This is a genomic window from Pantoea sp. IMH, from assembly GCF_000599885.1.
In the GTDB taxonomy this organism is placed as follows: domain Bacteria; phylum Pseudomonadota; class Gammaproteobacteria; order Enterobacterales; family Enterobacteriaceae; genus Erwinia.
In genome coordinates, this window is sequence record NZ_JFGT01000005.1 from 742,977 (window position 1) to 800,647 (window position 57,671).

Annotated in this window: 46 protein-coding genes and 1 riboswitch (1 of these 47 only partly in view); of the genes, 27 read left to right on the forward strand and 19 right to left on the reverse strand. The window is 56.5% G+C overall.

Features of this window, described 5'->3' with window-relative positions:
- The first annotated feature begins 94 nt into the window (after window positions 1-94).
- The 3 genes from carA (at window position 95) to EA20_RS0111820 (ending at window position 5,425) form a co-directional block, all read left to right on the forward strand.
- The gene (carA, locus tag EA20_RS0111805) at window positions 95-1,240 is read left to right on the forward strand and encodes a glutamine-hydrolyzing carbamoyl-phosphate synthase small subunit (RefSeq protein WP_038381585.1); all 1,146 of its coding nucleotides are present in this window, start codon (window positions 95-97) and stop codon (window positions 1,238-1,240) included.
- A 14-nt stretch (window positions 1,241-1,254) separates the two neighbouring features.
- Complete coding sequence (carB, locus tag EA20_RS0111810) at window positions 1,255-4,479, forward strand: carbamoyl-phosphate synthase large subunit (RefSeq protein WP_024967024.1); 3,225 nt, start codon at window positions 1,255-1,257, stop codon at window positions 4,477-4,479.
- Window positions 4,480-4,684: 205 nt separating this feature from the next.
- The gene (locus tag EA20_RS0111820) at window positions 4,685-5,425 is read left to right on the forward strand and encodes a phosphatase PAP2 family protein (RefSeq protein ID WP_024967025.1); all 741 of its coding nucleotides are present in this window, start codon (window positions 4,685-4,687) and stop codon (window positions 5,423-5,425) included.
- 140 nt (window positions 5,426-5,565) lie between these two features.
- Here the strand turns inward: EA20_RS0111820 and EA20_RS0111825 are convergent, their stop codons facing one another.
- Entirely contained in the window at window positions 5,566-6,180 is a 615-nt protein-coding gene (locus EA20_RS0111825) for a LysE family translocator (RefSeq protein ID WP_024967026.1), read from the reverse strand.
- Between the two features lie 191 nt (window positions 6,181-6,371).
- Between EA20_RS0111825 and folA the strand changes: the two genes are divergently transcribed.
- On the forward strand, window positions 6,372-6,866 hold the full coding sequence (gene folA / locus EA20_RS0111830) for a type 3 dihydrofolate reductase (protein ID WP_024967027.1): 495 nt from the start codon (window positions 6,372-6,374) through the stop codon (window positions 6,864-6,866).
- A gap of 86 nt (window positions 6,867-6,952) precedes the next feature.
- Entirely contained in the window at window positions 6,953-8,851 is a 1,899-nt protein-coding gene (locus EA20_RS0111835) for a PhoX family phosphatase (RefSeq protein WP_024967028.1), read from the forward strand.
- 281 nt (window positions 8,852-9,132) lie between these two features.
- On the opposite strand, the gene apaH is transcribed toward EA20_RS0111835, so the two are convergent.
- From apaH to lptD, 6 genes are all read right to left on the reverse strand, one after another.
- Entirely contained in the window at window positions 9,133-9,993 is an 861-nt protein-coding gene (apaH, locus tag EA20_RS0111840) for a bis(5'-nucleosyl)-tetraphosphatase (symmetrical) ApaH (RefSeq protein WP_024967029.1), read from the reverse strand.
- Between the two features lie 79 nt (window positions 9,994-10,072).
- Complete coding sequence (apaG, locus tag EA20_RS0111845; protein ID WP_024967030.1) at window positions 10,073-10,450, reverse strand: Co2+/Mg2+ efflux protein ApaG; 378 nt, start codon at window positions 10,448-10,450, stop codon at window positions 10,073-10,075.
- Window positions 10,451-10,454: 4 nt separating this feature from the next.
- Window positions 10,455-11,276 (reverse strand): 16S rRNA (adenine(1518)-N(6)/adenine(1519)-N(6))-dimethyltransferase RsmA, encoded by an 822-nt coding sequence (rsmA, locus tag EA20_RS0111850; protein WP_024967031.1) that lies wholly within the window; start codon window positions 11,274-11,276, stop codon window positions 10,455-10,457.
- The gene (pdxA, locus tag EA20_RS0111855; protein WP_024967032.1) at window positions 11,269-12,261 is read right to left on the reverse strand and encodes a 4-hydroxythreonine-4-phosphate dehydrogenase PdxA; all 993 of its coding nucleotides are present in this window, start codon (window positions 12,259-12,261) and stop codon (window positions 11,269-11,271) included. The genes rsmA and pdxA overlap by 8 nt, the downstream gene beginning before the upstream one ends.
- A complete protein-coding gene (gene surA, locus EA20_RS0111860) occupies window positions 12,251-13,546 on the reverse strand; it encodes a peptidylprolyl isomerase SurA (protein WP_024967033.1) in 1,296 nt (431 codons plus the stop codon). Before surA ends, pdxA begins: the two co-directional genes overlap by 11 nt.
- Window positions 13,547-13,599: 53 nt before the next feature.
- Complete coding sequence (gene lptD / locus EA20_RS0111865) at window positions 13,600-15,993, reverse strand: LPS assembly protein LptD (RefSeq protein ID WP_024967034.1); 2,394 nt, start codon at window positions 15,991-15,993, stop codon at window positions 13,600-13,602.
- A gap of 225 nt (window positions 15,994-16,218) precedes the next feature.
- Here lptD and djlA point away from each other — a divergent pair, with 225 nt between their 5' ends.
- From djlA to EA20_RS0111890, 5 genes are all read left to right on the forward strand, one after another.
- On the forward strand, window positions 16,219-17,043 hold the full coding sequence (djlA, locus tag EA20_RS0111870) for a co-chaperone DjlA (protein ID WP_024967035.1): 825 nt from the start codon (window positions 16,219-16,221) through the stop codon (window positions 17,041-17,043).
- A 354-nt stretch (window positions 17,044-17,397) separates the two neighbouring features.
- Complete coding sequence (locus EA20_RS19720; RefSeq protein WP_051516354.1) at window positions 17,398-17,739, forward strand: multidrug efflux SMR transporter; 342 nt, start codon at window positions 17,398-17,400, stop codon at window positions 17,737-17,739.
- A 36-nt stretch (window positions 17,740-17,775) separates the two neighbouring features.
- On the forward strand, window positions 17,776-18,105 hold the full coding sequence (locus EA20_RS0111880) for a multidrug efflux SMR transporter (RefSeq protein WP_024967036.1): 330 nt from the start codon (window positions 17,776-17,778) through the stop codon (window positions 18,103-18,105).
- A complete protein-coding gene (gene cutC, locus EA20_RS0111885) occupies window positions 18,102-20,492 on the forward strand; it encodes a choline trimethylamine-lyase (protein WP_024967037.1) in 2,391 nt (796 codons plus the stop codon). Before EA20_RS0111880 ends, cutC begins: the two co-directional genes overlap by 4 nt.
- The gene (locus EA20_RS0111890; protein WP_024967038.1) at window positions 20,455-21,411 is read left to right on the forward strand and encodes a glycyl-radical enzyme activating protein; all 957 of its coding nucleotides are present in this window, start codon (window positions 20,455-20,457) and stop codon (window positions 21,409-21,411) included. Before cutC ends, EA20_RS0111890 begins: the two co-directional genes overlap by 38 nt.
- Window positions 21,412-21,542: 131 nt before the next feature.
- Here EA20_RS0111890 and rluA read toward each other — a convergent pair whose 3' ends face one another.
- The 3 genes from rluA to polB all read right to left on the reverse strand — a co-directional run bounded on the left by rluA (window position 21,543) and on the right by polB (window position 27,634).
- Window positions 21,543-22,196, reverse strand: a complete 654-nt coding sequence (rluA, locus tag EA20_RS0111895) for a bifunctional tRNA pseudouridine(32) synthase/23S rRNA pseudouridine(746) synthase RluA (protein ID WP_024967039.1) — start codon at window positions 22,194-22,196, stop codon at window positions 21,543-21,545.
- Window positions 22,197-22,235: 39 nt separating this feature from the next.
- Window positions 22,236-25,142, reverse strand: coding sequence for an RNA polymerase-associated protein RapA (gene rapA, locus EA20_RS0111900; RefSeq protein ID WP_024967040.1), 2,907 nt, complete (start codon window positions 25,140-25,142; stop codon window positions 22,236-22,238).
- A gap of 131 nt (window positions 25,143-25,273) precedes the next feature.
- Window positions 25,274-27,634 (reverse strand): DNA polymerase II, encoded by a 2,361-nt coding sequence (polB, locus tag EA20_RS0111905; RefSeq protein WP_024967041.1) that lies wholly within the window; start codon window positions 27,632-27,634, stop codon window positions 25,274-25,276.
- A gap of 173 nt (window positions 27,635-27,807) precedes the next feature.
- Between polB and EA20_RS0111910 the strand changes: the two genes are divergently transcribed.
- The gene (locus tag EA20_RS0111910; protein ID WP_024967042.1) at window positions 27,808-28,575 is read left to right on the forward strand and encodes a DedA family protein; all 768 of its coding nucleotides are present in this window, start codon (window positions 27,808-27,810) and stop codon (window positions 28,573-28,575) included.
- A 37-nt stretch (window positions 28,576-28,612) separates the two neighbouring features.
- Here the strand turns inward: EA20_RS0111910 and thiQ are convergent, their stop codons facing one another.
- The 4 genes from thiQ to sgrR all read right to left on the reverse strand — a co-directional run bounded on the left by thiQ (window position 28,613) and on the right by sgrR (window position 33,716).
- On the reverse strand, window positions 28,613-29,314 hold the full coding sequence (gene thiQ / locus EA20_RS0111915; protein ID WP_024967043.1) for a thiamine ABC transporter ATP-binding protein ThiQ: 702 nt from the start codon (window positions 29,312-29,314) through the stop codon (window positions 28,613-28,615).
- Complete coding sequence (gene thiP / locus EA20_RS0111920; protein ID WP_024967044.1) at window positions 29,298-30,908, reverse strand: thiamine/thiamine pyrophosphate ABC transporter permease ThiP; 1,611 nt, start codon at window positions 30,906-30,908, stop codon at window positions 29,298-29,300. The genes thiQ and thiP overlap by 17 nt, the downstream gene beginning before the upstream one ends.
- Window positions 30,884-31,870 carry a thiamine ABC transporter substrate binding subunit gene (thiB, locus tag EA20_RS0111925; RefSeq protein WP_024967045.1) on the reverse strand — a complete coding sequence of 329 codons (987 nt, stop codon included), beginning with the start codon at window positions 31,868-31,870 and terminating at the stop codon, window positions 30,884-30,886. The genes thiP and thiB overlap by 25 nt, the downstream gene beginning before the upstream one ends.
- Before the next feature lie 42 nt (window positions 31,871-31,912).
- Window positions 31,913-32,019: riboswitch (TPP riboswitch) on the reverse strand.
- A 35-nt stretch (window positions 32,020-32,054) separates the two neighbouring features.
- On the reverse strand, window positions 32,055-33,716 hold the full coding sequence (sgrR, locus tag EA20_RS0111930) for an HTH-type transcriptional regulator SgrR (protein WP_024967046.1): 1,662 nt from the start codon (window positions 33,714-33,716) through the stop codon (window positions 32,055-32,057).
- Window positions 33,717-33,958: 242 nt separating this feature from the next.
- Between sgrR and EA20_RS0111935 the strand changes: the two genes are divergently transcribed.
- Complete coding sequence (locus EA20_RS0111935; RefSeq protein ID WP_024967047.1) at window positions 33,959-35,134, forward strand: MFS transporter; 1,176 nt, start codon at window positions 33,959-33,961, stop codon at window positions 35,132-35,134.
- Between the two features lie 45 nt (window positions 35,135-35,179).
- On the opposite strand, the gene leuD is transcribed toward EA20_RS0111935, so the two are convergent.
- From leuD to leuL, 5 genes are all read right to left on the reverse strand, one after another.
- The gene (leuD, locus tag EA20_RS0111940) at window positions 35,180-35,785 is read right to left on the reverse strand and encodes a 3-isopropylmalate dehydratase small subunit (RefSeq protein ID WP_024967048.1); all 606 of its coding nucleotides are present in this window, start codon (window positions 35,783-35,785) and stop codon (window positions 35,180-35,182) included.
- Window positions 35,786-35,793: 8 nt separating this feature from the next.
- Window positions 35,794-37,191, reverse strand: a complete 1,398-nt coding sequence (gene leuC / locus EA20_RS0111945) for a 3-isopropylmalate dehydratase large subunit (protein ID WP_024967049.1) — start codon at window positions 37,189-37,191, stop codon at window positions 35,794-35,796.
- Window positions 37,192-37,193: 2 nt separating this feature from the next.
- Entirely contained in the window at window positions 37,194-38,282 is a 1,089-nt protein-coding gene (leuB, locus tag EA20_RS0111950) for a 3-isopropylmalate dehydrogenase (RefSeq protein ID WP_024967050.1), read from the reverse strand.
- Between the two features lie 2 nt (window positions 38,283-38,284).
- Entirely contained in the window at window positions 38,285-39,853 is a 1,569-nt protein-coding gene (gene leuA, locus EA20_RS0111955) for a 2-isopropylmalate synthase (protein WP_024967051.1), read from the reverse strand.
- Window positions 39,854-39,941: 88 nt separating this feature from the next.
- Entirely contained in the window at window positions 39,942-40,025 is an 84-nt protein-coding gene (gene leuL / locus EA20_RS21300) for a leu operon leader peptide (protein ID WP_152540241.1), read from the reverse strand.
- A gap of 731 nt (window positions 40,026-40,756) precedes the next feature.
- Here leuL and ilvI point away from each other — a divergent pair.
- The 15 genes from ilvI to EA20_RS0112035 all read left to right on the forward strand — a co-directional run.
- Window positions 40,757-42,481, forward strand: a complete 1,725-nt coding sequence (gene ilvI / locus EA20_RS0111965; RefSeq protein ID WP_024967053.1) for an acetolactate synthase 3 large subunit — start codon at window positions 40,757-40,759, stop codon at window positions 42,479-42,481.
- Between the two features lie 2 nt (window positions 42,482-42,483).
- Complete coding sequence (ilvN, locus tag EA20_RS0111970) at window positions 42,484-42,975, forward strand: acetolactate synthase small subunit (protein ID WP_024967054.1); 492 nt, start codon at window positions 42,484-42,486, stop codon at window positions 42,973-42,975.
- Window positions 42,976-43,174: 199 nt separating this feature from the next.
- Window positions 43,175-44,179 carry a catabolite repressor/activator gene (gene cra, locus EA20_RS19725; RefSeq protein ID WP_038381586.1) on the forward strand — a complete coding sequence of 335 codons (1,005 nt, stop codon included), beginning with the start codon at window positions 43,175-43,177 and terminating at the stop codon, window positions 44,177-44,179.
- A 560-nt stretch (window positions 44,180-44,739) separates the two neighbouring features.
- Complete coding sequence (gene mraZ / locus EA20_RS0111980) at window positions 44,740-45,198, forward strand: division/cell wall cluster transcriptional repressor MraZ (RefSeq protein ID WP_024967055.1); 459 nt, start codon at window positions 44,740-44,742, stop codon at window positions 45,196-45,198.
- A gap of 2 nt (window positions 45,199-45,200) precedes the next feature.
- Window positions 45,201-46,142: a 16S rRNA (cytosine(1402)-N(4))-methyltransferase RsmH gene (rsmH, locus tag EA20_RS0111985; RefSeq protein WP_024967056.1), complete on the forward strand. Its 942-nt coding sequence runs from the start codon at window positions 45,201-45,203 to the stop codon at window positions 46,140-46,142.
- Entirely contained in the window at window positions 46,139-46,459 is a 321-nt protein-coding gene (gene ftsL / locus EA20_RS0111990) for a cell division protein FtsL (RefSeq protein WP_024967057.1), read from the forward strand. The genes rsmH and ftsL overlap by 4 nt, the downstream gene beginning before the upstream one ends.
- 8 nt (window positions 46,460-46,467) lie before the next feature.
- Window positions 46,468-48,243 (forward strand): peptidoglycan glycosyltransferase FtsI, encoded by a 1,776-nt coding sequence (locus tag EA20_RS0111995; protein ID WP_024967058.1) that lies wholly within the window; start codon window positions 46,468-46,470, stop codon window positions 48,241-48,243.
- On the forward strand, window positions 48,230-49,717 hold the full coding sequence (murE, locus tag EA20_RS0112000) for a UDP-N-acetylmuramoyl-L-alanyl-D-glutamate--2,6-diaminopimelate ligase (RefSeq protein ID WP_024967059.1): 1,488 nt from the start codon (window positions 48,230-48,232) through the stop codon (window positions 49,715-49,717). The genes EA20_RS0111995 and murE overlap by 14 nt, the downstream gene beginning before the upstream one ends.
- A complete protein-coding gene (murF, locus tag EA20_RS0112005) occupies window positions 49,714-51,075 on the forward strand; it encodes a UDP-N-acetylmuramoyl-tripeptide--D-alanyl-D-alanine ligase (RefSeq protein ID WP_024967060.1) in 1,362 nt (453 codons plus the stop codon). Before murE ends, murF begins: the two co-directional genes overlap by 4 nt.
- Entirely contained in the window at window positions 51,069-52,151 is a 1,083-nt protein-coding gene (gene mraY, locus EA20_RS0112010) for a phospho-N-acetylmuramoyl-pentapeptide-transferase (protein ID WP_024967061.1), read from the forward strand. The genes murF and mraY overlap by 7 nt, the downstream gene beginning before the upstream one ends.
- A 3-nt stretch (window positions 52,152-52,154) precedes the next feature.
- On the forward strand, window positions 52,155-53,471 hold the full coding sequence (gene murD, locus EA20_RS0112015; protein WP_024967062.1) for a UDP-N-acetylmuramoyl-L-alanine--D-glutamate ligase: 1,317 nt from the start codon (window positions 52,155-52,157) through the stop codon (window positions 53,469-53,471).
- Window positions 53,471-54,685 carry a cell division protein FtsW gene (gene ftsW / locus EA20_RS0112020; protein ID WP_024967063.1) on the forward strand — a complete coding sequence of 405 codons (1,215 nt, stop codon included), beginning with the start codon at window positions 53,471-53,473 and terminating at the stop codon, window positions 54,683-54,685. The genes murD and ftsW overlap by 1 nt, the downstream gene beginning before the upstream one ends.
- Window positions 54,682-55,740: an undecaprenyldiphospho-muramoylpentapeptide beta-N-acetylglucosaminyltransferase gene (gene murG / locus EA20_RS0112025; RefSeq protein ID WP_024967064.1), complete on the forward strand. Its 1,059-nt coding sequence runs from the start codon at window positions 54,682-54,684 to the stop codon at window positions 55,738-55,740. The genes ftsW and murG overlap by 4 nt, the downstream gene beginning before the upstream one ends.
- A gap of 70 nt (window positions 55,741-55,810) precedes the next feature.
- A complete protein-coding gene (murC, locus tag EA20_RS0112030; protein ID WP_038381587.1) occupies window positions 55,811-57,283 on the forward strand; it encodes a UDP-N-acetylmuramate--L-alanine ligase in 1,473 nt (490 codons plus the stop codon).
- Window positions 57,276-57,671, forward strand: partial view of a D-alanine--D-alanine ligase gene (locus EA20_RS0112035; RefSeq protein WP_024967066.1) — the 5' portion only. It continues 525 nt past the right edge of the window; only the first 396 of its 921 coding nucleotides appear in the window; the start codon lies at window positions 57,276-57,278; its stop codon lies off the right edge, out of view. The genes murC and EA20_RS0112035 overlap by 8 nt, the downstream gene beginning before the upstream one ends.

Here is a 57,671-nt window from a genome sequence, read left to right on the forward strand (position 1 = left end):
AAAATCGAGAAGTCAGGCGGTTTTTGCATTGATTTTCAGCTCCGATTTGAATTAATATGCAAATAATGTGACTGTTTATTCTCTGGAGGATGTTTTGATTAAGTCAGCGCTATTGGTTCTGGAAGACGGAACCCAATTCCACGGTCGGGCCATAGGGGCGTCAGGATCGGCGGTGGGGGAAGTCGTTTTCAACACTTCAATGACCGGTTATCAAGAAATCCTCACTGATCCTTCCTATTCCCGCCAGATCGTCACCCTTACTTATCCCCATATTGGCAATGTCGGCACCAATGCTGCTGATGAAGAATCCTCCCAGGTACATGCTGCGGCGCTGGTTATTCGCGATCTGCCGCTGATTGCCAGCAACTTCCGTAATGAAGAGGGGCTGTCTGACTATCTCAAGCGACACAATATCGTTGCGATTGCCGATATCGACACGCGTAAGCTGACGCGTCTGCTGCGGGAGAAAGGGGCGCAAAACGGCTGCATTATTACCGGCGACGCGGTAGATGCCTCGCTGGCGCATCAAAAAGCCCAGGCTTTCCCCGGCCTGAAGGGCATGGATCTGGCGAAAGAAGTCTGTACCCGCGAAACCTACCACTGGCAGCAGGGCAGCTGGACGTTGGAGGGCTTGCCCGAAGCGAAAAAAGATGAGGACCTGCCGTTCCACGTCGTAGCCTATGACTACGGCGTGAAGCGAAATATCCTGCGCATGCTGGTGGATCGCGGCTGCCGCCTGACCGTTGTTCCGGCGCAGACACCAGCTGAAGAGGTGCTCAACATGAATCCCGACGGCATTTTCCTCTCTAACGGCCCCGGTGACCCGGAGCCCTGTGATTATGCCATCGGGGCGATTCAGGCATTTTTAGAGACGGATATTCCGGTTTTCGGCATCTGTCTGGGCCACCAGCTGCTGGCGCTGGCCAGCGGTGCGAAGACGGTCAAAATGAAGCTGGGCCATCACGGCGGCAACCATCCGGTCAAAGATCACGATAACAATACGGTGATGATCACAGCGCAGAACCACGGTTTTGCCGTCGACAGTGACAATCTACCCGCGAACCTGAGGGTGACCCATACCTCGTTATTCGACCATACCGTGCAGGGCATTCACCGTACCGACAAGGCCGCATTCAGCTTTCAGGGCCACCCTGAAGCCAGCCCTGGCCCGCACGATGCCGCGCCCTTGTTCGACCACTTTATCGAACTGATCGAAGCTTACCGGTCTACCGCAAAATAATCAGGAGCGAGAAAATGCCAAAACGTACCGACATAAAAAGTATCCTGATCCTTGGCGCTGGCCCGATTGTTATCGGCCAGGCCTGCGAATTCGACTATTCCGGCGCCCAGGCCTGCAAGGCGCTGCGTGAAGAGGGTTACCGCGTAATTCTGGTTAACTCTAATCCGGCCACCATCATGACCGATCCGGAGATGGCAGACGCCACCTATATCGAGCCCATTCACTGGGAAGTGGTGCGCAAAATCATTGAAAAAGAGCGCCCGGATGCGGTGCTGCCCACCATGGGCGGCCAGACGGCGCTGAACTGCGCGCTTGAGCTTGAGCGTCAGGGCGTGCTTGAAGAGTTTGGCGTCACCATGATTGGCGCCACCGCAGATGCGATTGATAAAGCGGAAGACCGCCGTCGCTTCGATGTGGCGATGAAGAAAATTGGTCTGGAAACCGCCCGTTCGGGCATCGCCCATACGATGGAAGAAGCGCTGGCGGTTGCCGCTGACGTGGGGTTTCCCTGCATTATTCGCCCCTCCTTTACCATGGGCGGCACCGGCGGAGGCATCGCTTATAACCGTGAAGAGTTTGAAGAGATTTGCGAACGGGGCCTGGATCTTTCACCGACCAATGAGCTGCTGATTGACGAGTCGCTGATCGGCTGGAAAGAGTACGAGATGGAGGTCGTCCGGGATAAGAACGACAACTGCATCATCGTCTGCTCGATTGAAAACTTCGATCCGATGGGCATTCACACCGGTGACTCAATTACGGTAGCACCAGCCCAGACGCTGACCGACAAAGAATATCAAATCATGCGTAACGCTTCGATGGCGGTACTGCGTGAAATCGGTGTGGAAACGGGCGGCTCCAACGTTCAGTTTTCGGTCAACCCGGAAAATGGCCGCCTGATTATCATTGAAATGAACCCGCGCGTATCACGCTCTTCGGCGCTGGCATCTAAAGCGACCGGCTTCCCGATTGCCAAAATCGCGGCCAAACTCGCCGTGGGTTACACGCTCGATGAGCTGATGAATGATATTACCGGCGGCCTGACGCCAGCCTCATTCGAACCCTCCATCGACTATGTTGTGACCAAAATTCCGCGCTTTAACTTTGAAAAGTTTGCCGGTGCCAACGATCGTCTCACCACCCAGATGAAATCCGTGGGTGAAGTAATGGCCATTGGCCGTACTTTCCAGGAGTCGGTACAGAAAGCGCTGCGCGGGCTGGAAGTCGGCGCGCACGGTTTTGATCCGAAAGTGGATCTGAACGATGCGGAAGCGCTGACCCACATTCGCCGCGAGCTGAAGGATGCCGGTTCCGACCGCATCTGGTACGTGGCCGATGCGTTCCGGGCGGGCATGTCGGTTGACGGCGTCTTTAACCTGACCAACATTGATCGCTGGTTCCTGGTACAGATTGAAGAGCTGGTGCGTCTGGAAGAGCAGGTGGCTCGCGAAGGCATTAACGGCCTGACCAAAGCATTCCTGCGCAGCCTCAAGCGGAAAGGTTTTGCCGATGCGCGCCTCTCCGCGCTGGCGGGCGTGTCTGAATCGGAAATCCGCAAGCTGCGTGAACAGTACGACCTCCACCCGGTCTATAAGCGTGTGGATACCTGTGCCGCCGAGTTCTCTACGGACACCGCCTATATGTACTCCACCTATGAGGAGGAGTGCGAAGCGAACCCGAATCAGGATCGCGATAAAATTATGGTGCTGGGCGGTGGCCCTAACCGTATCGGCCAGGGCATTGAGTTCGACTACTGCTGTGTACATGCCGCACTGGCGCTGCGTGAAGATGGGTTTGAAACCATTATGGTTAACTGCAACCCGGAAACCGTCTCTACCGATTATGACACCTCAGATCGCCTTTATTTTGAGCCGGTCACGCTTGAAGACGTGCTGGCCATCGTGCGCATTGAAAAACCGAAGGGTGTGATCGTGCAGTATGGCGGTCAGACGCCGCTGAAGCTGGCACGTGAGCTGGAAGCGGCTGGCGTTCCCGTTATCGGTACCAGCCCGGATGCGATTGACCGTGCCGAAGACCGTGAGCGTTTCCAGCAGGCGGTGGAGCGTCTTGGCCTGAAGCAGCCCGCTAACGCCACCGTCACCGCGCTGGAGCAGGCCGTTGAAAAAGCGGCGCAGATCGGTTATCCGCTGGTGGTGCGTCCTTCTTACGTGCTGGGCGGCCGGGCGATGGAAATCGTTTACGATGAAATCGACCTTAAGCGCTATTTCCAGACGGCGGTCTCGGTCTCAAATGATGCGCCCGTGCTGCTGGATCGCTTCCTGGACGACGCGGTGGAAGTGGACGTGGACGCGATCTGTGACGGTGAGCGGGTGCTGATTGGCGGCATTATGGAGCACATCGAACAGGCTGGCGTGCACTCCGGCGATTCTGCCTGCTCCCTGCCAGCCTATACGCTGAGCAAAGAAATCCAGAATGTGATGCGTCAGCAGGTTGAGAAGCTCGCTTTTGAGCTGTGCGTTCGCGGCCTGATGAATGTGCAGTTTGCGGTGAAGGATAATGAGGTTTACCTGATTGAGGTCAACCCACGCGCAGCGCGTACCGTACCTTTCGTCTCTAAAGCGACCGGCGTGCCGCTGGCGAAAGTCGCCGCACGGGTGATGGCGGGCAAAAGCCTGGCTGAGCAGGGTGTGACGGAAGAAGTGATTCCTCCTTACTACTCGGTAAAAGAAGTGGTGCTGCCCTTCAATAAATTCCAGGGCGTTGACCCGATCCTCGGTCCGGAAATGCGTTCGACGGGTGAAGTGATGGGCGTTGGCCGCACCTTCGCCGAAGCGTTCTCAAAAGCGATGCTGGGGGCGCAGAGCAACATGAAGAAAAGCGGACGTGCGCTGCTCTCGGTGCGTGAAGGGGATAAAAAACGCATCGTGGATCTGGCGGCCAAGCTCCAGAAACTGGGCTTTGAACTTGATGCCACGCACGGCACGGCAGTGGTGCTGGGTGAAGCGGGGATCAATCCGCGGCTGGTTAACAAGGTGCATGAAGGCCGTCCTCATATCCAGGATCGTCTGAAAAACGGGGAATATGCCTACATTGTCAACACCACCGCAGGACGCCAGGCGATTGAGGATTCCAAACTTATCCGCCGTAGCGCGCTGCAGTATAAAGTGCACTACGACACCACGCTGAACGGCGGCTTTGCTACCGCGATGTCGCTGAATGCGGATCCGACCAGCAAAGTGATCTCCGTGCAGGAAATGCACGCGCAGATTAAAGGCTAAGCGTCACCTCCAGCCATTCCATCCCCGCCCCGGCGGGGATTTTTTTTGCGCCGCCGTTCATTTCTTCCCTGGCAGGTTTGATCATTATCGTGACCGCGCTAAAAGTGCCTCTGCTGCTGGCAAGGTATAATCCCCGATTCCTTTCTGTTCATCCCCGCAACCGCAAAGCGCTCCCGCTCTGCATCACCTTTATCAAGGAGAGAAAATGAAAAAGCTGCTGTTAGTCACGCTGATCTGTGCCGCCACCGGGCCATTTGCTTTTGCCGCCAAAGATGTCACTACCCAGCCGGACTTCTATTTTCTGCAGGAGTCCCAGTCGCCAGACAGTCTCGCTTTGCTGCCCGCTCCGCCAGCCATTGATAGCATCGATTTTCTGAACGATAAGGCCCAGTACGAAGCGGGCAAGATGCTGAGAAATACGCCGCGAGGCAAGCAGGCGTGGCAGGATGCGCACGTCTCGGGTGATGGTGTGCCGCAGGCGTTCTCTGCGGCGTTCGGCACCACGATCGATAAAGAGAAGACGCCCGAAATTTTCCGGCTGGTGATGAAAATGCGCGAAGATGCCGGTGACCTCGCCACGCGCGGCGCCAAAGAACACTATATGCGCATCCGGCCTTTTGCTTTCTATAATGAGCCCACCTGCCGTTCAGATGAAGAGAGTACGCTTTCCAAAAATGGTTCTTATCCTTCCGGACACACCACTATTGGCTGGGCAACGGCGCTGGTGCTGGCTGAAATCAACCCGGCAAGGCAGGGCGAAATCCTGAAGCGAGGCTATGAAATGGGACAGAGCCGGGTGATCTGCGGCTATCACTGGCAGAGCGACGTCACCGCCGCGCGTCTTGTCGCCTCGGCTGTCGTGGCGCGCCTGCATGCCGAACCGGCCTTCGCCAGCCAGCTTGAAAAAGCAAAAGCCGAGTTTACGCGCCTGAATCAGGGTTCCTGAAATAAGCCGCTGCGATAGTGAATGCTGAGGCGCAGGAGGTTAGCTGCGCCAGCATGGGTAAGGTTACGGCAGGAGAGAAAAAAGACGTGCGGCAGATGCACGTTAGCTGCCCGGTCGTCTGACCGCCGGGCAGGATAAAATCAGGAGAGCGCGACCTTAATTCCCAGCGCAATCAGTACGCCACCGAGGAGCTTATCAATCAGCTTCTGCGCCTTCGCAATCCCACGCCGCACCGGCTGACTCTGGATCAGGATCACCAGCAGCGGCCACCAGACAGAGGAGAGCGTCAGAATAATTCCGGCATACCAGGCCTTTTCACCGAGGCCGGTATCCACGTTAAGCACCTGAGTAAACATGGCCAGGAAAAACAGCGTTGCCTTGGGATTAAGCAGGTTACAGAGATAGCCCTGCAGAAAGGCCTTCCTGAGCGAGGTGGCTTCTGGCTGTACATTACTCAGATCCAGCTTGCCGCCGCCGCGGGAAAGCAGCGCCTGCACGCCAATAGTAATCAGGTAGGCGGCACCGGCATATTTCAACAGCATAAACAGCCAGGGCGTGGTGGTTATCACGACCGCCAGGCCTGCTACGCAGTAGGCCATATGCGTCGCAACAGCACAGTTGATGCCCAGCGCGCTCATCATCGCCGCGCTGCGCCGGTAACGAACGGCGTTTTTAATAATCAGGAAAAAGTCCGGTCCGGGGGAAAGCATCCCGAGACCCGCGATAGTGACAATAAATAAGCTGGTTTCTAACATGGTCTGTTCTGTGTGCAAGTCGAAAGGGGGATGATAGCACGACAGCCCCGCGGTTTTACGCCTTGAAACGGTGAAAATAACGCAGGCAAAAACCTTAACGACCTTTACGCAAAACCCGGCGCTTTGCTATCGACGAAAGTTTCGCCTTTACGTATGATGGCGCCAATTTAATCCCCTGTTGAGTAATTATGATGATAAGCCTGATCGCGGCTTTGGCAGCCGATCGCGTTATTGGGATGGACAATGCAATGCCGTGGGATCTGCCCGCGGATTTGGCCTGGTTTAAACGCAACACGCTGAACAAACCGGTCATTATGGGCCGCCTGACGTGGGAGGCGATAGGCCGTCCACTGCCGGGGCGTCAGAACATTGTGGTCAGCCGTCAGCAAGGAAGCGCGGTGGAGGGCGTTACCTGGGTCAGTTCGCTGGACGCCGCGCTCGCCGCCGCAGGCGATGCGCAAGAGATTATGGTCATCGGCGGTGGTCATATCTATGAGCAGATGCTGCCGCGTGCCGATCGCCTTTATCTGACCCACATTGATGCGGAAGTGGAAGGCGACACGCATTTTCCTGACTATGAACCGGATCAGTGGCAGTCCGTTTTCAGCGAATTCCATGACGCGGATGAAAAGAACTCCCACAGCTACTGTTTTGAGGTGCTGGAGCGGAGAGGCCTGGAAAAGTAAATCCCTTTACCATCCTGAAACATTCCTGTAACAAAACCATTCTAGCATTGCTTCAATTTGGGAAACCCTTAAGGAAGCAATGCGGTATGTCTACTCTCTCCCCTGTTCCGAACCTGCCGGATGAAGATGCCACTCACAGCCCAACCCGGCGTAAACTGCTTGCCGGCACCGGCGCCTTAGGAATGGCAGGTTTTATCGGTGGTGGTCTTTCCATACCTTCTCTGGCGCTGGCAAAGTCAGCGCCAGGCAACAGCAAACTGCTGGGCTTTGACAGTATTCCGGCATCGACAGCGGATGAGATTGCTATCGCCGATGGCTATCAGGCGGAGGTGCTGATTTCCTGGGGCGATCCGCTGGTCAACGGCGCCCCTGCGTTCGATCCCGAGGGCAACAACAGCGCGGCCGATCAGGAAAAGCAGTTTGGCGATAATAATGATGGTATGAGCTTTTTTGCGCTTGAGAATCAGCAGGATCGCGGCCTGATCGCCATCAATAATGAATATGTGAATGAGCAATACCTGTTCGCGCATGGCGACAGCAAAGCGCACAATCTGGAAGATGTCAGGAAGTCACAGGCAGGGCATGGCGTGTCGGTGGTGGAAGTCCGTCGCGGCGAAGGCAACCAGTGGGAAGTGGTACGTCCTTCACGCTATAACCGCCGTATTACCGCCAATACGCCGATGCGTTTTTCCGGTCCTGCTGCCGGCGATGCGGCGCTGCATACCGAAGCCGATCCGCAAGGGATGAACGTCCTCGGCACCTTCGGTAACTGCGCCAATGGCAAAACCCCCTGGGGCACCTATCTGACCTGCGAAGAGAACTTCGATACCTATTTCGGCACCAAAGCGGCGGATTTCAAACTCACCGCGGCGCAGAAACGCTACACCCTCAATCCCGCCGAACCCGAGCGAAACTGGCCCGATTTTGATCCGCGTTTTGACGTAGCGAAAAACCCCAATGAGTTTAACCGTCACGGCTGGATTGTGGAGATCGACCCGTTTACGCCAGATTCAGTACCGGTTAAGCGCACCGCGCTGGGACGGTTCAAACATGAGAATGCGGCGGTAACGGTCGCGAAAAGCGGCGAACTCGTAGTCTATATGGGCGATGATGAACGCGGCGAGTATATCTATAAATATGTCTCTAAGGGCAAAGTCGATTCCGCTAATCCGGCAGCGAATAAAACGTTACTCGATGAGGGGACGCTTTATGTCGCGATTTTTAACGGCGATCCGAAAGGGACACCGCTGAAAGGCAGCGGACGCTGGGTGGCGCTTGTTCAGGGGCAGAATGGCCTCACCGCAGAGAATGGCTTCCGTACTCAGGCAGACATTCTGATCAACACCCGTGGTGCGGCGGATATCGTTAAAGCCACGCGTATGGACCGTCCGGAATGGATTGCCGTCAACCCCCACGATGGCCGCGCCTATTGCACCCTGACGAATAACAGCAAGCGCGGCGATGAAAATATGCCGGTTAACGCGGCGAACCCGCGACCTAAGAATATTTATGGTCAGATTATCCGCTGGGATGAGAAAGGGGATGCCACGGCTCAGGCGTTCAACTGGGATATCTTTGTGCTGTGCGGCAATCCGATTGCGCATCCGCAGGGCATTTATCGCGGGACGCCGAATATCACCGAACAGAACACCTTCAACAGTCCCGACGGTCTGGGCTTTGATGAGGCTGGACGCCTGTGGATCCTGACCGACGGGAAATACAGTAACGAAGGCGATTACGCCGGGCAGGGGAATAACCAGATGCTGGTGGGCGATCCGCAGAGCGGAGAGATCCGCCGCTTTATGGTGGGGCCTAAGTCATGCGAGCTGACAGGGATTACCTTCACGCCGGACTACAAGACTATGTTTGTGAACGTGCAGCATCCGGGTGAAGAAAAGGATTCACACTTCCCCAATAACAGCCCGCGTCCACGCTCTTCGGTCATTATGATTACCCGTAAAGATGGCGGTGTGCTGGGGGCGTAATCGGATTTAAGCCTGTTTATCATCACTATTAAAATCACGCCTGTCGGGCGTGGTGCATGATTGATGGCAAACATAAAGCACAGGGAACAGGGCTTGAAGTAAAACGTTGTGCGGCGCAGGGCGTCTTAACAGCAGCGACGTTTTTTGCGTCTGAATGGGGAGGCTCTGTTACTGGTGCCGGCACGTCGTCAGTCATAAACCCCACGTCGGCAGGCGTGGGGTTTTTCACTTTTCCGATCGTTACTTTACCGGTAGCGTCGGTAGAAAGCCTGGCTGGCGACTTATCCCTCGGTGCGAAGCACCGCCGGAGCGGTTTCCACGTCATCCTGCAAACGGTTTGATGGCTGGATAAAGAACTGACGATCCTCCCAGCGCAGCATGGTCAGCGTACCGCCCCAGCAGCACCCGGTATCCAGTCCCAGGATCCCTTCAGGCGTACCTTTTCCTTCCAGCGACGCCCAGTGACCGAACGCAATGGTATAGTCGCGTGAGACCGGGCCGGGGATGGTAAACCACGGCTTTAGCGGCGGCGGTGCCGATTCTGGCGAATCTTTACAGATCATATCCAGCTGGCCATTCGGAAAGCAGAAGCGCATCCGCGTCAGCGCGTTGGTGCTGAAGCGCAGGCGGGCCAGCCCGGTCAGTTCTGGGGACCAGTTGTTCGGCATATCGCCATACATGGCATTAAGAAACAGCGGATAGGTGTCGCTCGACAGGACGGCTTCCACTTCTGCGGCACACATTTTTGCCGTCTCAATATCCCACTGCGGCGTTATGCCCGCATGCGCCATTACCAGCTTTTTCTCTTCATCCACCTGTAGCAGAGGCTGACGTCGCAGCCAGTTGATCAGTTCATCCGCATCATCAGCCTCCAGCAGCGGTGTAATGCGATCTTTTGGCTTGTTACGGCTGATGCCGGCATAGACGGCAAGCAGATGCAGGTCATGATTACCCAGAACAAGACGAACGCACGCTCCGAGAGAGCGAACGTAGCGCAGAACGTCCAGCGAACCCGGGCCTCTGGCAACCAGATCGCCCGTCAGCCAGAGCGTGTCCTGAACGGGATCGAAGTCAACCTGGTGTAACAGTGACTGAAGTTCATCATAGCAACCGTGAATGTCACCGATTAAATAAGTGCTCATTAAACCTGTCCGGGAATGATTGGCGATACGCCGTCAGAAAAACGGGCAGCCCGCGAGCGGGCTGACTCGCCGGAATGAATTAGTGGATATGCGTGGGAATGGCCAGCCTGAACACTGGAATCGCCACGCGGAAGGCTTCGCCTTCGCTGTCGATCATCTCATAGTGTCCCTGCATCGTGCCCATTGGCGTTTCCATCACGGCACCGCTGGTGTACTGAAACTCGCCGCCTGGCTCGATGTGCGGCTGCTCGCCGACCACGCCTTCGCCCTGGACTTCCGTTTCATGGCCGTTGCCGTTGGTGATCAGCCAGTAACGGCCGAGCAGCTGAACGCGGGACCGCCCAAGGTTACGCAACGTAATCGTGTAGGCGAAGACGTAGCGGCTATCATCGGGAGACGATTGTGATGCTACGTAAGCGCTCTGAACCTGAATACAAACCCTGGGCGACTCGATCATGATTTTACTTCTCCTGCTGCTGAGGATGCGCAATCAGCCAGTTTGCCAGCTGGCAATATTGTGCGACGGAGATATTTTCCGCGCGGAGAGAAGTATCAATATTCATCTCTTCCAGCGCCTCCGGCGTAAACAGATGACCCAGGCTGTTGCGCAGCGTTTTACGGCGTTTACCAAAGGCTTCCGTGGTGATACGGCTCAGCACGCGCATATCTGCTACAGGATGAGGCAGCGTGGCGTGCGGCATCAGTCGCACCACGGCGGAGTCCACTTTGGGTGCCGGCGTGAAGGATTCTGGCGGCACTTCCAGCACCGGAATTACCTGGCAGTAGTACTGCGCCATCACCGTCAGACGGCCATAGGCTTTGCTGCCCGGACCCGCCACCAGCCGGTTCACCACTTCTTTCTGCAGCATAAAGTGCATATCACGGATCGCATCAGTATAGCTGAAAAGGTGAAACATCAGTGGTGTTGAGATGTTGTAGGGCAGGTTGCCGAACACCCGCAGCGACTGGCCTTTTTCGCGGGCATAGGCCGCGAAATCAAAGGTCATCGCATCCTGCTGGAAAATGGTCAGCTTAGGGCCGAGAAAGGGATGCGTTTGCAGACGAGCCGCCAGGTCGCGGTCAAGCTCAATCACCGTCATGGCGTCAAGACGCTCGCCAACCGGTTCGGTTAACGCGCCCAGACCGGGGCCGATTTCCACCACAGCCTCACCGGCTTGCGGGTGAATGGCGGAGACAATGCTGTCAATGATATAGGGATCGTTAAGGAAGTTCTGTCCGAAACGTTTGCGGGCGAAATGGCCCTGATGGACGCGATTATTCATTACTGCTCTTGATCATGGTGATGGCGAGGTTAAGCGCCGTAATAAAGCTGCCCGCATCAGCGTGACCCAGACCTGCCAGTTCGAGAGCGGTGCCGTGGTCAACGGAGGTACGGATAAAGGGCAGGCCGAGAGTGATATTCACCGCACGCCCGAATCCCTGATATTTTAGCACCGGCAATCCCTGGTCGTGATACATCGCCAGAACCGCATCGGCCTGTTCCAGATATTTAGGCTGAAACAGCGTATCCGCCGGCAGCGGGCCGGTAAGGCGCATTCCCTGCTGGCGAAGTTCGTTTAGCGCAGGAACGATCACGTCGATCTCTTCCCGGCCCATATGGCCGCCTTCACCGGCGTGAGGATTCAAACCACAAACAAAGATATGCGGAGAAGGTAAGCCAAATTTACTTTGCAGGTCGGCATGCAGAATCGTCAGGACTTCATGCAGGCTGTCGCGGGTGATGGCATCAGAAACCGCCTTCAGCGGCAGATGCGTGGTTGCCAGCGCCACCCGCATCGCTTCTGTTGCCAGCATCATCACCACGCGTTCACGGCCAGCCCGTTCGGCAAAAAATTCCGTATGTCCGCTAAAGGGGATGCCCGCATCATTGATCACGCCTTTATGGACGGGGCCGGTAATCAGTGCGGCAAATTCGCCGTTCAGACAGCCGTCGCACGCTCTTGCGAGCGTTTCCAGCACATAGTGACCGTTCGCCACACAAAGCTCGCCCGCCGTAACCGGCTGCGGCGTTGCCACCGGCAGCAGGGTAAGCGTTCCGGTGGTCTGAGGCTGCGCGGGGAGGTCTGGCTGATACTCACGCAGCGTCAGCGGTAAGCCCAGCACCGCAGCACGCTGCTGCAGGAGCTGGGGATCGGCGCAGACCACCAGCTCAACCGGCCAGTCGCGCTGGGCCAGTTCAATCGTCAGATCTGGCCCTATCCCGGCAGGTTCGCCGGGCGTGATGACTACGCGGGGATTACTGAGCATTGTTGTCCAGAATCTTCACGTAGGCAGAAGCACGCTGTTCCTGCATCCAGGTCTGGGCCTCTTCCGCGAATTTACGGTTAAACAGCAGGCGATACGCGCGCTCTTTCTGTGCCGCATCCGTTTTGTCCACCTGACGGGTATCCAGTAGCTGGATCAGGTGCCAGCCGAATGAGGAGTGCACAGGTGCGCTCATCTGGCCCTTGTTGAGCTTCAGCAGCGCATCGCGGAATGCCGGATCGAAAATTTCCGGTGAGCTCCAGCCGAGGTCGCCGCCCTGATTGGCTGAACCTGGATCCTGAGAAAACGCCTTCGCCGCCTGAGCAAAAGTGGTTTTCCCACTGCTGATCTCTTCCGCAAGCTGTTGCAGCTTCTGACGGGCCTGATCGCTGTTCATTACCGGCGATGGCTTAAGCAAAATGTGGCGTGCATGCACTTCGGTCACGGAAATGTTTTTGTTATCGCCGCGAATATCATTCACTTTCAGAATATGGAAACCCACGCCGGAACGGATCGGGCCGATGATGTCGCCTTTCTTCGCGGTAACCAGCGCCTGGGCGAAAAGTGACGGCAGCTCCTGAATCCGGCCCCAGCCCATATTACCGCCTTTCAACGCCTGAGAATCCGCTGAATAAGTGATGGCCAGTTTGCCGAAGTCCGCGCCGTTTTTGCTTTCGCTAACGAGCTGTTTTGCCAGCGTTTCCTGGTCGTCAACCTGCTGCTGGGTAGGGTTTTCCGGCAGCGGCAGAAGAATGTGGCTGAGGTTAAGCGAGGTGCTGGCATCGTTCTGCGAACCGACCTGGGTGGCCAGAGAGTCCACTTCCTGCGGCAGAATGGTGACGCGACGACGCACTTCGTTATTGCGCACTTCAGCAATCGTCATCTCTTTACGGATCTGCTCACGGTAGGTGTTGTAATTCATGCCGTCGTAGGCAAGACGACTGCGAAGCTGATCGAGGCTCATTTTATTCTGCGCCGCGATGTTTTCGATCGCCTTATCCACCTCGGCATCCGGGATCTGAATGCCGGACTGTTTCGCCATCTGCAGCAGAATATTGTCCATAACCAGACGTTCAGTAATCTGGTGGCGCAATGTTTTATCATCAGGAAGCTGCTGACCCGCCTGGCGGGCCTGTCCTTTTACGGACTGCATCATGCCATCGACGTCACTTTCTAATACCACGCCGTTATTGACCACGGCGGCAACTTTATCAACAACCTGCGGGGCTGCAAACGCGGTGCCGGCCGACATCGCCACACCAAGGATCAGCATTCTCCAGTTCTTCATACTTTTTCCATTCTTCTATCCGCACTGCGGGTTTGCATAACTAATTCACAACATCAGAAAGCGCGCTGATAAGGCAGAATACCCTGACGCAGCATTTCACCGGTGCCCAGATTGTAAGATGGACTCAGGCCACGTAGCTCAATGTTGAATGATATTTTGTTCTCGTACTTACTCTCGCTATCTTCCCAGCTGGTGATTTTACGTTCGTAGCCAAGGCGAATCGCGTAACAGCAGGAGCTGTACTGTAATCCCACCAGCTGATCGGCAGGCTGTTTCGCTTTGGTATCGTAATACCAGGCACCCACAACGGACCAGGCGTCAGCGATCGGCCAGCTGGCCGTGGTGCCCACCTGAGAAATCCCCTGCTGATAGCCTGGGTTTCTGACGCGGCTCAGGGTTTGTTCAATATATTCCGGGCTGGTATAGCGATAGTTCAGCTGGACCATCCGGTCCGCATCACGACGATATTCCAGCACGGCGTTGCCCTGTGAAACGTTATCCAGGCTGGTGTCGTACTGAAGACCCCCACGTGCGGCCCAGCGGTCGCTGATCCGCCACCAGGTATCGCCCGCCCAGACCAGGCTACCACGGTCATCGCTGTCCGCCGCCTCAATACCGGTCCGTGACGGAGTAAACGAGTAGATTTGACCCACAGAAGCGTTAAAACGTTCAACCAGATCGTTATCAAAAATACGGGTGGTAACGCCAGTGGTCAGCTGGTTAGCCGAAGCGATACGATCGAGGCCGCTGTAGGTCCGGTCGCGGAACAGACCGGTATAGTCACTTTGCAGCAGCGTGGAGTCATAGGCGCGGATTGAACTCTGATCGCGGTAAGGCAGATAGAGATACTGCAGGCGCGGCTCCAGCGTCTGCGTATAACCCGGTGACCAGTCCATATCGCGGTCAAAGACCATCTTACCGTCGACCTTAAACTGCGGCATGGTCCGGTCTACGGAGCTTTTCAGCTGGTTCGTTTTGGTGGTATCGATGCGGGTGTTGTAATACTCAATATCATCCTGCTGATAGTGGGTTGCCAGCAGCTTGGCTTCGGTATTCAGACTTCCCCAGCGATTGGATAACGGCAGGTTAATCGTCGGTTCCACATGAAGACGGGTGGCGTCCGGATACTGCTCGTTAACGTTAGTGAATTTCACCGCCTGTGCGAACAGGTGGGTATCAAAAGGACCGACGTCGTTCTGATAGTAATTAAAGTCGAACTGCGGCTCGGCACGGTAAACATCACGGCTGGCGTTCGAAGAGAAGATCTGGAACTGTTTGGTTGAGAGCGTCGCATCCCAGTTTTTCTCGGCGTAGCCCACGCTGAATTTCTGCGTCACATAGCCGTCGGTCGAATTACCGTACGTTGAGTCAAGATCGGTAAAATAGTAAGGATCGCTGACCTTGGTGTAGTCGATATTGAAACGCCAGTTCTGGTCATAAACGCCAGAGTGCCGCCAGTAGAACAGCCAGCGGTTAGAGTCCTTCTGATCCTCAATATTACGGGCGGTAGTGTCTTTATTAAATTCGTCATCGGTCGGCAGATAATCGAACTCCATCAGACCGGCGCCCGCTTTGGTCAGGTAGCGGAATTCATTCTGCCACTGCAAACCACGCTGGCTCATATAGTGCGGCGTGATGGTAGCATCCGCCTGAGGCGCGATGTTCCAGTAGTAAGGCAGGATGAACTCAAAGCCGTTGGAGCTGCCGTACTTGGCATTCGGGATCAGAAAACCCGAGCGGCGGCGATCGCCGATTGGCAGCTGCAAATAGGGACTGTAGAGCACCGGAACCGAACCGATTTTAAAGCGGGCGTTCCAGATCTCCGCCACCTGCTCTTCGCGGTCCTGAATCACTTCGGTACCAACCACGCTCCAGCTATTGTCGCCGGGCAGACAGGAGGTGAAGGTGCCGTTTTCCAGAATGGTATAGCGGTTCTGGCCGCGCAGCTTCATCTGATCGCCGCTGCCACGTCCCTGACGGCCAACCATCTGATAGGTGCCATCCCAGACGTTAGTATCTTTGGTATTAAGATTTGACCAGGCTTTCGGGCCCTTCAGAATGACCTGGTTGTCGTCATAGCGCACGTTACCCAGCGCGTCCACGGTGCGGATCGGCGGCTGGCCTGCCTGCTCTTTCTGATGAAGCTGCACCTCGTCGGAGAGGAGGCGGCTGTTACCCTGCTGGATGTCCACGTTGCCGGTAAATACCGCATTATCGGGATAGTTGCCTTTGGCGCTGTCGGCATTGATCGTTACCGGCAGTTCATTGGTCTGTTTTCCCTCAACCAGAGGACGGTCGTAGCTTGGCACACCCAGCATACACTGTGATGCCAGATCGTCGGCCAGGCCCTGCTGGCTGTAGAGCGCTGAACCGATAAGCGTGGCCAGCAAAGTAGGTAGTCGTTTTTTCATACGCGGTATCGAAAATTCCGTGATAGCAGGCATCATGCCGACAAACGGTCAGAGACTAACGTACTCAACTGCGTTGCGCTAGTGTTATACCTTTCATCTTGTAAATTGCTGGCGTCATGACATCTCGTTATTACCGCCAACCCGCAATCTGAGATTAAAGGGTTCGTCTGGTTGTTTGACCGCGTTGCCGTTAGGCTTAGGGATAAATGAGAGGTATGATAATGCAATTTTTAGCCTTGAGCATGGCGAATTGAGGAGTATATGCGCTATTGGGGAAAAGTAATTGGCCTTGTGCTGGGTTTGTTAAGCGGCGCCGGCTTTTGGGGAATCGCCTTTGGCCTGCTGATTGGCCATCTTATCGATAAAGCACGTACGGTCAGAGGGCAGGGCTATTTCAGCAACCAGCAGACCCGACAGACGCTCTTTTTCCGCACAACCTTTCAGGTCATGGGGCATCTGACCAAGTCTAAAGGCCGCGTGACCGATGCGGATATCCAGATGGCCTCGCTGCTGATGGACAGAATGCAGCTGCATGGCGAGGCGAGAACCTCAGCACAGCGCGCGTTCCGGGAAGGTAAAGAGGGTGATTATCCGCTGCGGGATAAGCTCAGAGAGTTGCGCAGCGCCTGCTTTGGTCGCTTCGACCTGATCAGGGTATTTCTGGAGATTCAAATCCAGGCAGCATTCGCTGACGGCTCGCTGCATCCGAACGAGCGACAGGTCCTTTATGTCATTGCGGAAGAGCTGGGGATTTCGCGCAGCCAGTTCGATCAGTTCCTGCGCATGATGGAAGGCGGCCAGCAGTTCGGCGGCGGCCACTATCAGGGCGGCGCGGGATCGCAGAGCGGCTTTAACCCCGGTCAGCGTGGGCCGACGCTGGAAGACGCCTGTAGCGTGCTTGGCGTGAAAAGCAGTGATGATGCCACCACTATCAAGCGCGCCTACCGTAAGCTGATGAGCGAGCACCATCCGGACAAGCTGGTGGCGAAAGGGTTACCGCCGCAGATGATGGAGATGGCAAAGCAGAAAGCCCAGGAGATCCAGGCCGCTTACGACCTGATTAAACGGGAAAAAGGGTTCAAGTAGCGCATCACCTCAGTGAAGGGAGACTTCTCCCTTCACGATCCTGCCAGCAAAAATAGATTTCTTTATTTACATCTTACTTTTTATTTTAACATAGCAAGTCAAAAAGAGGTTTAATTGCTAAATAAAACGATTGTTGTGAATGTTTTATTTAATTTCAAAAAAGCGTGCAGCATTAAAGGTTGTGAGTGAGATGATTTTTATTCTCAAAGCCCAGAGCGTTACATAATATTCTTCCTCAATCCCCTTCCGGTTTAGGTTTGATTAATCATAATGAATATATATTGAGCAGCATTATAAGTGACACTTAAGCTTTTACTTGTAAAAGAAAGTGCACGAACTGTTGTGGGTTATTATATGTCTAATGATAAATATACCTGGTTTCTCATTGTCGCCATTATGACGGAAGTCACCGCGACGATACTGCTGGGATTGTCGGGGGGAATGTCGAAATTATTACCGACAATCGGGTCATTAAGCGCGTACGTCTGTTCTTACTATTTTCTTACGCTCTCACTGAAAAAAATTCCGATCGGCCTGGCCTATGCACTGTGGGCAGGCATCGGCATTATGGCTAACACGCTAATCACCGTGCTGCTCTCCGGTATCCTGCCACATCCTGCCACATCCTGGCAGCATCACTGGCATGATGCTGATTATTGCTGGCGCGTTGATAATCAACCTGCTGGCAAAAAATGAGAACAAAGACGGGGCCGCTGCCGGGGGGAATAAAATATGAATATCACTTCACCCGCTCTGCTCTGGTTGTCTGTCGCTATTGTATTAGAAGTGCTGGCCACCAGCCTGCTGCCGAAAACAAATAATTTCCGCCGGATTACGGTAACGCCCGGCGTGATGGTGCTCTATTTTCTCTGCTTTTATTCCCTGTCTAAAGCCATGGTGATGTTAACCCCTGGCGTGACCTACGCATTATGGTGTGGGTTAGGCATCGTACTGGTTAATTTAGTGGGTCTGGTTATCTTCCGCCAGAAAATGGGTAAATACAGTCTGCTCGGCATCGCTTTAATCGTCGCTGGCTGCATCACTATGGGAATATTTAAATGAATGCCCTGACAACTACGCCTCTTTCTCCCCGCATTACGCGCCTGCGTGAGCGCTATTTAAAAGCGAAACCTTTTATCTCAGCGTCGCGCGCCCGGGCGGTAACCGAGATTTACCGTAATTATCCAGGCATGCCTACGTTACTGTTACGGGCGATGGCATTTCGCCGCGCCTGTCAGAATGCGCCACTGGTCATTGAAGAGGATGAGCTGATAATCAGCCATCCTGCCGGTGCCGCCCGCGGTGGCGAAATCTCACCGGAAATCGCCTGGCGCTGGGTTGCCGATGAGCTGGATACTATGTCAACGCGTGCGCAGGATCCTTACGAGATCAGCGAAGAGGTGAAGCGGGAACTGCGGGAAGAAATTTTCCCTTTCTGGCAGGGGCGGTCGCTGGATGAGATGGCGGAAACGCAGTTACGTCATGCCGGGCTCTGGGAGTGGAGTACCGATGAGGGAATATGCGATTTAAGCATTAAAACTCAGAACGGCGGTGGGGATACCTGCCCGGGCTATGACATCATTCTGCTCAAAAAAGGGCTGGGCGGCGTCCAGCAGGAAGCGCGCGAGGCGCTGTGTCATCTGTCGCCCACCTGTCCGGGGGATCAGGAGAAACAGTACTTCTACGAGGCGATCGTTGAAACCTGTCAGGGCGTTATTGATTATGCGCACCGCTATGCGGATTACGCGCTGGAACTGGCGCAGCGCACATCTTGTGCAGCACGCAAGGCCGAGCTTGAAGCGCTGTCGGCGCTCTGTCGACGCGTCCCGGAACACCCGCCAAAAACTTTCCACGAAGCGCTACAGGCGATCTGGTTTGCCCAGTCGCTGTTCATTCTGGAAGAAAACCAGACCGGTATTTCGCTGGGCCGTGTCGATCAGTATCTCTGGCCGCTGCTGGAGGCGGATCTGGCTTCTGGCGTTCTGAATCAGGCGCAGGCTGAAGAGCTGCTCTGCTGCTGGATGATCAAAATGTCCGAATGCATGTGGATTTGCAGCGCCTCTTCCGCCATGTATTTCGCTGGCTATCAGCCTTTTGTCAATCTGGTCGTGGGCGGGCAGAAACGTGAAGGGGGCGATGCAACCAATCCGCTGTCGCTGCTGATTATGGACTGCTCACGCCATCTGAAAATCTATCAGCCGAGCCTGGCCGTGCGGATCCATAATCAGTCGCCGCAGCCGTTTATGCGTAAAATTGTCGAGGTTATCCGTGCCGGTATCGGTTTCCCCGCCTGCCATTTTGACGATGCCCATATCAAAATGATGCTGCGCAAAGGTTTTGATTATGAGGATGCGCGTGATTATTGCCTGATGGGCTGCGTGGAACCGCAGCGCTCAGGACGCATCTATCAGTGGACCTCGGTGGGCTACACCACCTTTACCTGCGCCATTGAGCTGGCGATGAATAATGGGAAAACCGCCAGCGGTGCTCAGGCAGGCCCGCAGACCGGCGAGCTTACTTCGCTGACAACCTACGAGGCATTCGAAACCGCCGTCAGGCAGCAGCTCAGCCATATTGTCCGGCAGGCGGCAAGAGCGACCCTGCTGGTGCAGAAACTGCATAAGCGGCTGGCACCAAAACCTTTTATCTCCTGCCTCGTGGAAGGCTGCATGGAGAAGGGCAGGGATGTGATGCACGGCGGGGCGATGATCAATAATGGTCCGGGTCTGATCTGGACCGGCATGGCGGACTATGCCAACGCCATGATGGCGATGCGTGAGCTTGTCTACCGGGAAAAAACGGTGACGCCGCAGCAGATGGGCCAGGCGTTGCGCGATAATTTCGCCGGTCATGAGGCGTTACTTACTGCCTGCCTGAACGTGGCGAAATTTGGTAACGATGTGGAGGAAGTCGATCTTATCGCCCGCGACCTGATCCGCTTTATCGAAAACGAGCACCGACAGTATCAGATGCTCTATGGTCCCTTTACCCACGGCACCTTATCCATCTCAAACAATACGCCGTTTGGCCTGGCCACTGGCGCACTCCCCAGCGGACGGCTGGCGGGAATGCCGCTGGCGGATGGCATCAGCCCGTCACAGCAGACGGATTATGCCGGTCCGACCGCGATCGTAAACTCCGTCGGGCGGATCAACGTTGAGGAAATGGAGATCGGCATGGTCCATAACTTCAAACTGCTGCACGGCATTCTGGATACGGTGGAAGGTGAGCAGGGGATCATCACCCTGCTGCGCAGCGCCAGCATGCTGGGCAACGCCCAGATGCAGTTCAGCTATGTGGATAATGAAACGTTGCTCCAGGCGCAGGCAAATCCGGAGCAATACCGCAATCTGATGATCCGCGTTGCCGGTTACAGCGCCTTTTTCGTCGAACTCAGCCGCGAGGTACAGGATGAAATTATCAGCCGCACCCAAATCGGCCAGTTCTGAGGCGGTGATGGCGGGCGGCACGGTATTTAATATTCAGCGCTTTTCCCTGCATGATGGCCCCGGTGTGCGCACCGTGGTCTTTCTGAAGGGATGCCAGCTACGGTGTGCCTGGTGCGCCAATCCCGAGAGCCTGGCCGCCGGGCCTGAGGTCCTGTTTGATGCTTCCCGCTGTGGCAAGGTGCAGTGCTGGCAACCTTGTCCCGGCAAAGGCAGCGATCGGCTGATTGATCGCTGTAGCCTGGCGGGCTGGCCGGCGGATGATGGCTGTCCCGCTGCCGCCATTCGCCATATCGGAAACCGGCTCAGCGTTGAGGAAGTGATGCGTACCGTGGTGGCTGATGAGCTTTACTATCGCACCTCCGGCGGTGGCATGACGCTCAGCGGTGGTGAAATGGCGATGCAGCCGGCATTTTCCCGGGCGCTGCTGCTGCGCGCCAGGCAGGAAGGCATCCATACCGCCGTGGAAACGGCCGGTTTTGCGCCCTGGTCTGCGCTCTGGGAAGCCTGTGAGGCCAGCCAGCTGATCCTGTTTGATATCAAACTGGCTGATGAAGCGCTGCATCAGCATTACACCGGGGTCAGTAACCGCAGCATTCTCACCAATCTGGAGAGGCTGCTTGAGCAGAGCGTGCCGTTACGCATCCGCATTCCGGTTATTCCTGAGGTGAATGATGGCGAAGGGGAGGCGGCGAACATGATGGCGATGATTGCGGCGAAAGTACGCGGGAAGAGGCATTTTCAGGGCATTGATCTGCTGCCCTACCATAACTTTGGCAACCGCAAATACGATTTGTCGGGTAAGCGTTGCCGCTATGAAGAGATGCATCCCGGTCACGGCAAGCCGCAAGTGGAAAGGATGGCCGATATTGCCCGGCATTACGGGCTGACCACCACCACCTTATCTCACTGCATTGGCTGACGGGTAAGTCAGAGCGTCGTCAGAAGTGGCTGGCTGGGAAACGAATCAGAGTAATGTCAGAAACAGGCGGATTATCGGATAAGCCAGAACGCCGTTAAAGCGTGCTGGCTGAGGGACGAATCAGGTTGCCGTTAAAAATCCGCAGGCTGCCGGAAGGTCATTGGCGTCAGATACTTTGGATGGGTGATGGTCAGCATTTCGGCATGCAGCTGCAGCCGCGGCGCCATCGCTTTCGCGTCTTCATGGGCATAAAAATTATCGCCCAGAATAGGATGACCCAGCGCCAGCATATGGACTCTCAGCTGGTGTGAGCGTCCGGTAACTGGCTTGAGACGGACGCGGGTACTGTTGTCATCATCCAGTGCCAGCACCTCATACCCGGTCTGCGCTGGCTTTCCGGTTTCAAAGCAGACTTTCTGCTTTGGCCGGTTTGGCCAGTCACAAATCAGCGGCAAATCGATCACCCCTTTCTCTTCGGTAAGATGTCCCCAGACGCGGGCCACATAGGTCTTTTCAGGCTCCCGTTCGCGAAACTGCCGTTTCAGTTCCCGTTCAGCCGCCTTGCTCATCGCCACCACCATAATACCGCTGGTCGCCATATCCAGCCGGTGTACCGATTCGGCAGCCGGGAAGTCACGCTGGATGCGCGTCATGACGCTGTCTTTATGCTCTTCCTGCCGGCCAGGGACGGAGAGCAGCCCGCTGGGTTTATTGACCACCATGATAAACGCATCCTGATAAAGGATGTGTAGCCAGGGATCCTGAGGGGGATTGTAAGGTTCCATCTTATGACCTGTAGGGGCGGCCTGCGCCGCCCCGGCTGATTACTGATGCGTGACGACAATCAGACGCAGCGCGTCAAGCCGCCAGCCCGCTTCGTTCAGTGCGGAAAGCACCTGCTCACGATTGCTCTCCAGCGCCTCGATTTCATCCTGACGAATGTTCGGGTTGACGGCGCTGAGCGCTTCCAGGCGCGACAGCTCGGCGCTCAGCTTCTCATCGGCTTCCCGGCGGGCAATGTCGATGAGCTTACGCGCTTCTTCCGCGGCCTGATCTTCCGCAAGCTTCAGGATTTCATGCACATCTTGCTGCACCGCATTCACCAGCTTACTGCCGGTATGGCGGTTTACCGCGTTAAGCTGGCGGTTAAAGCTTTCGAACTCCACCTTCGCCGCCAGGTTGGTGCCCTTGCGATCGACCAGCATCCGCACCGGCGTTGGCGGCAGGAAGCGGGTCAGCTGTAAGTGCTTCGGCGCCTGCGCTTCGACGACATAAATCATCTCAACCAGCAGGGTGCCGACCGGTAGCGCTTTGTTCTTCAGCAGCGAAAGTGCGCAGCTACCGGTGTCGCCAGAAAGAATCAGATCGAGTCCGTTACGAATAATCGGATGCTCCCAGGTTACATACTGGGCATCTTCACGGGAGAGGGCCTGACCGCGATCGAAAGTGATGGTACAGCCATCTTCCGGCAGGCCAGGGAAATCCGGCACCAGCATATGATCGCCCGGCGTCAGCACGATCAGGTTATCGCTGCGATCCTCCTGATTGATACCGACAATATCGAACAGGTTCAGCGCAAAGTTTACCAGCTCAATATCGTTGTCCTGCTCGCTGATGGTTTCGGCCAGCGCCTGCGCTTTTTCACCGCCGTTCGAATTCAGCTCCAGCAGGCGGTCGCGGCCCTGCTCAAGCTGGCTCTTCAGCGCGTCGTGCTCCTTGCGGCAGGCGGTAATGAATTCATCCAGCCCTTCAGGATTTTCCGGCGCGGCAAGATAACCGATCAGCTGTGCGTAGCTTTTGTCATAAATCGCCCGTCCGGTAGGGCAGGTATGCTCAAAGGCATCCAGTCCTTCGTGATACCAGCGAAGCAGCACCGACTGCGCGGTTTTCTCCAGCCACGGAACGTGGATCTGAATGTCGTGCGCCTGACCGATACGATCCAGACGTCCGATACGCTGTTCCAGCAGATCCGGGTTAAAGGGCAGATCGAACATCACCATCTGGCTGGCGAACTGGAAGTTACGGCCTTCAGAACCAATCTCAGAACAGAGCAGCACCTGGGCGCCATCCTCTTCCGAGGCAAACCAGGCCGCTGCCCGATCGCGCTCAATGATCGACAGCCCTTCATGGAATACGGCGGCCTTAATCCCTTCGCGCTCGCGGAGTACCTGCTCCAGCTGTAGCGCGGTAGCGGCCTTGGCGCAGATCACCAGCACTTTCTGATCGCGGTGGCTGGTCAGAAAGCCCATCAGCCAGTCCACTCGGGGATCGAAGTTCCACCAGGTGCCGCTGTCGCCTTCAAATTCCTGATAAATCTGTTCCGGATAGAGCATGTCGCGGGCGCGTTCATCGGCCGATTTGCGGGCGCTCATGATGCCGGAAACTTTGATCGCGGTCTGATACTGCGTCGGCAGCGGCAGACGGATCTGGTGCAGTTCGCGCTTCGGAAAGCCTTTCACGCCGTTGCGGGTGTTGCGGAACAGCACGCGGCTGGTGCCGTGGCGATCCATCAGCATTGAGATCAGCTCCTGGCGCGCTTCCAGCTTGCCTTCCCGATCGCTGTTGGCGATTTGCAGCAGCGGCTCGATATCCTGCTCACCCATCAGATCGTTGAGGAGATTCATCTCATGCTGGCTTACCGGCTTATCGGCAAGCAGCAGGGAAACCGCATCCGCAATGGGACGGAAGTGCTGCTGCTCCTCAACAAACGCGGCGAAATCGTGAAAACGGTTCGGATCGAGCAGGCGCAGACGGGCAAAGTGGCTCTCCAGGCCGAGCTGTTCCGGCGTGGCCGTCAGCAGCAGGACGCCGGGGATCTGTTCCGCCAGCTGTTCAATCACCTGATACTCCCGGCTTGGCTCACCTTCTTCCCACGCCAGGTGATGCGCCTCATCCACAATCAGTAGATCCCATGCGGCGTCGGCCAGCATTTCCAGACGCTGTTTATTACGGCGTACGAAATCGAGCGAGCAGATGACCAGCTGTTCAGTTTCAAAGGCGTTGTCGCTGTCGAGGCGGGCCTCGGCGTAGCGATCATCGTCAAACAGGGCGAAGCGCAGGTTAAAGCGGCGCAGCATCTCAACCAGCCACTGATGCTGCAGGGTTTCCGGCACCACGATCAGCACACGTTCGGCGCGCCCCGCCAGCAGCTGCTGATGGATGATCATACCGGCTTCAATGGTTTTTCCGAGGCCTACTTCATCGGCCAGCAGTACGCGAGGTGCGTGACGGCGACCCACATCGTGGGCGATATGCAGCTGGTGAGGGATCAGGCTGGTGCGCATACCGCGCAGGCCGCTTACCGGCAGGCGATACTGCTCGCTCTGATATTTACGGGCGCGATAGCGCAGGGCGAAGCGATCCATACGATCAAGCTGACCGGCGAACAGGCGATCCTGCGGCTTGCTGAACACGAGTTTGCTGTCGAGCATCACTTCCCGCATCACTACCCCGGTTTCGCCGGTGTCCAGGCGAGTGCCGGTATAGGTGACCAGTCCGTTTTCGGTGTTAACGTCTTCCACCTCAAGCTGCCAGCCTTCATGGCTGGTAACGGTATCGCCCGGATTAAAAATCACGCGGGTAATAGGAGAATCATTTTTAGCGTAAAGACGGTTTTCGCCAGTGGCAGGAAAAAGCAGCGTAACCATGCGCGTGTCGACCGCCACAATGGTTCCCAGTCCCAATTCGCTTTCCGTATCGCTGATCCAGCGTTGACCAAGTGTAAAAGGCATAGATATTCGGCTCGATTCTCGTAGTGATAATTTCAGGCAATAGCTAGACGGCCTGGCGCAGGGCCCGGCAGAAATATTCAGATATTCAGGAAGGGCGCTATGTTACTGGAAGGGCGCCCGTTCGTCACCTGTCAAAAAAGCCCCAGTTGGCCTGTTACCAGTGTAGCAAAGTCGTCCTGAAGAAACGGCAGTATGCCGTCAGCCACTGGCTGAAGCTGGCGGGTGAGGTAATGGTCGTAGTCCAGCGGCGTCTGCCGCGCTTCCAGCGGTTCCGGCCCCGAGGTGGCCATTACGTAGCGTATCCGGCCACCGTTCTGATACTGTAACGGGCGGCCCAGCCGCTGATTCTGTTCATCGGCCATGCGGGCTGCGCGTACGTGGGGCGGCACGTTACGCTGGTAATCGCTCAGCGGCCGCCGCAGCCGTTTACGGTAGACAAGCTGCTCGTCCAGTTCGCCTTCCAGCAACTGGCGCACGGTTTCCCGGATGTAGTCCTGATAGGGCTCTTCTTTAAAGATTTTCAGATAAAGCGCCTGCTGAAACTGCTGGGCCAGCGGCGTCCAGTCGGTACGCACGGTCTCAAGCCCTTTAAACACCATCCGTTCCGTTTCACCTTCGCGGATCAGTCCGGCATAGCGTTTTTTACTGCCCTGTTCAGCCCCGCGAATGGTCGGCATCAGAAAGCGAGAGAAGTGGGTTTCATATTCCAGCTCAAGGGCGCTCTCCAGCCCGTACGCCGCCTTCAGATGGGCCTGCCACCAGACGTTGATCACCGCGACCAGATGCTGGCCGATAGCGGCAGCGCCAGCTTCATCGTGCGGCGTTTTCAGCCAGACAAAGGTCGAGTCGGTATCGCCATAAATTACCTCATACCCTTCGGCCTCAACCAGTGCCTTCGTCTGCTGCATGATTTCGTGACCGCGCAGGGTGATGGAGGAGGCGAGGCGGGGATCGAAAAAGCGGCAGGCGCTGGTGCCGAGAACGCCATACAGCGCGTTCATTATAATTTTCAGCGCCTGCGAGAGCGGTTTGTTCCCCTGCTTTTTGGCCGCTTCGCGCCCCTGCCAAATCTGCCGGACAATCTCCGGCAGACAGTGATTGCTCCGGGAAAAGCGGGCGCCGCGAAAGCCGCTTACTGAGTCAGCCTCATCCGGGTGGGCAAGACCTTCGACCAGGCCGACAGGATCGATCAGAAAAGTGCGAATGATTGAGGGGTAGAGGCTTTTATAGTCCAGCACCAGAACGGAATCATAGAGGCCGGGACGCGAGTCCATCACGTAGCCGCCGGGGCTGGCTTCCGGCGCGACCTGGCCGATGCCGGGCGCGACAAAACCCGCCCGGTGCATCCGTGGCAGGTAAAGGTGGCTGAACGCTACCACCGAGCCACCGTGCCGATCCACCGCCAGTCCGTTGACCGTGGCGCGCTCCAGCAGGAACGGCATCAGTTCGGTATGCTGGAAAATACGCGTCACCAGCTCGCAGTCCTTCAGGTTATAGTGCGCCAGCGCCGGTTTGTTCTCCGCAAAGCGTTTATCGATCTCCTGCATACGGTCCCAGGGATTGTCGATTGCTTTCCCTTCGCCGAGCAGCTCGCGGGAGACCGACTCCAGGCTGAAAGAGGAGAAGTTCCAGAAGGCGGATTTGAGCGCGTCAATGCCGTCGATGATCAACCGTCCGGTCGCCTGAGCGAAGAAAACGCCGGGCTTAAAGCCGTGCTCGCGCCACTCCAGCGCCTCGTTATGGCGACCAAGCCGCAGCGGGATACCGTAACGGTCAGCATGTTTTTGCAGGACGCGCAGATCGAACTGCACCACATTCCAGCCAATCAGTACGTCCGGATCTTCACGGGCAAACCACTCATTCAATTTTTCAAGCAGCTGCGGACGGCTTGACACGTATTCGAGATTAAAGGTCAGCGCGCTGGCATCGCCATTTTCCGGCCCGAGCATATAGACATCCCGTCGTCCGCAGCCCTCAAGCCCGATGCAGTAAAGCTCGCCGTGGCGCGTGGTTTCAATATCCACCGAGACCCACTTCAGCGGTGGCCGGTAGTCAGGATGGGGCTTCAGGCGTGCATTCACCAGGCTGTGACCGGCAGGCTGGCCGCTGAACCAGACGGGCGCAGTAATAAAACGTTCCATCAGATAACGGTCAGGCGGACGGATATCCGCCTCGTACAGCATCACGCCATTTTCGCGCAGCAGTTTCTCCAGCTTTTGCAACTGACGGTACTGTTTACAATAGAGGCCAAAGACGGGGCGCTGATGGAAATCTTTCAGATTCAGGTCGGCCAGCCTGTAGTGCTGTTCCTGGCGAAGAAGTCGTTCGGTCTCAGCACGCTGCTCAAGCGGAATAAAGGCGACCGATTCCTGAGGCGGAAGCACTACCCGCTGCGGCCCTTCATCCGTTGCCAGCCACAGCACAACTTCCGTACCGCCTGAGGTATCCCGCCAGTGGCGGCTGAGCAGAAAACCTGCGCGTGCGTCGTTCACCTGAAACCCTTATCGCCGTAATAATAATCCATCATAGCATGTTTATTTATACAGGGTTATTGCCCGGCGGCGCGGCGGATCTTCTTCGTCAGCATTCCCATACAAAACAAGCCTTGACGGATCCGGGACGGCTCAGGACAATCCGTCCTCCTGAAACGTGGAACCTGAATAATATGGAAGCCTGGCTGCAACATCTTATTACGCAATCACTTGCCTGGTCGCTACTGGCTGTTGGCCTGGTCACCTTTTTTGAATCGCTGGCGCTGGTTGGCCTGTTGTTGCCGGGCACCGTGCTGATGGCCTCTTTCGGGGCGCTGATCGGCAGCGGGCAGATCGGCCTCTATCCCGCCTGGGCTGTAGGTACCCTGGGCTGCCTGCTGGGAGACTGGGCCTCCTATCTGATCGGCTGGCAATTCAAAGGACCGCTGCACCGGTGGTCATTTATCAAAAAGCATAAGGGATTGATGGATAAGACCGAGCATGCGCTGCATCAGCACAGCATGTTTACCATCATTGTGGGGCGCTTTGTGGGACCGACCCGACCGCTGATCCCGCTGGTTGCAGGCATGCTGGAACTGCCGGTGAGGAAATTTTTACCGCCCAATGTCGTAGGCTGCCTGCTCTGGCCGCCGCTTTATCTGCTGCCGGGAATCCTGGCTGGGGTGGCGATTGACGTGCCGAAAGAGGCCAATAGCGGCTCGTTTAAATGGCTGTTGCTGGGCGTGGCGCTGCTGATCTGGTTCGCTTTATGGCTGGGCTGGCGCTGGCTGCGCGCCAAAAAACAGTCCGACTGGGCGACGCCGTTGCTGTCGCCATCCCGTCTGCGCTGGCTGGCGCCGCTGATGCTGCTGCTTGCTGCTGCCAGCTTCACAGCCATCCAGTTTCATCCGATGATGCCTGTTTTCCGGCAGCTGCTGTGGCAGGTTTTTGTCGGCAATTAATTCCGCGTTGCGGTAAGCCTGGCGTCAGGCTTACCGTTTACCGCAGAGCGATTCCGAGGACTTTGGCTTCCGGCACTTCGCCGTTCAGTAACGCTGCTGTGCTGCCATCCCAGTAAACACGGCCATCCACAATCAGGAGAGTACGCGGCGCGATACGTGCAGCATCTTCAACGCTATGGGAGACCATTAACAGCGTGATAGCCCGTTCCGCGCAGACCTCATCAACCAGTTGCAGCATCTCTTTTCTCAGCGCCGGGTCCAGGGCGGAAAAAGGCTCATCCAGCAACAGCACCGGCTGCTGACGGACCAGACAGCGCGCCAGCGCCACACGCTGCCGCTGACCGCCGGAAAGCTCACCGGGCAGACGCTGCAGATAGCTTTCCATCCCGACGCGCTTCGCAATTTCCTGCAATTTCTGCTTCTGGAGATGATTCAGTTTCAGGCCGGGATGCAGCCCGAGGCCAATATTCTGCGCCACGGTGAGGTGAGGGAAAAGATTGTTCTCCTGAAAGAGCATCGAGACCGGACGCTGTGCCGGTGGGGTCAGGTTGTGCCGCTGATGATTGATCTCCAGCGTACCGCCCTCGACGGTCAAAAATCCGGCAATCAGGCTCAGCAGGGTACTTTTACCGGCACCGCTTGGACCGAGGATCGCCACCCGCTCTCCCGGCTGCATGCTGAATGAAAACCGCATCGGAAGGGCGTGATAAAGGTAAGTCAGATCAGTCAGCGTGAGCATGGCGTCCCGGGAATTTTTCTATCAGGGTAAACAGCAGCAGGCACAGCAGCAGCAGCAGCAGGGCGGTAACCGCGCCGTCGCTGCTGCGGTACGAACCTATCTGCTGATAAAGGTAGAACGGCAGCGTGCGGAAATCCTCGTTGCCGAAGAGGGCCACCACGCCAAAATCGCCAATCGAGAGAACGCAGGCAAAGGCGAGCGCCTGCGCAATCGGGCGCTTCAGCGCCTTCAGTTCAATCAGCCTGAGCCGGTGCCAGCCGCGAATATCCAGCGACAGGCAGAGCCGGTTATAGCGTTCGGCAATATCGCGTAGCGGATTTTCCAGCACCTTCATGGCATAAGGGATCGCCATCAGCGCGTTGGTGAAAATAACAATGCCATCAGCCTGTTGCGGCAACCCAACGGTATCATTGAGCAACATAAAAATGCCGGTCGCCAGCACGATGCCCGGCATGGCGAGGATCAGCATTCCGCTCAGCTCCAGCACCTGTCCTGGAAAGAGGCGCTGGCGAAGGCGCAATTCACGACTACTCCACAGCAGCATCAGCGTCAGAATAACGCTCAACAGGCCCGCACCAAGCGCGATACGCAGAGAAGTCAGCGTAGCCTGCCAGAGCGCCGGTTCCTGCAGTACCTTTAGCATTCCCGCATTCAGGCCATCCAGGATCACCGCCAGCAGCGGCGGCAGTAGTAGTAGCAGCGCCAGTGTAATCAGCAGCGCGTCACTTATCCTGGCCGTCAGACTGTCTTCCGGATTGCGCCAGCCGCCCATACTGGCGACGCCAGCAGGTATGGCTTTACTGAGCCGCTGGCTGAGCATCACCAGTCCTAAGCAGCACAGCATCTGAATCATCGCCAGCAGGGCAGCGCGGCCAGGATCGTAATCGAAGCTTAACGCCTGAAAAATGGCCAGCTCAATGGTGGTTGCCTGAGGACCGCCACCCAGTGACAGGACGGTCGCAAAGCTGGCGAAGCAGAGCATAAAAATGAGTGCGCCAGCAGGCAGGATTTGCCGTCGCAGCCAGGGCCACTCCACCACGCGGAAATGATCCCAGCCCCGCAGGCCAAGCTGGGCGGCAAGCTGCCGCTGTTCGCCGGGGATCTGTTCAAGCGCCTGCAACAGTAAACGCGCCGCCAGCGGCAGGTTAAAGAAAACGTGCGCCAGTAAGATACCCTGAAGACCATAGGGCGAAAAGGTGTAGTCAATCCCCAGCAGGGCGCAAAGCTCAGCCAGCCAGCCGGTACGTCCGTAAACGCTGAGGATGCCAAACACCGCCACCAGCACCGGCAGCACCAGCGTCATTGCGCAGAGGCGCAGCAGCGTCTCCCTTCCCCGGAACCGGCGGCGGTAGAGCGCGCGGGCCAGCGGAACGGCAGGAAGCACGGAGAGCAGCGCGGAGAGAAACGCCTGCCAGAAGGAGAAGCGCAGCACGTGCCACAGATACGCATCCTGCCAGAGTTCGCGCCAGGCAACAGCGGGGGCGTTACGCCAGAGCGCGGTAAAGGCCAGCAGCGCCACGGCGATCAGCAGCGTCGCCGCCAGCACACCAGGCAGCAGCCAGCCGGCAATCAGCGGCTGACGGCGCGTTGCCATTCGGCGATCCACTGGCTGCGCTTAGCCGCCACTTCCTGCGGCGTGAACTGTAGCGTGATGGCGGGCAGCGTAAGCTGGTCAAAACCTGCCGGCAACGCGGTTTTCACGACCGGATACATCCAGTTGCCGGTGGGAATGCTTTGCTGGAAGGCGTTGTCCAGCATAAAGGTCATAAATTGCTGCGCCAGTGCAGGCTGCTTGCTTGATTTCAGCCTGCCAGCTACTTCCACCTGGAGGTAGTGCCCCTCGCTGAAACTGGCGGCGGCATACTGCGTTTTTTTCTCTTCTATCAGATGGTAAGCCGGCGACGTGGTATAACTCAGCACCATATCCGCTTCCCCTTTCAGAAACAGGCCGTAGGCCTCGCTCCAGCCTTTAGTGACGGTGACGGTTTTTTTCGCCAGCTTCTGCCACGCGTCAGGCGCGTTATCGCCATAAACGTTCTGCATCCACAGCAGCATTCCCAGACCTGGCGTACTGGTGCGGGGATCTTCATAGATCACCTTCAGCGGGCGTTCGCTCTCCACTAACTCTTTCAGGCTCTGCGGCGGATTCGGCAGTTTGGTTTTGTCATATACGAAGGCGAACCAGCCATAGTCAAAAGGTACAAACGTCTGGTTATCCCAGCCGCCCGGTACGGTCGTCTGGCGGGTATCCACCTCACTTTCAGCAAACAGGCCGGTTTTTTCCGCCGCCGCCAGCAGGTTGTTATCCAGCCCCAGCACCACGTCCGCTTTGCTGTTTTTCCCTTCCATGCGCACTCTGTTAAGCAGCGAAACGCCATCTTCCAGCGAGACATATTTCAGCTCGCAGTCACAGTTGGCTTCAAAGGCTTTTTTCACTGCCGGGCCGGGGCCCCACTCCGCGGAAAAGGAGTCGTAGGTGTACACCACCAGCGTGGGCTTGGCGGCAAAAGCGGGTAAAGAGGAAAGAATCAGCAGCGGAAGGACTTTTTTAAACACTTTGCGTTCCTTATGGTGAGCGAGGCCGCAAAGGATCTGAGCAGGTAACATCGTCTCAAATCCCTACGCCGGCATTATCCGGATCAGGTTCGACGGGTCTGTCTCAGCGTGCAGGCTTCAGGCTCCTTCACGCACCCCGTTGAGAAGTGGCTATTCTAATGATTTCCGGACAATAGCGAAAGCGTCATGATTCAGGTGGCGCGAACCAGGCAGACTTGAAATCGAACCAGCCGAGCGTGTTCATCCTGACGCCGCGCATACTGCGTTCGCCCTCAAGGAGCAGCCAGTGATGGAAGAGCGGGTGCAGGCTCCAGGTGTTAACAAGCTGGCGGCTCCAGTCGGCCAGGGAGAGTTTCTGTTCACGCCAGCGCTGGGCGTCCTGCTGCCAGTCAATCGGCACGCAGTGATGCAGCAGCGGGATCTCATAGAGCAGGGCGAACAGCGAGAATTCCAGCGGCAGGGTGAAATTGGCGCTGCCAAGCCAGATATCGCTTTCGGCGTCTCCCCGGTGCCAGGTGGCGTAATCGACCTGGCGGGTCACCAGACTGACGCCATGTTCTGCCAGCAGCGGTGCCAGCGCATTAGCGATGGCCTGATGCTCAATGTGGTCGTTGTACCAGGTCAGCGTGATTGAGGTCAGTCCCGGCGGCTTTTCGGTCATGGCCATATCGCGGCGGTGGTGCCAGCGGGGTAGCAGACCGTAGGCGGGGAACCAGTAACGCTGATAGCCGATCCCCGAGTGGTTGAGCAGCGCAACGGGATTAAAGATCATGCTGATCCAGCGGCGAACCTGTTCGTTCTGTCCCAGGGGCGAACGCTGGTCAAACAGCAAAAAGTAGCAGCCCTCCTCAAGGCGGCTCTCCTCCGATTTTTCATCCACGCTGGCGCCTTCCAGCTTCACGCCCGAATAGACCAGTTCATCGCTGATCTCCGGTAGAACCCAGATATTCACCTCATCAATCAGCGCCCGGTAGCCAAAATAATCATCAAAAGCGGCGATGCGCAGCTGCGTTTGCTGATTACGCACCACGGCATAAGGGCCGGTGCCAACGGGCTGACGCGCAAAGTCGGGCAGCGTTTGCCATTCAGCGGGCAGGATCATCGTACTGACGCTGCCCAGCAGCCAGGGTAGCCAGCTGTCCGGATGGTGCAGATAAATATCCAGCGTCCATGGCGTCGGGGAAACAATGCGATCTATATGTGAAAAAAGCGGCTGTGATGTCAGGCGAGTGAGTGAGCCGATCACATCACTCATCTCCAGCTCCCGACCGTGGTGAAAGTGAATGGCGGGACGGAGATAAAACCGCCAGTGCAGGGGGGCGACCTGCTGCCAGTGGTGGGCGATATCGGGTTCGATTTCCCCATTTTCCTCATTTATATGGGTGAGGCTGCTGAAAATCTGTCGGGCGAGGTGAGTTTCTGAGCGTCTGAGCGGCGTACCGGGAAGTAAATTGAGCAGCGATCGGTAATAAAGCACCCGCAGGATATGCTTGCCCTGCCGGAAGCTACGCCCGAGGTGGGAAATCAGCATCTGCCGCACGGTATGTTTATCACCCACTAACTGCACCAGTTGATCGATGCGATCCTGTTCCAGCAGATCCTCTGCGCGCTGCTGCTGAAGCGCCAGACCGGTATAGAGAAAACGGAGCGCCGAGCGTTTACCGCGTCCCGCCTCCGCCTGCCACTCCAGCCAGCCTTGCGCCTGCATGGCGTTAAGGAGATTACGCATATGACGGCGGGAGCAGCTGAGCTGAACGGCCAGATCGCCGAGCGTGGTTTCCTGTGACTGGCCGTTGCAGCTCTGCCAGAGGCGGATAAACTGCTGCTGTAAGCGGGGAGAGGACATAAAAGGGGAACCTTTTGCAGAAAGCGGTCTGTTTTTCCTGCCTTATATTAGGGCGATACTGGCGGCAATGAAAGAGCGGGAGGCATTCTCTGAATGGCGCTCTGACATTATTTGAATCTGAGTATGGTGCATCTTCACCAGCCAGCGGGCATTATGGTCGCTGGCTTTTTTCGTCAGCCTTTTTTTCTTCTATGCTTCCTCTTTGTCGTCCGCTCAGGCGCGACGTTTGCCGAAGGACCAGTATGACAATGCACCGACTGTCCCGCCGTATTAACCCCGTTTATCTGGCCTTTATGGCTGTCTCTTTTATGATCGGCGTGGCCGGTGCGCTACAGGCACCGACGCTCAGCCTGTTCCTGACGCGCGAAGTGGCGGTACGCCCGTTCTGGGTAGGGCTGTTTTATACCGTTAATGCGATAGCCGGGATTGCCGTCAGCATTCTGCTGGCGAAGCGCTCCGATAACCGTGGCGACCGGCGGATGCTGATCCTCTTTTGCTGCCTGATGGCGACCGCCAATGCCCTGCTGTTCGCTTTTAACCGCGACTATCTGACGCTGATTACCTTCGGAGTGCTGCTCTCGGCGCTGGCGAGCGTGGCGATGCCGCAAATTTTTGCGCTGGCGCGTGAATACGCCGATCATTCTGCGCGGGAAGTGGTGATGTTCAGCTCGGTGATGCGTGCCCAGCTGTCGCTGGCCTGGGTGGTCGGCCCGCCGCTGTCGTTTGCGCTGGCGTTAAATTATGGTTTTACCACCATGTTCGTTATCGCCGCCGGGCTTTTTGTCGTCTGTCTTGCGCTCATCTGGTTCGCGCTACCGTCCGTTGCCCGCGTGGCGCAGTCTCCGGAAGTCGTGATTACCCAGATCAGTGCCTGGAGGAATAAAGATGTGCGGCTGCTGTTTATCGCCTCGCTGCTGATGTGGACCTGCAACACCATGTACATTATTGATATGCCGCTTTATATCACCAGCGTGCTGGGGATGCCGGATCGTCTGGCGGGACTGCTGATGGGCGTGGCGGCGGGGCTGGAGATCCCGGCGATGCTGCTGGCGGGGCATCTTGTTAAACGCTTCGGTAAACGCAAAATGATGCTGTTCGCGGTGGCGGCGGGTGTGCTGTTTTATCTGGGGCTGGTGCTCTTTCAGTCGCGTATCGCGCTGATGGCGCTGCAAATCTTCAACGCCATTTTTATCGGTATCGTCGCCGGAATAGGCATGCTCTATTTTCAGGATCTGATGCCGGGGCGGCCCGGTGCGGCGACCACGCTGTTCACCAACAGTATCTCAACCGGCGTGATCCTGGCCGGTCTGCTGCAGGGCGCACTGGCCGAAACGTTTGGGCACTACTCGGTCTACTGGGCGGCGCTGATTCTCGCCATAGCCTCGCTGGCCATGTCGGCGAAGGTGAAGGATGTCTGATAGGCTGTCGCCAGGCCTGGCTTTGATGCAGGCCTGGCGACAGAATTAACGCAGAAAGGCAGGCTGCTGCTGCTCGTAAGCGCCAATCTCCGCCTCATGCTGAAGCGTCAGGCCGATACTGTCCAGGCCATTAATCAGACAGTGGCGGCGGAAGGGATCGATACTGAATGGATAACGTTTTTCACCTGCAATAACCTCCTGCGCTTCCAGATCCACCGTAAAACGGCAGCCCGGCTGCGCCGCAACGAACTGAAACAGCGCCTCTATTTCATCTTCACCCAGCGTCACCAGCAGCAGCTGATTATTAAAAGCGTTGTTGGCGAAAATATCCGCAAATCCGCTGCCGATAATCGCCTGGATTCCGTAATCGGTCAGCGCCCAGGGCGCGTGCTCGCGTGAGGAACCGCAGCCAAAGTTTTCGCGCGTCAGCATAATGGTGGCGCCGCTGAATTCTGGTTTATTAAGCACAAAGTCGGGGTTGGGGATCTGACCTTCGGCATCGCTGTAGCGCCAGTCGAAAAACAGATTACGGCCAAAGCCGGTGCGCGTCACCATCTGCAAAAACTGCTTGGGAATGATGGCGTCGGTATCCACGTTAGCGGTGTCGACCGGTACCACGATGCCGGTATGTCGGGTGAATTTTCTGGCCATGATATTCCTCAGTTCAGTTTGCGGATATCGGCAAAGTGGCCGGCCACTGCCGCCGCCGCTGCCATCGCCGGGCTGAGCAGGTGTGTCCGTCCGCCGCGCCCCTGACGACCTTCGAAATTACGGTTGCTGGTGGAGGCACAGCGCTCGCCGGGACTCAGGCGGTCATTGTTCATCGCCAGGCACATGGAGCAGCCGGGAAGCCGCCACTCAAACCCGGCGTCCAGAAAGATTTTATCCAGTCCTTCTGCCTCCGCCTGCGCCTTCACGGGACCGGAACCTGGCACCACATAGCCCTGTACGCCAGCGGCAATTTTATGCCCTTTCACCACCGAGGCTGCCGCCCGCAAATCTTCAATACGCGAGTTGGTGCAGGAGCCGATAAACACTTTATCAATACGCACGTCGCTCAGCCGGGTACCAGGTTTGAGATCCATATAAGCCAGCGCTTTTTCCGCTGAGGCCCGCTCAATTGGATCGCTGAACGACGCTGGATCGGGGATGCACTCATCCACGGCAATCACCTGACCGGGATTGGTTCCCCAGGTGACCTGCGGGGCGATTGACGCCGCATCAAGCATGACGACCTTATCAAACTGAGCATCTGCGTCACTGTTAAGCGTCTGCCAGTAAGCCACTGCTGCTTCCCACGCGTCGCCTTTCGGCACGAACTGACGTCCTTTCAGGTAGCTGAACGTCGTTTCATCCGGTGCGATAAGGCCCGCCTTGGCACCCAGCTCAATCGCCATATTGCAGAGCGTCATCCGTCCTTCCATGCTGAGCTGCCGCACGGCCGGGCCGCAAAATTCCACCACGTGACCGTTGCCGCCGCCGCTGCCAGTTTTGCCAATAATGGCGAGGGCGATATCTTTCGCCGTGATGCCCGGCGCGGGCTGACCCACGACCTCAATTTTCATGGTTCTGGCACGGGACTGCTTCAGCGTTTGCGTCGCCAGCACATGTTCCACTTCCGAGGTGCCGATGCCGAACGCCAGCGCACCCAGCGCGCCGTGCGTTGAGGTATGTGAGTCCCCACAAACAATTGTCATACCGGGCAGGGAGATGCCCTGCTCGGGGCCGATAACGTGCACAATGCCCTGGTAAGGATGCTGCAGATCGTAGAGAGGAACGCCAAACTCCTCACAGTTCTTCATCAGCAGGGACATCTGAATACGGGCCATCTCACCGCTGGCGTTGATATCCCGCGTCTGGGTGGAGACATTATGATCCATGGTGGCAAAGGTTTTACCCGGCTGGCGGACCGGGCGACCCTGCGCGCGCAGCCCATCAAATGCCTGCGCGGAGGTCACCTCATGCACAAGGTGACGGTCGATATAGAGCAGCGGCGTTTCGTTGGGCGCGTCATGCACGACATGCGCATCAAACAGCTTTTCGTATAACGTTTTCATGTTCAGGTTTCGCTGACAAATCGGGCAATAATGGAACCCATCTCGTCGGTGCCGATGGCCTGGCCATCTCCGGCCAGATCGGCGGTACGGTAGCCTTCAGCCAGCGCGCGGCTGACGGCGTTTTCAATGGCGTCGGCAACGTCAGGCGCATCCAGGCTATAGCGCATCAGCAGCGACAGCGACAGGATCTGGGCTACCGGATTCGCACAGTTTTTACCGGCGATATCCGGGGCCGATCCGCCTGCGGGTTCGTAGAGGCCAAAGCCCTGTTCGTTAAGGCTGGCGGAGGGCAGCATCCCCATCGAACCGGTGATCATCGCACACTCATCAGAAAGGATATCGCCAAACAGGTTAGAACAGAGCATCACATCAAACTGAGACGGCGCTTTGATCAGCTGCATGGTGGCGTTATCAATGTACATATGGTGCAGCTCAACATCGGGGTAATCCTTCGCCACTTCGCTGACGATTTCCCGCCACAGAATGGAGGATTGCAGGACGTTTGCCTTGTCGATTGAGGTCACTTTTTTACGGCGTTTGCGCGCTGATTCAAACGCGATGCGGGCGATGCGCTCAATTTCAAAACGGTAGTAGGCTTCGGTATCGAAGGCACGCTCATGCTGCCCGCTGCCTTCACGTCCCTTCGGCTGGCCAAAATAGATGCCTCCGGTCAGCTCGCGAACCACCAGGATATCGAAACCTGTTGCGGCGATATCACTGCGCAGCGGGCAAAACGCTTCCAGACCGCTGTGCAGGCTGGCAGGGCGCAGGTTGCTGAACAGCTTGAAGTGTTTACGCAGCGGCAGTAGCGCGCCGCGCTCGGGCTGCTCTGCGGGCGGCAGATGTTCCCATTTCGGCCCGCCCACCGAGCCAAACAGGATCGCATCCGCCTGCTCACAGCCGGAAATGGTTTTCTTCGGCAGCGGCTCACCCTGGCGATCGATAGCAATGCCGCCCACGTCATGTTCACTGGTGGTGATGCGCATACCAAAACGCTGGCGAACCGCGTCCAGTACCTTGCTGGCCTGAGCCATCACTTCAGGGCCGATACCGTCACCGGGTAATACGGCAATATGATAAGTCCTGGACATGATTACACGGTCTCCTTGTGATCGTTAGCGTGGGATTTGCGCTGCAGTTCCTGCTCCACCTGGCGGGCGCGCCAGATATTGTTCAGGGCATTGATCATCGCTTTTGCGGATGATTCGACAATATCCGTGGCCAGACCGACGCCGTGGAATTTACGGCCATTATAATTAACCACGATATCCACCTGGCCCAGCGCGTCTTTTCCGTGACCTTTCGCCGTCAGCTGATATTTCACCAGCTCAGCATCGAAGTCGGTGATGCGGTTGATCGCCTGATAGACGGCATCTACCGGGCCGTTGCCGGTTGCCGCTTCAGAGGTCACTTCTTCGCCACAGCCCAGCTTCACGGAAGCGGTCGCCATCACGCTGGAGCCGGATTGCACGCTGAAATAATCCAGACGAAAATGCTCAGGTTCTTCATTCTGTTTGTTAATAAACGCCAGCGCTTCCAGATCGTAGTCAAAAACCTGGCCTTTCTTATCCGCCAGCTTCAGGAAAGCGTCATACAGCGTGTCCAGGTTATAGTCGTTCTCTTTATAACCCATCTCGTCCATGCGGTGTTTTACCGCGGCGCGTCCGGAACGGGATGTCAGGTTCAGCTGAATCTGATTCAGGCCGATCGACTCCGGCGTCATGATTTCGTAGTTCTCGCGGTTTTTCAGCACGCCGTCCTGATGGATCCCGGAAGAGTGGGCGAAAGCGCCGGTGCCGACGATGGCTTTGTTCGCCGGGATTGGCATATTACAAATCTGGCTGACGATCTGACTGGTGCGATAGATTTCCTGATGATGAATAGTGGTATGCACATTCATTAACTGGCCGCGGGTTTTAATCGCCATAATGACTTCTTCCAGCGCGCAGTTACCGGCACGTTCACCCAGGCCGTTTAACGTACCTTCTACCTGTCGTGCGCCTGCCTGCACCGCAGCAATTGAGTTTCCAACCGCCATGCCTAAATCGTCATGGGTATGAACAGAGAGGACTGCTTTGTCGATGTTGGGAACGCGGTTAATCAGCTGCGCGATAATATTGCTGTACTCATCGGGCAGCGTATAGCCGACAGTATCCGGAATATTGATGGTGGTAGCGCCTGCATTGATGGCGGCCTCGACTACCCGGCAGAGATCGTCAATCGGCGTACGGCCACCATCTTCGCAGGAGAATTCAACGTCGCTGGTATAGTTGCGGGCGCGCCTGACCATGCGGACGGCGCGGTCAATGACCTCGGGCAGCGTGCTGCGCAGTTTGGTCGCGATATGCATCGGCGACGTGGCCAGAAAGGTATGGATACGGTAAGCATCGGCAACGCGCAGAGCTTCGTAGGCCGCATCGATATCCTTCTCCACACAGCGCGCCAGCGCGCAGACCCGGCTGTTTTTAATCTGACGGGCAATCGTCTGCACTGATTCAAAATCACCCGGCGAAGAGACAGGAAAACCCACTTCCATCACGTCAACACCCATCCGCTCCAGCGCGAGCGCGATTTGCAGTTTTTCTTTTACACTCAGACTTGCCTGTAATGCCTGTTCACCGTCGCGCAGAGTGGTATCGAAAATAATGACTTGCTGGCTCATGGGATAATTCCTTATCGGGTTATATTCGCTGCCGCCGCGGGCAAAAAAAAACCCGCGCATCGGCGCGGGTTTTTTTGTCAGTCTGAAATCAGTGATTGATTCCGCCCACAAGGCTACCGCGCACAAAGGATGCGTTTAGTAGTAGACCGAGTAGGCGGGTATGGCGAATCATTAATTTCAGACCTCATCAATGCGTTGTTTCTTTATTGATACTTGATTGGCAGGGGGGATGTCAACCATAAGGCGTACGAATCTTTACGCCGGGCGGCGACAGAAATCCGGAAAATAAACTGGCACCGACGGGGAATACAGCACAAACGGCAGTCGCCTGAGCATTAACGCCCCGCAGACGCGCCTGTCGCAACAATTTGTAAATTATTTCTATGTGTTTTTATGATATTAATCAATTGCTTACTCCTATCCAGTGCTACAGGGGAACGGCTGGGTTACCCGTAACCATTTAGTTAAATATCTTAATAACGTAATTACAGACAGCAGATAAAACTGTTACGCGGAAAAAAAGTGCTGGGGTAAACGTAATTTGAAAACGTGCTTACTTTGTTAACAAAACGATTACCCTGAAAAAGAATAGCCTTACAGAATAAACCGCTTTTCTTTCGCTTTTAAAATAGCGTAATTATCGCTAATGCCGCAGCCGCGTAGCACCTTAACAAAAGATAAGTGGGCCGGAACAAACCTGGGGTGATTGCCTGTCAACTTTTCTGCGGTTATGGTACTTAATCAACAGAATGTAAAAAATATAAAGGGCTTCGCCCTGTACCTGGAGAGTGGAAATGACTTCCGCTTTCTGAATTAACACAGGTTCGATCGTCTCTGGCTGCTTCCTTCCCGGTTGCGGCATTCATCGCAGAGCGATCAGCACCTTAAAGCCTGGAGGCAAGAATGGAAATGTTGTCAGGAGCCGAGATGGTCGTCCGGTCATTGATCGATCAGGGCGTAAAGCATGTGTTCGGCTACCCCGGCGGAGCGGTCCTCGATATCTATGATGCGCTGCAGACCGTAGGCGGCATCGACCATATTCTGGTTCGTCATGAGCAGGGCGCCGTCCATATGGCCGACGGCTATGCACGCGCAACCGGGGAGGTTGGTGTGGTGCTGGTGACCTCCGGCCCCGGCGCAACGAACGCCATTACCGGCATTGCCACGGCCTATATGGACTCCATCCCGATGGTGGTGCTGTCAGGCCAGGTTCCTTCTTCCCTGATTGGCTACGACGCCTTCCAGGAGTGCGATATGGTGGGCATCTCCCGTCCGGTCGTTAAACACAGCTTTATGGTTAAGCATACGGAAGATATCCCGACCATCATGAAGAAAGCATTCTGGCTTGCCGCCAGTGGGCGGCCGGGGCCGGTAGTGGTTGATTTGCCGAAAGATATGATGAACCCGGCGAACAAACTGCCCTACGTCTGGCCGGACAGCGTCAGCATGCGCTCATACAATCCGACCACGCAGGGTCATAAAGGGCAGATTAAGCGGGCATTACAGACGCTGCTGGCGGCAAAACGCCCGGTGATTTATGCGGGTGGCGGCGTGGTAAATGCGGACTGTTCTGCTGAGTTGCGACAGCTGGCGGAAACCCTGAACTTACCCGTAGCCGCTTCGCTGATGGGCCTGGGCGCCTTTCCCGGCACGCATCGGCAAAGTCTGGGGATGCTGGGCATGCATGGTACTTATGAAGCCAATATGACCATGCATAACGCTGATGTCATCTTCGCAGTTGGGGTACGCTTTGACGATCGTACGACCAATAATCTGGCGAAGTATTGCCCGGATGCCACCGTTTTACATATCGATATCGATCCGACCTCCATCTCTAAAACCGTGGCCGCCGACATTCCCATCGTTGGTGACGCCAGACAGGTTCTGCAGCAGATGCTCGATCTGATGGCGCAGGGCGATAATACGCAGAATTTTGACAGCCTGCGTGACTGGTGGCAGCAGATCGAACAGTGGCAGGCGCGAAAGTGCCTGGCTTACGATCGCAGCAGTGAAAAAATTAAACCTCAGGCGGTTATTGAAACGATCTGGAAGCTGACCAAAGGCGAAGCCTATGTCACTTCCGACGTCGGCCAGCACCAGATGTTTGCCGCACTTTATTATCCGTTCGACAAACCCCGTCGCTGGATTAACTCCGGTGGCCTTGGCACGATGGGCTTTGGACTGCCTGCGGCGCTCGGCGTGAAGCTGGCGCTGCCGAAGGAAACGGTAATCTGTGTGACCGGCGATGGCAGTATTCAGATGAATATTCAGGAACTTTCGACGGCGCTGCAGTACGATCTACCGGTGATGGTGCTGAGCCTGAACAACCGCTTCCTCGGCATGGTGAAACAGTGGCAGGATATGATCTATTCCGGTCGCCACTCGCAGTCCTATATGGAATCACTGCCTGATTTTGTGCGTCTGGCGGAGGCCTATGGTCACGTGGGGATTGGCATTTCGCATCCGGAAGAGCTGGAGTCAAAGCTGACCGAAGCGCTGGAAGCGTTAGGAAAAGGGCGTCTGGTTTTTGTTGACGTTAACGTGGATGGAACCGAGCACGTTTACCCGATGCATATTCGCGGCGGCGGGATGGACGAAATGTGGCTGAGCAAAACGGAGAGGACTTAATTATGCGTCGTGTGTTATCGGTACTGCTGGAAAACGAGTCCGGCGCATTATCCCGCGTGGTCGGGCTGTTCTCCCAGCGCGGTTATAACATTGAGAGCCTGACCGTCGCGCCGACAGACGATCCCACCCTGTCGCGGATGACCATCCAGACCGTGGGCGATGAGAAAGTGATCGAACAGATCGAAAAGCAGCTGCACAAGCTGGTGGACGTTCTGCGCGTGACGGAGCTGGGGCAGGGCGCGTTCGTTGAGCGTGAGATTATGCTGGTAAAGATACAGGCCAGCGGCTACGGGCGTGAAGAGGTCAAGCGCAGCGCGGAAATCTTTCGCGGGCAGATTGTTGACGTTACGCCAACGCTTTATACGGTTCAGCTTGCAGGAACCAGCGACAAGCTGGATGCTTTTCTGAACAGCATCCGGGAAGTGGCGGAAATTGTTGAAGTTGCCCGTTCCGGTATCGTCGGTGTCGCCCGTGGCGATCGTATTATGCGATAAGATCTGCTGTGGACGCGTGACAGCGTCAGCTAACCCGGCGTAATGCCGGGTTTTTTAATTTTTGTCCTAAAGCACTCCCCCGGACGCGAAAGCAGTTGCTCAGCCCTCTAATCTGCTGTTAGATGTAACAAATGTCTTATCCTTAGCCGCGACGTGGCTATTTTTTGCGCCGTCCCGGTGCATGAAGTGTGGGGTTATTGTGAAACTGGATGAAATTGCGCGCCTTGCCGGAGTATCGCGCACGACGGCCAGCTACGTTATCAATGGTAAAGCTAAGCAGTATCGTGTCAGCGACAAAACCGTCGAGAAAGTGATGGCCGTGGTGCGTGAGCATAACTACCACCCAAATGCGGTAGCGGCCGGACTTCGCGCCGGGCGAACGCGCTCGATAGGCCTGGTTATTCCCGATCTGGAGAATACCAGCTACACGCGTATTGCTAATTATCTGGAACGTCAGGCCCGTCAGCGCGGTTATCAGCTGCTTATCGCCTGTTCCGAAGATCAACCTGATAATGAAATGCGCTGCGTTGAACATCTGCTGCAGCGTCAGGTGGATGCGATTATTGTCTCGACCTCGCTGCCGCCAGAGCATCCTTTTTATCAGCGCTGGATTAACGATCCCCTGCCGATTATCGCGCTGGATCGGGCGCTCGATCGCGAACATTTTACCAGCGTGGTCGGTGCCGATCAGGACGATGCCGCCATGCTGGCTGCGGAGCTTCGCAAGCAGCCGGTCAACTCGGTGCTTTTTTTAGGCGCGCTGCCCGAGCTTTCCGTCAGCTTTCTGCGCGAGATGGGGTTCAGGGATGCCTGGAAAGGCGACGAACGACCGCAGACCTTCATCTACGCTAACAGCTTCGAGCGAACGGCGGCGGCGGCGTTGTTCGAAACCTGGCTGGAAACCCATCCTATGCCTGAAGCGCTTTTCACCACTTCTTTTGGCCTGCTACAAGGGGTGATGGACGTTACGCTGAGGCGTGAGGGGCGTCTGCCTGTCGATCTTGCCATCGCCACCTTTGGCGATCATGAGCTGCTGGATTTTCTGGATTGCCCGGTACTGGCGGTAGGGCAGCGTCACCGGGATGTCGCTGAGCGGGTACTTGAACTGGTGCTGGCCAGCCTTGATGAGCCTAAAAAACCCAAGCCGGGCTTAACACGCATCCGCCGTAATCTCTATCATCGTGGAAGGTTGAGTCGTCGTTAAACTTAAATCCTGATTAAAAAGGCAGCCAGGCTGCCTTTTTTGGTCGGTATTCTATTTTCCCGTTTTAAATTGGTTTTTTTGATAAATTTAGCGGCAGATAATTTGACGATGTTGCGAAACGTTAAATAAGCGTAAATTAAGGTAAATGCAAAAGGCCACAGCTAACTTTTTAAAATTCATGCTGATTAATACAAATTTACATTTAGTCCTGTGCAGTCGCGGCTGGTGCGCCCGGCGCAGCTGCTGAAATTATTAGGATAGTCCTGAAAATGTCGCGCAGGTCTCAAAGTTGAAGTTATCTTTGTTGCGCGTGGAATGTGATATATTTTTGAGCAATCCTTTAGCTAGCAAAAAAAAATTACTGCTATTCATCGGTTTATTTTTTATCTCCATTTAAGATCCGCAAAATTTTTATCTCTTAGTGATTTTCCCTGCGTAAGAAATAATTCCATTCCGGCTTCGCTGTTGCTTGACAATGTTTTCCTCTGCTCCGTAAACTCCCCCGGTGGGAATTAGTGGTATAAAGTGGTGAAAAAAGGTAACCGGAGGGTGAGACTGGCATGTTCCGTGGAGCAACGTTAGTCAATCTCGACAGCAAAGGGCGGCTCGCTGTGCCCACGCGCTATCGCGAAACGCTGATCGAGGAATCACAGGGGCAAATGGTATGCACCATTGACCTCCGCCAGCCATGCCTGCTGCTTTACACCCTGCCCGAATGGGAAATTATTGAACGTAAGCTGGCTCGCTTATCCAGCATGAACCCTGAAGAGCGGCGCGTTCAGCGCCTGCTGCTGGGACATGCCAGCGAATGTCAGATGGATAATGCAGGACGGCTGCTGGTCGCGAATACGCTTCGCCAGCATGCGCACCTGACCAAAGAAGTGATGCTGGTTGGGCAGTTCAATAAGTTTGAGCTGTGGGATGAACAGACCTGGTATCAACAAGTCAGGGAGGATATTGACGCGGAGCAGTCGACTCAGGAACCGCTTTCTGAGCGTTTGCAGGACTTGTCATTATAGCTATGCAGGAAAATTTCAAACATACCACAGTGCTGTTGGACGAGGCGGTAAAGGGCCTCAATATCCAGCCTGACGGCATCTATATCGATGGCACCTTCGGACGAGGTGGCCATTCGCGACTCATTCTCTCCCAGTTAGGTGAGCAGGGGCGGCTTTACGCCATTGACCGCGATCCTCAGGCGATTGCGGCAGCCGAAGCGATAACCGATCCCCGCTTTACGATTATTCACGGCCCCTTTTCCGCGCTGGCAGAGTATGCCGAAGCGCGGGGCTTAACGGGAAAAATCAACGGGATCCTGCTGGATCTCGGCGTCTCTTCTCCTCAGCTGGACGATGCCGATCGCGGCTTCTCCTTTATGCGCGACGGGCCGCTGGATATGCGAATGGACCCGACCAGGGGACTTTCTGCCGCCGAATGGCTGCTGCGGGCTGACGAGAGCGATATCGCATTTGTGCTGAAGACTTTTGGCGAAGAGCGTTTTGCTAAACGTATCGCCAGAGCGATCGTGGAGCGCAATCGTGAGCAGCCAATGACCCGTACCAAAGAGCTGGCCGATGTGATTTATGCGGCCACGCCGGTAAAGGATAAGTTTAAGCATCCGGCCACCCGCAGTTTTCAGGCCATCCGTATCTGGATAAACAGTGAGCTGGAAGAGATTGAGCAGGCGCTGAAAGGCGCGCTCACCGCGCTGGCACCGGAAGGACGGCTTTCGGTGATCAGCTTCCATTCCCTTGAAGACCGTATTGTGAAACGGTTTATGCGCGAGCAGAGTCGCGGTCCGCAGGTGCCAGCCGGTATTCCGCTGACCGAAGCGCAGCTCAGCAAGCTGGGCGGGCGCCAGCTCAAAGCGCTGGGCAAAATGATGCCCGGCGAGGCGGAGGTCGCGGAGAACCCCCGCGCCCGCAGCTCCGTACTGAGAATTGCTGAGAGGACGGCGTCGTGACAGGCAACGAACGGCATAGCTTACCGGGCGCGATCGCAGAAGATATTCTGCGTCATGGCAAAATCCCGCTGATCCTGGCCGTTGCGGTGACGGTTTCCGCCGTGCTGGTGGTGACCACGGCGCATAAAACCCGTCTGCTTACCGCCCAGCGTGAACAGCTGGTACTGGAAAGGGATGCGCTGGACATTGAATGGCGCAACCTGATTCTGGAAGAGAATGCCCTCGGCGATCATAGCCGGGTTGAGAGGACGGCAACGGATAAACTGCAAATGCAGCATGTCGATCCATCGCAGGAAAATATCGTGGTACAGCCATAAGAGACGGAATGAAAGCCGCAACCAAGACGCAGAAGTTAAAACGCCAGGAGAATCAGGCCAGCTTTGTTAGCTGGCGTTTTGCGTTGTTATGCGGCTGCATTTTCATTGCGCTTGCCGCGCTGCTTTCCCGGGTAGCCTGGCTTCAGGTTGTCAGCCCCGACAGGCTGGTACGGGAAGGGGATATGCGTTCTCTTCGCGTACAGGCAGTGCCGACCGCGCGCGGTATGATCACCGATCGGGCAGGCCGGCCGCTGGCGGTCAGCGTGCCGGTAAATGCCATTTGGGCCGACCCGAAAGAGTTGCATGATAAGGGCGGGATTACCCTCGACAGCCGCTGGAAAGCATTATCAGATGCTTTATCCATTCCGCTCGATCAGCTTGCCGCCCGCGTTAACGCCAACCCCAAAGGCCGCTTCGTTTATCTTGCCCGTCAGGTCAATCCCGCTATTGGCGACTACATCAAAAAACTGAAGCTGCCGGGCATTCATCTGCGGCAGGAATCCCGCCGTTACTATCCCGCAGGGCAGGTCACTTCACATCTGATCGGTTTTACCAATATCGACGGCCAGGGCATTGAAGGTGTTGAAAAAAGCTTCGATAAATGGCTGACCGGCCAGCCTGGCGAACGAACGGTACGTAAAGATCGCTATGGCCGGGTGATTGAAGATATCTCTTCCGTAGACAGCCGTGCCGCGCACAATCTTGCGCTCAGCATTGATGAACGGTTGCAGGCGCTGGTCTACCGTGAACTGAACAATGCCGTCGCCTTTAACAAGGCGGAGTCCGGTACGGCGGTTCTGGTCGATGTGAATACCGGCGAGGTACTGGCGATGGCCAACAGTCCCGCCTATAACCCGAACAATCTCAGCGGCACCCCCAAAGACGTCATGCGTAATCGTGCTATCACCGATATTTTTGAACCCGGTTCTACGGTGAAACCGATGGTGGTGATGACCGCACTTCAACGTGGCGTGGTGAAAGAAAATACCGTTCTGAATACCGTGCCGTATCGCGTTAACGGTCATGAGATTAAAGACGTGGCGCGCTATAACGAACTAACCCTGACCGGGGTTCTGCAGAAATCGAGTAACGTCGGTGTTTCAAAGCTGGCGTTAGCGATGCCATCCTCAGCGCTGGTAGAAACTTACTCGCGCTTTGGATTGGGTAAGGCGACCAATTTGGGGTTGGTCGGAGAAAGTAGTGGCTTATATCCTCAAAAACAACGGTGGTCTGACATAGAGAGGGCCACCTTCTCTTTCGGCTATGGGCTGATGGTAACGCCGTTACAATTAGCGCGAGTCTACGCCACGATCGGCAGCTATGGCATTTTGCGCCCGCTTTCGATCACCAAGGTTGATCCGCCAGTCGCGGGTCAGCGCGCTTTCCCTGAACACGTTGTGCGTACCGTCATGCATATGATGGAAAGCGTCGCCCTGCCGGGCGGCGGGGGCGTGAAAGCCGCCATCAAAGGCTACCGCATTGCGATCAAAACCGGGACAGCGAAAAAGGTCGGGCCTGACGGAAAATACGTCAATAAATATATCGCCTATACGGCGGGCGTTGCGCCCGCGAGCCGTCCCCGTTTTGCGCTGGTCGTGGTAATTAACGATCCTCAGGGCGGCAAATATTATGGCGGCGCCGTATCCGCCCCTGTTTTTGGCGCGATCATGGGAGGCGTACTGCGTACCATGAATATTGAGCCTGATGCACTGCCTCCAGCGGTTCCGGTGGAGAACAACGAAAAAATAGTTAACAGAAGTGAGGGATCGAGTGACCGATCGTAACCTGCGCGAACTGCTGGCCCCCTGGGTGCCTGGCGCACCTTCGCTGCCGCTTAAAGAGATGATCCTGGACAGCCGCGTGGCGGCTTCAGGCGACCTGTTTGTGGCGCTTAAAGGCCATGTGGCTGACGGCCGCCGTTTTATCCCCCAGGCGATAGCTCAGGGCGTGGCAGCCGTGATTGCCGATGCAGAAGGCGAAGCAGAAGATGGTCAGATCGTCATGATGCATGGCGTGCCGGTCATTTACCTGGCACAGCTCTCCCAGCGTCTTTCCGCGCTGGCGGGGCGTTTTTATCACCAGCCTGGCGAAAAGCTGAAGCTCGTTGGGGTGACCGGCACTAACGGTAAAACTACCACGACTCAGCTGCTGGCTCAGTGGGCGACCTTGCTGGGTGAAACCGGTGCAGTGATGGGGACGGTTGGCAATGGCCTTTATGGTCAGCTCGCGCCGGCGGAGAACACAACCGGCTCAGCGGTAGACGTCCAGCACACTCTTAATGCGCTGGTTGAACAGGGCGCTACCCTCGCCGCGATGGAGATCTCCTCTCACGGTCTGGTGCAGCACCGCGTCGCCGCGCTGCCTTTTGCCGCTGCTGTTTATACCAACCTGAGCCGGGATCATCTGGATTACCACGGTGATATGGCGCGCTACGAAGCCGCGAAATGGCTGCTCTTTTCAGAGCATCATGTCGGGCAGGCGATTATCAACGCCGATGATGAGGTGGGTCGTCGCTGGCTGGAGAAGCTGCCGGATGCGGTTGCCGTTACCATGGAAAATAACCTTCAGCCTGGCTGCCATGGCCGCTGGCTGAAAGCGACAGAGGTGGATTATCACGATAATGGTGCGACGATCCGCTTCAGCTCCAGCTGGGGCGAGGGAGAAATCAACAGCCGGCTGATGGGTGCCTTCAACGTCAGCAATCTGTTGGTCGCGCTGGCCACGCTGCTGGCGCTGGGCTATCCGCTCCCCTCACTGATGGCGTCCGCCAGCCAGCTCCAGCCGGTCACCGGCCGCATGGAAGTGTTCAGCGCGCCTGGCAAACCGACCGTGGTAGTGGATTATGCCCATACGCCAGATGCGCTTGAAAAAGCGCTGGCGGCGGCACGTCTTCACTGTAAAGGGCAGTTATGGTGCCTATTTGGCTGCGGCGGCGATCGTGATAAAGGCAAACGCCCGCTGATGGGCGCGATTGCCGAACAGTTCTCCGATATCGTTGTTATTACCGATGATAATCCACGCAGTGAAGATCCGGCGGCCATTGTCGCGGATATATTAACAGGCCTGCTTGATGCCGGACGCGCCCGCGTGGTTTCTGGACGGGCGCAAGCGGTCACCAGCGCAGTAATGCAGGCGAAGGAAGGCGATTTTGTTCTGGTGGCGGGAAAAGGTCACGAAGATTATCAGATTATCGGTAACCGCCGCCTCGACTATTCCGACCGGATGACGGTCGCTCGTCTGCTGGGGGTGATGGCATGATCGCGCTTTCTCTCAAAACGCTTGCTGATATCACTGGTGGCGAACTCGTTGGCGGCGATCTGATCTTTTCAGACGTCACGACAGATACCCGTCACGTCAGCGCTGGCTGCCTGTTTATCGCCCTGAAAGGCGAGCGTTTTGACGCTCACCGGTTCGTGGGTGATGCCATTGCCGCCGGTTCGTCGGCTCTATTGGTGAGTGAGCACTTACCTGTAGCTGTTCCGCAGGTGATTGTTGCCGATACGCGTATTGCGCTTGGCCAGCTGGCTGGCTGGGTACGTCAGCACTCTCCTGCGCGCGTGGTCGGGCTTACCGGTTCGTCCGGCAAGACCTCCGTCAAGGAGATGACCGCTGCGATCCTGCGGGAATGCGGTGAAACGCTCTATACCGCAGGCAACCTGAATAACGATATCGGCGTGCCGCTGACCCTGCTGCGGCTGACCGAAAAGCATCAGTATGCGGTGATCGAACTGGGTGCCAACCACCAGGGCGAAATCGCCTATACGACGGCGCTTGCCCGTCCGGAATCGGCGCTGGTCAATAACCTGGCCGCCGCCCATCTTGAAGGTTTCGGTTCGCTGGCCGGCGTGGCGAAGGCGAAAGGGGAAATTTTTCAGGGGCTGCCCGATAGCGGCACTGCCATTCTCAATGCGGACAGTAACGACTGGCCGCACTGGCAGACGATGCTGCAGGGCAAAAGAGTCTGGCGTTTTTCGCCGGATGCCCAGGCGGGCGTGGATTTCTCGGCGCAGAATGTGACGATGAGCGCTGGCGGGACTCAATTTACTCTGCACACTCCAGCGGGCGTGGTCGATATCACGTTGCCGCTGCCGGGTCGTCATAATATCGCCAATGCGCTGGCTGCCGCCGCACTGGCGCTGGCAGTCGATGCGCCACTGAGCGCCATCCAGAAAGGGCTTTCCGCACTGAAAGCGGTGCCAGGCCGCCTTTTCCCCATCGCGCTGGCAGAAGGCAAACTGATTATTGATGACAGCTATAACGCCAACGTCGGTTCAATGACCGCTGCGGCTCAGGTACTGGCGGAGATGCCGGGTTACCGCGTCATGGTCGTGGGCGATATGGCTGAACTGGGTGATGAGGCGAAAGCCTGCCACCGGGAAGTGGGCGAGGCCGCGCGCCTGGCCGGAATTGATAAGGTGCTGAGCGTCGGTACCCTGAGCAAACTGATCGGTGATGCCAGCGGAGTCGGCGAACATTTCACTGATAAAACCGCCGTGACAGAGCGTCTACAGACGCTGCTTGCGGCACATCCTCATATCACCGTGTTAGTTAAAGGTTCACGTAGTGCCGCCATGGAGCAGGTAGTACAGAGCTTACAGGAGAAAGGAACATGTTAGTCTGGCTGGCCGAGCATCTGGTCACATTTTATTCCGGCTTTAACGTCTTTTCCTATCTGACGTTTCGCGCCATCGTCAGCCTGCTGACTGCCCTTTTTATCTCACTGTGGATGGGGCCGCGTATGATCGCCCGTCTTCAGGAAATGTCCTTTGGCCAGGTTGTGCGTAACGACGGTCCTGAGTCTCATTTCAGCAAGCGCGGCACGCCGACGATGGGGGGAATTATGATCCTCTTCTCCATCACCGTGTCGGTACTGATGTGGGCCTATCCTTCGAATCCTTACGTCTGGTGCGTACTCTTTGTGCTGGTGGGCTACGGCATTATTGGTTTTATCGACGATTACCGGAAAGTTGTCCGTAAAGATACTAAGGGCCTGATTGCCCGCTGGAAATATTTCTGGCAGTCGGTCATCGCGCTGGGCGTTGCCTTCGTGATGTACATGATTGGCAAAGATACGCCTGCGACCGAGCTGGTGGTGCCGTTTTTCAAAGATATTATGCCGCAGCTTGGCCTGCTCTATCTCCTGCTGGCCTACTTTGTGATTGTCGGCACCAGTAATGCAGTTAACCTGACCGACGGGCTGGATGGGCTGGCGATCATGCCGACCGTGTTCGTGGCGGCCGGTTTTGCGCTGGTGGCCTGGGCAACCGGTAACATGAATTTCGCGAGCTATCTGCACATTCCTTATCTGCGTCACGCCGGCGAACTGGTCATCGTCTGTACCGCCATTGTCGGCGCAGGCCTGGGTTTTCTCTGGTTTAACACCTATCCGGCTCAGGTATTTATGGGCGATGTGGGCTCGCTGGCCCTTGGCGGCGCGCTTGGCACTATCGCGGTGCTGCTGCGTCAGGAGTTTCTGCTGGTGATCATGGGGGGCGTGTTCGTTGTGGAAACGCTGTCGGTGATCCTGCAGGTAGGATCGTTCAAGCTGCGCGGCCAGCGCATTTTTCGCATGGCGCCTATTCATCACCACTATGAACTGAAGGGCTGGCCGGAACCGCGCGTCATTGTGCGCTTCTGGATTATTTCGCTGATGCTGGTGCTGATTGGCCTGGCAACGCTCAAGGTACGGTAAACAATGGCTGATTATCAGGGTAAAAAAGTTGTCATTATCGGGCTGGGGCTCACCGGCCTCTCCTGCGTTGATTTCTTTTTGGCGCGCGGCGTTACGCCACGCGTGATGGATACCCGGGTCGTACCGCCAGGCGTCGAAAAGCTGCCAGCCAACGTGGAACGCTGGCTGGGCTCGCTGAACGACGACTGGCTGCTCAGCGCCGATTTGATTGTCGCCAGCCCCGGTATGGCGCTGGCGCATCCTGCGCTGATGGCGGCGGCAGATGCCGGCGTTGAGATCGTCGGCGATATCGAACTCTTCTGCCGCGAAGCGCAGGCACCCATTGTCGCCATCACAGGTTCAAACGGTAAAAGCACGGTGACCACGCTGGTGGGCGAAATGGCAAAAGCCGCTGGCTGGCAGGTGGGCGTGGGCGGCAATATTGGCCTGCCAGCGCTGATGCTGCTGGATCAGCCCGCGCAGCTTTATGTGCTGGAATTGTCCAGTTTTCAGCTGGAAACCACCTACAGCCTTCAGGCTGCGGCGGCAACGATCCTCAACGTCAGCGAAGATCATATGGATCGCTATCCGCTTGGCATGCAGCAGTACCGGGCGGCCAAACTGCGCGTCTATGAGCAGGCTTCCGTGTGCGTGGTCAATGCTGACGACGCCATGACCATGCCGGTTCGCGGCGCGGACAAGCGTTGCATCAGCTTTGGGGTGGACGTGGGCGATTATCATCTTAACCGGCAGCAGGGCAGTACCTGGCTGCGGGTGAAGGGCGAAAAAGTCCTGAACACGGACGAAATGAAGCTCGTGGGCCAGCACAACTATACAAACGCGCTGGCGGCACTGGCGCTGGCGGACGCGGCTGGTCTGCCGCGCTCGTCCAGCCTGAAGGCGCTGACATCCTTTACGGGACTGGCGCATCGCTTTCAGCTTGTCCGGGAGCACAACGGCGTGCGCTGGATTAACGACTCGAAGGCCACTAACGTCGGCAGTACAGAAGCGGCGCTGAGCGGGCTGCAGGTAAAAGGCAGGCTCTGGCTGCTACTGGGCGGTGACGGCAAATCAGCCGACTTCAGCCCGCTGGCACCTTATCTGCAAAATGACAGCGTGCGGCCCTACTGCTTTGGGCGCGACGGTGATGCGCTGGCGGCACTACGGCCAGACGTCGCCGTTCGTACTGCCACAATGCGTGAGGCCATGCAGCAGATCGCCGCTCAGGTAGCGCCGGGCGATATGGTTCTGCTTTCGCCAGCCTGTGCCAGCCTCGATCAGTTTAAGAATTTTGAGCAGCGCGGTGAAATCTTCACGCAGCTGGCTAAGGAGCTCGGCTGATGAGGATCATTGGCGCAGCCCTGGCGGGTGGGATCACGAATCGTCTGAAAGAGTGGGTGATGGGCTCTCGCGAAAGCGACGACAGCGTCATGATTCTCTATGATCGCACGCTGCTCTGGCTCACCCTCGGCCTGGCGATTATTGGCTTTGTGATGGTGACGTCGGCGTCAATGCCGGTAGGACAGCGTCTTTCCGAAGATCCGTTCTATTTCGCCAAGCGTGATGCTTTTTATCTGGTGCTGGCGTTTTGTATGTCGCTGGTCACGCTGCGCATCCCGATGGCTTTCTGGCAGCGCTACAGCAATATCATGCTGCTGGTTACGGTCTGTATGCTGCTTATTGTGCTGGTCGTCGGCAGTTCCGTTAACGGCGCCTCACGCTGGATTGCGTTGGGTCCGCTGCGCATCCAGCCCGCCGAGCTGTCGAAGCTGTCGCTGTTCTGCTACCTGGCGAGCTATCTGGTGCGCAAGGTAGATGAAGTCCGCAATAACTTCTGGGGCTTCTGTAAGCCGATGGGCGTGATGGTAGTGCTGGCGGTGCTGCTGCTGGCTCAGCCTGATCTGGGGACCGTGGTGGTGCTGTTTGTCACCACGCTGGCGATGCTGTTTCTCGCAGGTGCCAAGCTCTGGCAGTTTCTGGCAATTATCGGCTCCGGTATTTTCGCCGTTTGCCTGCTGATCATCGCTGAACCCTACCGTATGCGCCGCGTGACTTCTTTCTGGAATCCCTGGGAAGATCCGTTTGGCAGCGGTTACCAGCTTACCCAGTCGCTGATGGCCTTTGGCCGTGGGGAATTCTGGGGGCAGGGGCTGGGGAATTCAGTGCAGAAACTGGAATATTTACCGGAGGCGCACACTGACTTTATCTTCTCCATTATTGGGGAAGAACTGGGTTATATCGGTGTGGTTTTCGCCCTGTTGATGGTATTCTTCGTCGCTTTTCGCGCGATGTCCATTGGCCGCCGGGCGCTGGAGATGGATCAGCGGTTTGCCGGCTTTCTGGGCTGCTCAATCGGTATCTGGTTTAGCTTTCAGGCGCTGGTCAATGTTGGCGCGGCGGCGGGCATGCTGCCAACCAAAGGGTTAACGCTGCCGCTGATCAGCTACGGTGGTTCGAGTTTGATTATCATGTCAACCGCCATCGTTTTTTTGCTGCGTATAGATTATGAAACGCGCCTGGCCAGAGCGCAGGCGTTTACGAGAGGTGGTCGATGAAAGGGAAACGCCTGATGGTCATGGCGGGCGGAACAGGGGGACACGTTTTCCCTGGCCTGGCTGTGGCGCATCATCTGATGGATCAGGGCTGGGAGGTTCGCTGGCTGGGTACGGCCGATCGCATGGAGGCTGACCTGGTGCCTAAGCACGGCATTGATATCGACTTTATCCGCATCAGTGGACTGCGGGGCAAAGGGCTGAAGGCACAGCTTGCAGCGCCGCTGCGTATTTTCAATGCGGTACGTCAGGCGCGGGCCATTATGAAGGCCTGGAAGCCGGACGTGGTGCTGGGAATGGGCGGTTATGTTTCCGGGCCTGGCGGTCTGGCGGCCTGGAGTTGCGGTATCCCTGTGGTGCTGCATGAGCAGAACGGCATTGCCGGACTGACCAATAAATGGCTGGCGAAAATTGCCAAAAAAGTCATGCAGGCATTTCCAGGCGCCTTCCCCCATGCGGATGTTGTCGGCAATCCGGTGCGCACTGACGTGCTGGCGCTGCCCTTACCGGAAGCGCGACTGGTAAACCGGACGGGACCTGTTCGCGTGCTGGTCATTGGCGGCAGTCAGGGGGCCCGCGTACTTAACCAGACGCTGCCACAAGTGGCTGCCATGCTGGGGGAAGCTATTACGCTTTGGCACCAGGTGGGTAAAGGATCGCTGGAAAGCGTGAAGGAAGCCTATCAGCAGGTAAACCAGACGCAGCATAACGTCACGGAGTTTATTGACGATATGGCGGCGGCATACGCCTGGGCTGACGTGGTGGTCTGCCGTTCCGGTGCACTGACCGTCAGTGAAGTGGCCGCGGCGGGCTTACCGGCGATATTTGTCCCTTTTCAGCATAAAGATCGCCAGCAGTACTGGAATGCGCTGCCGCTGGAGCAGGCGGGCGCCGCCAAAATCTATGAGCAGCCGCAGTTTACTGCAGCGGCAGTGGCTGAGACGCTGGCCAGTTGGGATCGCCCAACGTTACTGCGGATGGCGGTAAAAGCACGCAGTGTTGCGATTCCGGACGCGACCGAGCGCGTGGCGGCGGAAGTGAGCGCCGTGGCGCTGTAAAGAGAATTTGCAGGTGCCGGAGAGCCGGCGCCCTAACAAAAGGTGCATTTTGCACCGACAGGCAGAAGAGATGAATACACAACAACTGGCAAAACTGCGTACTATCGTGCCCGAGATGCGTCGCGTCCGGCACATTCACTTTGTTGGCATCGGCGGTGCTGGCATGGGCGGTATTGCTGAAGTGTTGGCCAATGAAGGGTATGAAATCAGCGGTTCGGACCTGGCACCAAACGCGGTCACCCAGCACCTGAGCAAACTGGGTGCAACGCTCTATTTTAATCATCGCCCGGAAAACGTCAGCGATGCGAGCGTGGTGGTTGTGTCGACCGCTGTCTCCCAGGATAACCCTGAGATTATTGCCGCGCGCGAAGCGCGCATTCCGGTGATCCGCCGCGCGGAAATGCTGGCTGAGCTGATGCGATTCCGCCATGGCATCGCGGTTGCGGGCACGCATGGTAAAACCACCACGACGGCAATGCTGTCGAGCATTTATGCAGAAGGCGGACTCGATCCAACATTCGTCAATGGCGGCCTGGTTAAGGCTGCCGGAACGCATGCCCGTCTGGGCAGCAGCCGTTACCTGATTGCGGAAGCGGATGAGAGCGACGCCTCATTCCTGCATCTCCAGCCGATGGTGGCGATCGTCACGAATATCGAAGCTGACCATATGGACACCTATCAGGGCGATTTCGAAAACCTGAAGCAGACGTTTATCAACTTTCTGCACAATCTGCCCTTTTATGGCCGTGCCGTGCTCTGCGTTGACGATGCGGTTATCCGCGATCTTATCCCGCGCGTGGGGCGTCAGATCACCACTTACGGCTTCAGTGAAGATGCTGATGTGCGCATTGCCAGCTATCAACAGCATGGTGCGCAGGGGCATTTCACACTGGCGCGCCTCGATAAGCCTCTGATGCATGTTACGCTGAACGCCCCTGGCCGGCATAACGCGCTTAACGCGGCGGCGGCAGTAGCGGTCGCGACGGAAGAGGGCATTGAGGATAGTGAAATCCTCAGCGCGCTGGAAAGTTTTCAGGGCACAGGTCGCCGTTTCGATTTTCTGGGCGAGTATCCCCTTGCGGACGTGAACGGTAAAGAGGGCTCCGCCATGCTGGTGGATGACTACGGCCACCATCCCACCGAGGTGGATGCGACGATCAAAGCAGCGCGCGCAGGCTGGCCGGAAAAGCAGCTGGTTATGGTTTTTCAGCCGCACCGGTACACGCGAACCCGTGATTTATATGACGATTTCGCAAATGTGCTGTCTCAGGTAGATGTATTGCTGATGCTGGAAGTCTATTCCGCCGGTGAAACGCCTATTCCTGGCGCAGATAGCCGCTCGCTCTGCCGCACCATCCGCAGCCGGGGCAAAGTCGATCCCATTCTGGTTTCTGACCATGATGCTGTGATGGAGATGCTGGCACCTAAGCTCAACGGCAACGATTTGATCCTGGTGCAGGGTGCCGGAAATGTAGGGCGCATTGCACGTAAACTGGCTGACAACAAGTTACAACCGCAGAACGAGGGAGAACATCATGGCTGAGAAAGTAGCGGTATTGCTGGGTGGCACCTCTGCGGAGCGTGAAGTCTCACTGATGTCCGGCAGCGCAGTGCTTGCCGGGCTGAAAGAAGCGGGCATCGATGCACACGCGGTAGACATTCGTGATTTTCCAGTGATGCGGCTGAAGGAAGAGGGCTTCGATAAAGCCTTTATCGCCTTACATGGCCGTGGCGGCGAAGATGGGACGCTGCAGGGCGTGCTGGAGTTCCTCGCTATTCCTTATACCGGCAGCGGCGTAATGGCCTCAGCCATCACCATGGACAAACTGCGTACCAAGCAACTCTGGCAGGGCTGTGGTCTGCCGATTGCGCCTTTTGTGGCGATTACCCGTCAAGAAATGGACGCCGGACTGAGCGAGGAGATGCGCGCG

Bases quoted from the DNA above. Each gene is read 5' to 3' on its own strand.
- carB (WP_024967024.1), top strand. From the start codon at position 1,255: ATGCCAAAACGTACCGACATAAAAAGTATCCTGATCCTTGGCGCTGGC.
- EA20_RS0111820 (WP_024967025.1), top strand. From the start codon at position 4,685: ATGAAAAAGCTGCTGTTAGTCACGCTGATCTGTGCCGCCACCGGGCCA.
- EA20_RS0111825 (WP_024967026.1), bottom strand. From the start codon at position 6,180: ATGTTAGAAACCAGCTTATTTATTGTCACTATCGCGGGTCTCGGGATG.
- folA (WP_024967027.1), top strand. From the start codon at position 6,372: ATGATAAGCCTGATCGCGGCTTTGGCAGCCGATCGCGTTATTGGGATG.
- EA20_RS0111835 (WP_024967028.1), top strand. From the start codon at position 6,953: ATGTCTACTCTCTCCCCTGTTCCGAACCTGCCGGATGAAGATGCCACT.
- apaH (WP_024967029.1), bottom strand. From the start codon at position 9,993: ATGAGCACTTATTTAATCGGTGACATTCACGGTTGCTATGATGAACTT.
- apaG (WP_024967030.1), bottom strand. From the start codon at position 10,450: ATGATCGAGTCGCCCAGGGTTTGTATTCAGGTTCAGAGCGCTTACGTA.
- rsmA (WP_024967031.1), bottom strand. From the start codon at position 11,276: ATGAATAATCGCGTCCATCAGGGCCATTTCGCCCGCAAACGTTTCGGA.
- pdxA (WP_024967032.1), bottom strand. From the start codon at position 12,261: ATGCTCAGTAATCCCCGCGTAGTCATCACGCCCGGCGAACCTGCCGGG.
- surA (WP_024967033.1), bottom strand. From the start codon at position 13,546: ATGAAGAACTGGAGAATGCTGATCCTTGGTGTGGCGATGTCGGCCGGC.
- lptD (WP_024967034.1), bottom strand. From the start codon at position 15,993: ATGATGCCTGCTATCACGGAATTTTCGATACCGCGTATGAAAAAACGA.
- djlA (WP_024967035.1), top strand. From the start codon at position 16,219: ATGCGCTATTGGGGAAAAGTAATTGGCCTTGTGCTGGGTTTGTTAAGC.
- EA20_RS19720 (WP_051516354.1), top strand. From the start codon at position 17,398: ATGTCTAATGATAAATATACCTGGTTTCTCATTGTCGCCATTATGACG.
- EA20_RS0111880 (WP_024967036.1), top strand. From the start codon at position 17,776: ATGAATATCACTTCACCCGCTCTGCTCTGGTTGTCTGTCGCTATTGTA.
- cutC (WP_024967037.1), top strand. From the start codon at position 18,102: ATGAATGCCCTGACAACTACGCCTCTTTCTCCCCGCATTACGCGCCTG.
- EA20_RS0111890 (WP_024967038.1), top strand. From the start codon at position 20,455: ATGAAATTATCAGCCGCACCCAAATCGGCCAGTTCTGAGGCGGTGATG.
- rluA (WP_024967039.1), bottom strand. From the start codon at position 22,196: ATGGAACCTTACAATCCCCCTCAGGATCCCTGGCTACACATCCTTTAT.
- rapA (WP_024967040.1), bottom strand. From the start codon at position 25,142: ATGCCTTTTACACTTGGTCAACGCTGGATCAGCGATACGGAAAGCGAA.
- EA20_RS0111910 (WP_024967042.1), top strand. From the start codon at position 27,808: ATGGAAGCCTGGCTGCAACATCTTATTACGCAATCACTTGCCTGGTCG.
- thiQ (WP_024967043.1), bottom strand. From the start codon at position 29,314: ATGCTCACGCTGACTGATCTGACTTACCTTTATCACGCCCTTCCGATG.
- thiP (WP_024967044.1), bottom strand. From the start codon at position 30,908: ATGGCAACGCGCCGTCAGCCGCTGATTGCCGGCTGGCTGCTGCCTGGT.
- sgrR (WP_024967046.1), bottom strand. From the start codon at position 33,716: ATGTCCTCTCCCCGCTTACAGCAGCAGTTTATCCGCCTCTGGCAGAGC.
- EA20_RS0111935 (WP_024967047.1), top strand. From the start codon at position 33,959: ATGACAATGCACCGACTGTCCCGCCGTATTAACCCCGTTTATCTGGCC.
- leuD (WP_024967048.1), bottom strand. From the start codon at position 35,785: ATGGCCAGAAAATTCACCCGACATACCGGCATCGTGGTACCGGTCGAC.
- leuC (WP_024967049.1), bottom strand. From the start codon at position 37,191: ATGAAAACGTTATACGAAAAGCTGTTTGATGCGCATGTCGTGCATGAC.
- leuB (WP_024967050.1), bottom strand. From the start codon at position 38,282: ATGTCCAGGACTTATCATATTGCCGTATTACCCGGTGACGGTATCGGC.
- leuA (WP_024967051.1), bottom strand. From the start codon at position 39,853: ATGAGCCAGCAAGTCATTATTTTCGATACCACTCTGCGCGACGGTGAA.
- leuL (WP_152540241.1), bottom strand. From the start codon at position 40,025: ATGATTCGCCATACCCGCCTACTCGGTCTACTACTAAACGCATCCTTT.
- ilvI (WP_024967053.1), top strand. From the start codon at position 40,757: ATGGAAATGTTGTCAGGAGCCGAGATGGTCGTCCGGTCATTGATCGAT.
- ilvN (WP_024967054.1), top strand. From the start codon at position 42,484: ATGCGTCGTGTGTTATCGGTACTGCTGGAAAACGAGTCCGGCGCATTA.
- mraZ (WP_024967055.1), top strand. From the start codon at position 44,740: ATGTTCCGTGGAGCAACGTTAGTCAATCTCGACAGCAAAGGGCGGCTC.
- rsmH (WP_024967056.1), top strand. From the start codon at position 45,201: ATGCAGGAAAATTTCAAACATACCACAGTGCTGTTGGACGAGGCGGTA.
- EA20_RS0111995 (WP_024967058.1), top strand. From the start codon at position 46,468: ATGAAAGCCGCAACCAAGACGCAGAAGTTAAAACGCCAGGAGAATCAG.
- murF (WP_024967060.1), top strand. From the start codon at position 49,714: ATGATCGCGCTTTCTCTCAAAACGCTTGCTGATATCACTGGTGGCGAA.
- mraY (WP_024967061.1), top strand. From the start codon at position 51,069: ATGTTAGTCTGGCTGGCCGAGCATCTGGTCACATTTTATTCCGGCTTT.
- murD (WP_024967062.1), top strand. From the start codon at position 52,155: ATGGCTGATTATCAGGGTAAAAAAGTTGTCATTATCGGGCTGGGGCTC.
- ftsW (WP_024967063.1), top strand. From the start codon at position 53,471: ATGAGGATCATTGGCGCAGCCCTGGCGGGTGGGATCACGAATCGTCTG.
- murG (WP_024967064.1), top strand. From the start codon at position 54,682: ATGAAAGGGAAACGCCTGATGGTCATGGCGGGCGGAACAGGGGGACAC.
- murC (WP_038381587.1), top strand. From the start codon at position 55,811: ATGAATACACAACAACTGGCAAAACTGCGTACTATCGTGCCCGAGATG.